The following is a 56,931-nucleotide window of genomic DNA, read 5'->3' as shown; positions in this document are numbered from 1 at the left end:
CTTCAGGAGAGGGGTGAGGGTGCTCGATTCAAGGTGAAGCTTCTCGCTGATGTCGCCGACTGTCTGGTTGTCTTCTTTCCATAGGGTGACCATTGCCAGGTACTGCGGGTATGTGAGGTCCAGCGCATCAAGCAGTGGCTTGTAGACCCGATTCATCGCGTGATTTGCGGTGTAGAGGGCGAAGCACATAAAATCATCTAGGTTCAGATCGTCGCTCATATCCAATTCTCCGAAAGCGCGACAACATATATCGCGCAATAAACAATCGCAACCAATCTTTCTGCATGAGAGCTATGCCTGTTTATATCGTGCGATATATAATAGTGCAATATATAGATGATGCGCCAACGACGAATAGCAACCGAAAAGGACAGGACAATGTCGACCGCAAAGACCGCACTCTCCGCAGCAGCCATCCTCGCAGCAACCACTTTGGGTGCCGCTGCCGATCCGGTATTGGAAGTGACAACCCAGAAGTTCATCGATGCGCTCGCTGGCTCCAAGCCAATCTATGCACTGTCTCCTTCCGACGCCCGCAATGTCCTTGCCGGGGCGCAGAAGGGTGACGCCAAGAAGCTTGCCGCCAAGGAAGAGAACCTGACGATCAAGGCTGGACCGACCGGCAGCATCAAGCTGCGTGTCGTTCGTCCAGAAGGCGTGAAGGGCAAGCTTCCTGTCGTCATGTATTTCCACGGCGGCGGCTGGGTGCTTGGCGATGCCGATACGCATGACCGTCTCGTTCGCGAGATCGCCAATGGCGCCAAGGCCACTGTTGTCTTTGTCGACTATGAGCGCTCGCCGGAGGCTCGCTATCCGATCGCGATCGAGCAGGCCTACGCCGCAACGAAATACGTCACTGAACACCAGAAGGAATTCAATGTCGACGCCACCCGCCTGGCGGTGGCCGGCGACAGCGTCGGCGGCAACATGACCGCGGCGGTCACGCTGCTTGCCAAGGAGCGCGGCGGTCCTGCAATCGCTCAGCAGGTCATGTTCTATCCCGTGACCGACGCCAACTTCGAGACCGGCTCCTACAATCAGTTCGCCAACGGTCCTTGGCTAACGAAGGAAGCGATGAAGTGGTTCTGGAATGCGTATCTCCCCGATGAAGCCAAGCGCAGGGAGCCGACTGCTTCCCCGCTCCAGGCTTCACTCGATCAGCTGAACGGGTTGCCTCCGGCATTGATCATCACCGACGAGAATGACGTGCTGCGAGACGAAGGCGAGGCCTATGGCCGCAAATTAAGTCAGGCGGGCGTGAAGGTGACCTCGATCCGCTACAACGGCACGATCCACGACTTCGTGCTTCTGAACGCCATTGCCGAGACGCCCGCTGTGCGCAGCGCAATCTCCGTTGCCAGCCAGACGCTCCGCGACGCGCTCAGCAAATAACCGGTTCAGGTTCCTGACGAGACGGGCCCGGCGGCATCACCGGGCTTTTTCGTTCTTGGCAGCGACTTGGCAGCAAATTGCCAGGCTTTCTTCCACTTCGGCGTAATGACGCCGTTGGCGGCGCGGATGTTGTTGATGAACTGTGTCGTCGCCGCTTCCCAGGAATATTGAAGCGCGAGTTCGCGTGCCTTCTCGCGCGACGCTGAAAACGCCGTTAGGCAGGCCGTTTTCAGGTCGTCGTCGAGTGCTCCGACGTCGTTGTCGTCTGCGATGATGTCGAGGGGGCCGGTGACAGGGTAGGCGGCGACGGGAACGCCTGACGCGAGGGCCTCGAGGATCGTATTTCCGAACGTATCCGTCAGCGAGGGGAAGACGAAGACATCCGCCTGGGCGTAGGCCTTCGCCAGTTCCTCGCCGACCTTCAGGCCGGCGAAGTGGACATCTGGATAGCGCTTCTCGAGCTCGGCACGAGCCGGCCCGTCACCGACGACGACCTTCGATCCCGGTAGGTCGAGATCCAGGAAGGCCGGCAAGTTCTTTTCCAGGGCAACGCGGCCGACTGTCATGAAGATCGGGCGGGCAAGGCCGAACGGCGCGTCGTCCAGGGGCATGGGGCGGAAATGATCGGCATCGATGCCGCGGCTCCACGGCATGAGGTTTCGAATGCCCTTGTCGGAGAGTTCGCGCGCGAGGCTTGGGGTCGCGACCATGCAACCGGCGCCGGAATTGTGGAACCAACGGACGAACGCATAAAGCCAGCTCTTCGGTATGGGCAAACGGGCCGAAACATATTCCGGAAAGCGGGTGTGGTAACTGGTCGAAAAGGGCATGCGGTTCTTCAGGCACCAGCGCCGCGCCGTCAGCCCCAAAGGACCCTCCGTTGCGATATGAACGTAGGAGGGCATGTGTTTTCTGATCTCGCGCGCGACGCGGCGGTAGCTGGCGATGGAAAGACGAATTTCGGGGTAGGTGGGGCAGGGCACACTGTGAAAGCCCTGCGGCGTCACCATTGCCACGTCAATGCCCATTTTCGCCAGTTCGCGGTTGGTGTTCTCGATCGAACGGACGACGCCGTTGACCTGCGGATGCCAGGCATCGCTGACAATGACCAGCCGTTCCGCCACCCCCGGCCGAGATGCGTTCCGGCCTTCGTTGCCCCCAACATCCGACATATGCTGCAGCACGCCCCAATTCCATCCAAGCCGCGCCCGCGGGGGCGCCGGCCAAACTCCCGGCAGACCCGGGGACTCGATTCCCGCGCTTCACATTCTGGCGACCGTCGATGATGGAAATATTACAGTTGCGCTACACCGATCGTCCGGTGTTGCTCAGGCGTGGTTGATACCAAGTTTTTCCCAGGCAACGAGGGCTCCATGTTCGCTGACGACGCGTGCGGCAACCTTTGCAGCAAATGCGGCGGCGGCGGGCGCGTCCTTGGTCTCGAGGTAGCGGGCGAGAAATGCGCCGTTGAAGCTGTCGCCGGCGCTGGTCGTGTCGACGACCTGCTCGACCTTCTCAGCCGGGACGAATCTCTCCACGCCGTCGAAGCTCAACGTTGCTCCTTCTGCGCCGTTCTTGACCACCACGTCCGTCGCGCCGAGGGTGCGATAGCGCTGGATCGTTGCTGCAATCGAAACGTCGCCGAAGTGCGTTGCCTCGTCATCAAAACTCGGCAGCACCAGGGAAGAGGCACGCGCACCTTCGCTAATCGTCGCATGCATCACGTCATAGCCCGACCAGAGCCGCGGGCGGATATTGGGATCGAAGGCCACGATCTTGCCGGCGGCCTTGGCGCGGCGGACTTCGGCGAGCAGGGTGTCGGCGTCGTTGCGAGACAGGATCGCAAGTGTGATGCCGGAGAAGTAGACAACGTCGCTGGCCTCGATCGCCTCGCGAAGGAGTTCCGCGTCGGCTGCGAGCTGGCGGGCGGCGGAGTTGTCGCGCCAGTAACTAAAGGAGCGCTCGCCATCCTTGAGGCTGATCATGTAGAGACCCGGCGCCTTGCCCTTGATGCGCCTGATAAATTCCGTGCCGATGCCAGCCTGCTTGTAGAAGGCGATCATCTCATCGGACATGGCTTCGTCGCCGAGCGCGGTAAAATACTCGACCGACCAATCCGCCGGCAGGCAGGCGCGGGCGTACCAGGCTGTATTCAGCGTGTCGCCGGCAAAGCCCTTGCGCAGCAAGCCGGCGCCTGCATGCGAAAGCTCTACCATGCATTCACCGATCGATAGAAAACGCCCGCTCACAGAAAGCCTCCCTGAATTTTCCCGCTTTCGCTGATACGCGTAGAGGCTGTTCCTGACAAGCCACGAGCGGCATGTGGCTGCGACTCTAGGCCGGATTGTTGACCCTATCTGCAGCGCGCATAGTGGCACTCGCGCAGTTACGGGGACACACGCTTGCAGACGATCTCAGGCCCTCTGATTGGTATTTCGCTGGTTGCGGCGCTATCGCTTTCAACCGGTCTCGCTTCCGCACACGGAGGCGGAGGCAAGCGAAAGTGGGATTGTCAGACACTCGCCTTGCAGGAACGAAACACGGTGGGCGGTAAGCTGCCTAGCAAGGACATCAAGCACCGCGAAAAGCTAAAGCGCAAAATGCAGAAGCTGGGATGTTCGACTGATTTCGGCTGAAGGTTGTTTTTTGTCCCGCCCGCTTTAGTGTTGGCATCATCGAATGAAGGTAGGAGATAGACGGCTGATGTCGGTTGCGGGCAAAACAGCGGACTGGTGGCGAGGTGCGGTTATCTATCAGGTCTATCCACGATCCTTTCAGGATACGAACGGAGATGGCCTCGGAGACCTGAAGGGCATTACCCGGAGATTGCCCCATATCGCCAGCCTCGGCGTAGACGCCATCTGGCTGTCGCCATTCTTCAAGTCACCGATGGCCGATATGGGCTATGACGTTTCCGACTATTGCGATGTCGATCCGATCTTCGGAACGCTCGATGATTTCGACGAGATGATGGCGGCGGCTCACCGGCTCGGCATCAAGATCATCATCGACCAAGTGATATCGCACACGTCCGATGTTCATCCCTGGTTCGTCGAAAGCCGCTCAAGCCGAAGCAATCCCAAGGCCGACTGGTATGTCTGGGCAGATCCGAAGCCAGATGGCACGGCACCCAACAACTGGCTCTCGATCTTCGGCGGGCCTGGATGGGAATGGGATGGCGTACGCCGGCAATATTACCAGCACAACTTCCTGACCTCGCAGCCGGATCTGAACTTCCACAATCCACAGGTTCAGGATGCCGTGCTCGCCACCGTGAAGTTCTGGCTCGACCGTGGCGTCGATGGCTTCCGCCTTGATACAGTGAACTACTACTTCTGCGATAAGCTTCTTCGCGACAATCCCCCGCATGCGCCCGACGAGAGCGATGCCGGTCTCGATGCGCCCGATACGAACCCTTACGGCATGCAGAACCACCTCTATGACAAGACGCAGCCGGAAAACATCGGCTTCCTCCAGCGCTTCCGGGCCTTGCTCGACCACTACGAAGCGCGCGCGACGGTAGGCGAGGTCGGCGACGGAGCACGCTCGTTGAAGACGGTGGCTGCCTATACCGCCGGCGGCGACAAGCTGAACATGTGCTACACCTTCGACCTGCTCGGACCGGAGTTTACCGCTACCCATATCCGCAGTTGCGTCGATGCCTTCCAGAAGTCGGTTGCCAATGGCTGGGTCTGCTGGGCCTTCTCGAACCATGACGTCAACCGTCATGTGAGCCGCTTCGCAAAGACCCCGGAGGAGCGGCCAGTCGTTGCCAAGCTCGCCATGTCGGTGCTGGCGACGCTGCGCGGCTCGATCTGCCTCTATCAGGGGGAAGAACTCGGCCTGCCGGAGGCCGAGTTGGCCTTCGAGGATCTGCGTGACCCCTACGGCATCCGTTTCTGGCCGGCCTTCAAGGGACGCGACGGATGCCGCACGCCGATGCCCTGGGAGGCTGCGAAGGCGCATGCCGGCTTTACCATGGCCGAAAAATCCTGGTTGCCTGTTCCTTACGAGCAGGCAGCGCTTTCCGTCGACACGCAGGAGAGCGATCCGCATTCCGTTCTGAACCACTACCGGCAGACGCTCGAATTCCGGAAAGGCCATCCGGCATTGCTTGACGGCGCGATGGAGTTCATCGGGACCAATCAGGACCTGCTCGCCTTCACGCGCACCAAGGGAAGCGAGACGCTGCTCTTTGTCTTCAACCTGACGCGCAAGCCAGCACAGTTCATTCCGCCGGCGGGAATGGTGATAGGAGAACGGTTGGCTATGCCGGGCTTTGCGGCGGGAGCGGCAACCGGCCCAATCAAGCTTGTCGCGCTCGACGCGTTCTGTGCGCGGGTGGCTGGCTAGACGTCAGCCGATCAGCGCAAACTTGTCGACATCGACCATTCCCCGATCCGAGATCTTCAGGTGCGGAATGACCGGGAGCGGCAGGAAGGCCACCTGCAGGAAGGGTTCCTCAAGCGTCGTGCCGAGCGCGTAGGCGGCCTTGCGTAGATGGTGGAGCGTGTCGCGCACCGTCTCGTAGGGCTCGAGGCTCATCAGGCCGGCAATGGGCAGGGCGATCTCGCCGGTGACCTTGCCATCCTCCACAACCACGAAGCCGCCGTTGATTTCGCCGAGGCGATTGGCGGCGAGCGCCATGTCGTCCTCGCTGACGCCAACGACGCAGATGTTGTGGCTGTCATGGCCGACGGTGGAGGCAATCGCACCCTTCTTCAGGCCGAAGCCCTGGACGAAGCCATTGGCATGGTTGCCGTTCTTGCCGTGCCTTTCGATCACAGCGACCTTGATGATGTCGTTGCCGAGATCGACGGCGGTCTGGTTGCCTTTCACCGGTAGCCGGTAGCGGCGGTGTTCGGTAATGATCTTGCCGGGAGTGACACCGATGACAGGCGTTTCGCCATCGGCCACAGGAACGCCGAAGTGGGCGGCGTTCACGGGCCGGGCCTTGACGCTGTCGAGGCCGACCGGCTCCACCGGCTTGCGTGTGGCGAAAAGTTCCGTGGTCACCTGGCGGCCGGCAGCAAAGACCAGATCCGCGCGGCAGTTTTCGAGGCTGTCGATGACCACGAGGTCCGCGCGCCAGCCTGGGGCGACGAGACCGCGGTCCCTCAAGCCGAAGGCCCGGGCAGCCGAGATCGAGGCGGCGCGGTAGACGGCAAGCGGCTCCACCCCGCTCTTGATCGCGGTACGGATCATGTAGTCGAGATGCCCTTGCTCGGCGATGTCGAGCGGGTTGCGATCATCGGTGCAAAGGGCGATGTAGGGCGACAGGCGCTCGGTGATGATGGGCATCAGGGCTGCGAGATCTTTCGAAACAGAGCCCTCGCGCACGAGGATGTGCATGCCCTTGCGGATCTTTTCCAGCGCTTCGGCAGCACTCGTGCATTCGTGCTCGGTGCGGATGCCGGCGGCGAGATAGCCGTTGAGGTCGTTGCCCGAGAGCAGAGGGGCGTGGCCGTCAATGTGCTCGCCCTGGAAGGCGTCGAGCTTCGCCATGCAGATCGGATCCTTGTGGATCACGCCGGGGAAATTCATGAACTCGGCAAGGCCGATTACCTTCGGATGATGGCGGAAGGGAAGGAGGCGCTCGATCGGAAGGTCGGCGCCCGATGTCTCCAGATGCGTCGCAGGCACGCAGGAGGAGAGCTGGACACGGATGTCCATGATCGTTTCGAGGGACGAATCGAGGAAATACTGAATGCCTTCGGTGCCGAGAACATTTGCGATCTCGTGCGGGTCGCAGATGACTGTCGTTACGCCATAGGGCAGGACGCAGCGGTCGAATTCGTGTGGCGTCACCAGCGACGACTCGATGTGGAGATGCGTATCGATGAAGCCCGGCACCACGATCTTGCCCGAGATATCGATCTCGGTTTCGCCGTCGTAGCTGCCGCACGTGCCGACGATAAGATCCTGTGCGATCGCGACATCGGATGCCACCAGTTCGCCGGTCACAAGGTCGAAGAAACGGCCGCCTTTCAGAACGATGTCGGCGGGCAGGCGGCCCGTTCCCTGGTCGATGAGGCGTTCAAGCTTGGCAGTCATGGCATCCTCGTGCTGGCGTTTCACCAGTTATAGCCCATGTGTCCGACAAAGCGAGATCGGCTTTGTCGGCCGGTCCACAAACGAAAACCGGGTGCCCCAGAGGGACGCCCGGCGATCGAAATCGGGAGATCGAAGGCTTATTCGGCCGGAACGATCTTGCCGGCTTCCCACTTGTAGAGCGCGAAGCTTTGCGAGGTCAGGTCGCCGGTTTCGCCGTAGGTCAGCTTGCCGATTGCCGTCGGGATCGCTTCGCCGCCCTTCAGCGCCTTGGCGACTGCTTCCGAATCTTCAGCGCTACCGGCCTTCTCGATACCCGCCTTCAGGACTTCGACTGCGGCGTAGGCGTTGAGCGTGAAGGCCTCGGCCGGGATGCCCTTGGCCTTAAGTGCGTCCGCAGCTGCCTGCGAGTCCGGGCTCTTCGTTGCGTCCATGGCATTGGTGAAGATCGTGCCACCGGCTGCGTCGGTGCCGATGTTCCAGAACTCGCTGTTCGATAGGCCGTCGCCGCCGATGATGACGGCCTTGACGGAGAGGTCATGCAGCTGACGGGCCAGCAGGCCGCCTTCCGGGTGATAGCCGCCGAAATAGACAACATCGACGTTCTCGGCCTTCAGACGGGTCGTGAGCGCGCTGAAGTCCTTGTCGCCGGGGCTCAGGGAGTCGTCGAGCACTTCCTTGATACCACCGGCGTTCAGGGTTGCCTTGAACGAGTCGGCCAGACCCTTGCCGTAAGCGCCCTTGTCGTTGATGATCGCGACGCGCTTGTCCTTGAAATTCTTCAGAACGTAGTTGGCGGCGACCTCAGCCTGCTGGTCGTCGCGACCGCAGGTGCGCAGAACGTTGGCGAGACCACGCTTGGTGAGATCGGGAGCCGTTGCCGTCGGGGTCACCATCAGCACGCCGTTTTCGGCGAGAACGTCAGAAGCCGGGATGGCGACGCCCGAGGTGACCGGGCCAACGACGAAGCGGATGCCGTCGCCGACGAGCTGGTTTGCGGCGGAAACGCCCTGCTTCGGTTCGCCGGCATCGTCGGCGTATTTGAGGATGACTTTTTCGCCGAGGATGCCGCCCTTCTTGTTGATCTCGTCAACAGCAGCCTGTGCGCCATTCTTCACCTGGTCGCCATAGGCGGCAACCGGACCGGTCAGCGGCGCGATGAGGCCAATGGTGATATCTGCATGGGCGAGCGGCGCAAAGGCAAGCGAGGCGACAAGGGCCGCCGACAAAGTCTTCAGACTCATTTTCTTTCTCCTTGGGTGGGTTTTCAAACCCGCGATTAAGTACCGCAGCAGTGTGCCCAGATCGTACAACAGCCCTTGCGGGATGCGCCAAGAGACGATGAGCAGCCGCACGGCCGAAGCATCCGCCTGCCATGTTTGGCTTCGGCGAGTGCACAGCAAGTTTCTTAGGAATTTACCGCGGATTTCGCAAGAAGATAAAGAAATGGGGCCCGTTTTTGCCTGATCTGGCAAAAACGGGCCCCAAAGCGCATCGATCAGATGTTGTTTTGAAGAATTTCGCGGAGTTTTCCGAAGAGTTCGTCGATGTGGTGCTTTTCGATGATCAGTGGCGGCGAGAGCGCGATGATGTCGCCGGTGGTGCGGATCAACAGGCCCTTCTCATAGGCCTTCAGGAAGGCGGTGAAGGCGCGCTTGGTGGGCTCGCCGGCGATCGGATCAAGTTCGATGGCGCCGATCAGGCCGGTGTTCCGGATGTCGATGACATTCGGGCAATCCTTCAAGGAGTGCAGTCCGTCGGCCCAGTAGTCCGCAAGCTCCGCGGCGCGGGTCAGCAGCCCTTCTTCCTTGTAGGTGTCGAGCGTGCCGAGAGCTGCCGCGCAGGCGATCGGGTTGCCGGAATAAGTGTAGCCGTGGAAGAACTCGATCATGTGTTCTGGACCACTCATGAACGCGTCATGGATCTCCGACGTCACGAAAACCGCGCCCATCGGGATGACGCCGTTGGTCAGGCCCTTTGCGGTGGTGATCATGTCAGGCTTGACGTCGTAGTATTGGGCGGCGAACGGGGCACCGAGGCGGCCGAAACCGGTGATGACTTCGTCGAAGATCAACAGGATGCCGTGCTTGGTGCAGATTTCGCGGAGCTTCTGCAGGTAGCCCTTAGGCGGGATCAGGACGCCGGTCGAGCCGGCGATCGGTTCGACGATGACGGCTGCGATCGTCGAAGCGTCGTGCAGTGTGACGATGCGCTCGAGTTCCGTCGCCAGATCGCCGCCATGCTCCGGCTGGCCGCGGGTAAAGGCGTTCTTGCCTGGCTGATGTGTGTGTGGCAGGTGATCGACACCGGTCAGCAGGGCACCGAACATCTTGCGGTTGGAAACGATGCCGCCGACGGAGATGCCGCCGAAGTTGACGCCGTGATAGCCGCGCTCGCGGCCGATGAGACGGAACCGCGAACCGTTACCCTTCACCCGATGGTAGGCGAGGGCGACCTTAAGAGCCGTTTCGACCGATTCAGATCCCGAATTGGTGTAGAGAACGTGATCCATCCCTTCGGGTGCAATGTCGACGAGGCGGTTTGCCAGCTCGAAGGCCTTCGGATGACCGAGCTGGAAGGCTGGCGCGTAATCGAGTTCGCCAGCCTGTTCGCGGATCGCCTCGGTGATCTTCGGCCGGCAGTGGCCGGCATTGACGCACCAGAGGCCGGCAGTGCCGTCGAGCACCTGGCGGCCGTCGTGGGTCTGGTAGTACATGTCCTTCGCGCCGACAAAGAGACGCGGCTCCTTCTTGAACTGTCGGTTCGCGGTGAAGGGCATCCAAAAGGCCCGGAGGTCGTTTGGCGTGGTATTGAGGCGGTTGGACATGCTGTTCTCCATGGCCGTTTCGGAGGCCGTTCCCGTTATTGGCTGAGGCGGTTTTTTTACTGCCCGGTCAAATTATCAGCGCTTGTCCGGGCGTCAAGCGGCTGCCGTTGCCAGCGGGCGCTCGCGCCGGCTGGCGCAGTGCAAAAAAATAGACCGGCATTGCTGCCGGTCTAAGAGTATGAAGACGTACTGAAATAAGGTGCCGCACTATTCCGGATGCATCCCTCGGCAGTGGGGCTTATAGGCTGACGTTATGTCAGCGCGTCCTTACGCCGCAGACTTTGCGCGGCTTTGAACAGCATAGATGTCGGTGAGGGCTTCGAGGATCTTGAGGACCGGCTCGGAATTGCTTGAATAGTAGATCGTCTGTGCGTCGCGTCGCGTCTTGACCAGCTTCTGGGCGCGCAGCTTGGATAGGTGCTGCGACAGCGCGGACTGGCTCAAACCGACTTCCTGCGCCAACGCGCCGACGGGGATCTCGCCCTTGACCAGGTTGCAGAGGATCAGAAGTCTCTTGGGGTTTGCCATTGCCGACAAAAGGGCAGCTGCAACGTTTGCATTGGCGGTTAAATCGATTGTGTCCATATTTTCTTCCTGGTGTGAAACTAATTTCAAGAACGCGTGTTCCCGCTCAATGCCGGACGGCGAAAACTATCAATACCGCTTCAAGATTGTATATAGCTAAATTTCAGGTATTGCGTATTTCATGTTAGATATATGTGAATAAATATCATCGACCCCCTGTGCGACGGTCTCGAACTCGCAGCGCAGAAGCAAATCACCCGAAATGAGATCGAAACCGGCGCAATCCACTCCACAAATGCGCCAATCGCCGTTGCCAGCCTTGAGGCCCGCTGCGGCTGTCGCTGCCAGATCTGGGCGCTCAGCTAGCAATTTTTGCACTATCGTGTCTGACTGAGCTGCCACGGCTTCATTGCCGGGGGATCGAATCGTCAGGTCCTCGCCTTCCAAGACATAGGCGCGACCAAAGCCGCCATTGAGGCTGGCCGACTGCGGCATGAGCCGGAAAAAACGGAAATCCGGAAAATCGATGTAGAGCTTGGCCTTGGCATGGCGATTGAGGAAGCGGCTGCGGATGCGCGCGTGGATCTCGCTGTCGCGCTCGACCGGTTCGGCTAGGCATTGGGTCGTCAGGCGGGTATAGGCGAGCGGATCGCCCTTGCCGGGCTCGCCCGTCAGAAGCGACGCGCGGCGGTCGGCGTCGAGCGCACGAGTATGCGTCGACAGGCCTGAGACGAGAATGACGGGTACGCCGTCAATGTCCGTGCCGAGGAGAACCCGGCTGGCAAAGGGAAAGCCGGTCCCGGGATCGAGAACGGCAATTGCGGCATAACGGGCGGAGCGGAGAAGCGTGCGAGCGAGCTTGCGGGCTTCTCCGTCCGTTTCCCTGAGAACGGAAGCTTGATCTTTCATGTCCACTTTCTTGGCGGAAGCGGACGCAGGGATCAAGCCTGTTCTTTGCGCCGATGCTGCGTGAGGCCTTCGACGATATCCTGCGCCGAGATGGTCCCAATGATCGCGCCGTTTTCCACGACGCCAATACTGCCGGGCTGGCGCGACAGCGCATCAAGGATGTCGATGAGCGGCGTTTCCGCACGCGCCGTGCCGCTGACGCTTGCACCGGCGGCCGCGTGGCCGAGACCGCGTTGCATCACGTCCTCGGCCGTCAGCATGCTGATCGGGTTCATGTGCTGGACGAAATCGGCGACGTACTGGTCCGCGGGGTTCTTCACGATCTCCTGCGGGGTGCCGCACTGGATGATGCGCCCGCCTTCCATGATGGCGATGCGGTTGCCGATACGGAACGCTTCGTCGAGATCGTGGCTCACGAACAGGATGGTCTTCTTCAGGCGTCGCTGGAACTCGAGGAGCTCGTCCTGCAGGCGTGTGCGGATCAGCGGATCGAGCGCCGAGAACGGCTCATCCATCAGCAGGATAGGCGCACCGGTGGCAAAGGCGCGGGCAAGGCCGACGCGCTGTTGCATGCCGCCGGACAGCTCATTGACCTTGCGGTCAGCCCATTTGGTCAGGTTGACGAGTTCGAGTTGCTCGCCGACGCGCTTCTTGCGTTCGGCGTCCGGCATACCCGCGAGTTCAAGGCCAAAGCCGACGTTTTCCGCGACCGTTCGCCATGGCAGCAGCGCGAACTGCTGGAAGACCATGGAAACGGTGTGCATGCGCAGGTCACGCAGACCTTTGGCCGTCGTTTTGTAAGGGCTGCAGGGGCCATTCGGCGTTGCGACCGACACCTCGCCGCGCACGACGGGCGCCAACCCGTTCACGGCGCGTAACAGGGTCGACTTGCCTGAACCGGAAAGGCCCATCAGGACGAGAATTTCGCCTTCCTGGACGCTCAGGGAGGCGTCTGCCACGCCGAGCACGAGTCCGGTTGCGGCGCTGATCTCGTCACGGTTCTTGCCCTGGTCCGCGAGGGCGAGGGCACTCTCCGGCTTGTCGCCGAAGACGATGCTGACGTTGTCGAAACGGACCGCGGTCATGCGCTTTCTCCTTCACCCGTCGCGCGGAACATGCGGTCGAGAATAATTGCGAGGATGACGATACAGAGGCCCGCCTGGAAGCCCATGGCGACGTTGACCGTATTGAGCGCGCGCACGACAGGCTTTCCGAGACCGTCGGCGCCAACCAGAGCGGCGATGACCACCATCGAGAGGGAGAGCATAATTGTCTGCGTGAGGCCGGCCATGATCTGCGGCATGGCAAAGGGAAGCTCGACTTTACGCAGTACCTGCATCGGTGTCGCGCCAAATGACTCTGCGGCTTCAACCAAAGAGGGCGGCGTCGATATGATGCCGAGGCGGGTCAGGCGGATCGGAGCGGGGATCGCAAAAATCACGGTTGCGATCAGGCCCGGAACCATCCCAAGGCCGAAAAGGATGAGCGCAGGGATCAGATAGACGAAGGTCGGGATGGTTTGCATGAGGTCGAGGACCGGCCGCATGATCGAAAACACCCATGCGCGCCGCGCACCGGCGATACCGAGCGGAATGCCGACGGCCATGCTGACGAACGTCGACGCCAGGACGAGTGCCAGTGTTTCCGTCGTTTCCTTCCAATAGCCCTGGTTCATGATCAGCAGCAAGCCGAGCAGGGTGAAGACCGCGACGCCGATGGAGCGGCGTAGCCAGTATGCAATGCCGACGATCGCGGCCAGCACGATCAGGGGATGCGGAGCCTGCAAGATAAAGAGCAACGCATTGATAACGTGCGATAAAACGAAAGCAAGCTGGTTAAAGAACCACTCGCCGCTCGACGTCAACCAATCGACGGTCGTTTTGGCGAAGGGGCCAATAGGAATTTTATAGTCGGTGATCCAATTCAAGGAGCGCGCCTATCCGAAAGAGCAAAGATCGAGGTGAAACAAGAAGGGGCGGCGAGGGCCGCCCCGTCATCAGTTTCAGAGGCCGAGGCCGGACTTCACGGCGGCAAGGGCGTCCTTGCCATCCTTCGTCGTGACGCCTGCCAGCCACGGATCAACTGCGTTCGGATTTGCCTTCAGCCATTCGGTCGCGGCAACCTGCGGATCCTCACCGTCGTTGAGGATCTTGCCCATGATCTGGTTTTCCATTTCCAGATTGAACTTCAGGTTCGAGATGAGCTTGCCGACGTTCGGGCATTCGGTGGTGTAGCCGGCACGGGTATTGGTGTAGACCGTCGCACCGCCGAAGTTCGGGCCGAAGGTGCTGTCACCGCCGGTAAGGTAGGTCATCTTGAAGTTTTCGTTCATGGGGTGGGGCGCCCAACCCAGGAACACGACCGGCTTGCCGTCCTTGTCGGCACGGGCGACCTGCGCGAGCATGCCCTGTTCGGAGGACTCGACGAGTTCAAGCCCGCCCATTCCCATCTCGTTCTTCTCGATCAGCGTCATGACGAGGCGGTTGCCGTCGTTGCCGGGCTCGATCCCGTAGATCTTGCCGTCAAGCTCGTCCTTGTGCTTGCCGATATCGCTAAAATCCTTGATGCCGAGTTCAGCGCCCTTGGCGTTGGTAGCGAGCGTGTACTTGGCGCCTTCGAGATTGACGCCGAGGGAATCGACGGTCTTCTCATCGAGGTAGGGTTGGACGTCCTTCTTCTGGGCCGGCATCCAGTTGCCAAGGAACACGTCGATGTCCTTGTTCTTGAGCGACTGATAAGTAACCGGAACCGACAGAACCTTAATGTCGGGCTCGTAGCCTAGGTTCTTCAGAATGACCGCTGTGGTGGCGGTGGTAGCGGTGATATCCGTCCAGCCGACGTCTGAAAGACGGACGGCGGAGCAGCTATCGGGGTCCGCGGCAAATGCTGCTGTTGCAACAGAGAGAGCGGCAACTGCGGTGGCGGTAGTCAGTTTGAATGCGCTTGTCGTTTTCATTTTAGACTCCCAGTCTTACGTTCCCAAGCCAATCACCAATAGCCGAGTTTTACAAGCGACCTGAGTGCGTTTGCGCCGCATTGGAGTACCCGATTGCGACGTAGGGCATTTTTTCGCGGAGTGCCGGGATTTCAAGGGTTTTGGCGATTTTCCGGCGTGAATTTCTTGTGATTATCAAAATGGGGGACTTTTCTTCGCGGTTTCGAGCTTCCAAGAAGCGAAAGACGGAGAAAACGATGGCAAAACTCTATTTCAACTACTCGACCATGAACGCCGGCAAGTCGACGATGCTGCTGCAGGCCTCCTACAATTACGAGGAGCGCGGCATGCGCGTCGTTCTGCTGATCGCGGCCTTCGACGAGCGCGCCGGAAAGGGAATTATCGGCTCCCGGATCGGGCTGCAGGCGAGCGCGATTGCCTTCGAACCGGACGCGGACCTGCAGGCTTTGATCGGCGAGCTCGGCAAGGAAGGGGAGCCAATCGCTTGCGTCTTCGTCGACGAGGCTCACTTCATGACGCGCGAGCATGTCTGGCAGCTTGCGCGCATCGTCGACCGGATGAACATCCCAGTGATGGTCTACGGCCTGCGGACCGATTTCCAGGGAAAGCTGTTTCCGGCATCGGAAGAACTGCTCGCGATTGCCGACGAGATGCGTGAGGTCAGGACGATCTGCCATTGCGGGCGCAAGGCGACGATGGTGGTGCGCCTCGATGCGGACGGAAGGGTCCTGCACGAAGGTGCGCAGATCGACGTCGGTGGCAACGAAAAATACGTGTCGCTCTGCCGGCGCCATTGGGATGACGCCATGAACGGGGAGTGGCGAGCGGAGGCGGTGTAGGCACTCCTCAAATCGATTCCGGATTGGCGGCTTATGCGCTAGTTTCGCGGAAACCGATTCATGGAGGCGTCCCGGTGCGCAAGCCTTTCTCCTTTGACACTCAGCTGGAAGCCGCGCGAGCGCTCGTGGAACAGTTGCGTCTTGAGGCTAGAGTCTGCGTCGATTTCATTAACGAGTTCGCCCGCCAAGGGGCGGCAGTCGACGACGAGCGCTTCCTTGTCGAGAACGGCCGCTTCCAGGCATTTGTGGCAAACGGCACGAGCCTGACCAATCTGCTTGCGGAGCTCGTATCCGTTCTCGACACGCTGACGATCAAGGTTTCGGCGGACCTCGACAGCTTCCGTGGCCTTACCGCCGGCGAGAAATTCATCGGACGCTTTTCGCGCCAGCGGATGTGGCGTCGTCATAGCGCGCGGGTGCGCGCTGCCCCTGTCGTGGAGCGGCTGCGTAACCTGCTGGTCAAGTCCGATGCCACCGCTGATGTTATCGCGAGCTACCGCACAATCGCGATCGACTTTCACAAGCTGGGAGAGCATGGCCTGATCGGCATCGTCGAACAGCGCCGTCGGCTGGTGGACAAGATTGATATCGCGCGCCTTCGTATCCGGGAATTGAATGCCAAGGCGCTCACCACGCAGGGCAGGATTGGCCTCTACGGCAGCAAAGCCGAATGGGAGCGCATGGAAGAGGAGCGCCGCGCGCTGAAGGCGGACGCCGAGCGCGTTGCTGACGAAGAGCGCGGCATGCGGGAGGATAGCCAGCGCCGCGAGCGCTTCATCAATCTGTTCCAGGTTTTCGTCGATGCACTCAATACCCAGGTTGGTCGGTGCAATGCGCTGACGCGCAAGGTCGTCATCGACACCGAAGAAAGGCTGTTGATTTATCAGGCACAGGTCGACACCGATATTCCGGGATCGAAGGTCCAGATTTCAGCCGAACTTTTTCCCGCCATTGCCGGGCCGATCGAACTGTTCGAGCGCAATATGCTGGTGCCGCAGGAGCTGGAACATCGCAAGCGGACCGCGGATGCTGCCTTTGCGAGCAAGTTCGAGGCGTTCCGGCCGGATCAGGAAGACAGCTCCGGAGACCCGGTCATCGATACGACGAAAATCTCCAAGCGGCTGCGCTTGCGCTTTCCGTTCTAGCTCGCGCCGAAGAAACAATAATATCAGCACGATATTGTCCTTGCCGGAGCGAGCGCATATGTCAGTGCGCAGACAATGTTGGTCCACCACGGCAAGGAGAAAACGATGCTCGACCGGATCGCCGGTTTTTTCAGGCTGATCGGCCGTACCATCGGACGCTGGGCGCGACTCCTGTTCGCCTGGGCTTTCTGGCCATTTATCGCCGCCCGCGGCTGGTACGTTCAACGGACATGGATGATCCGGTTGCCGATCCTGGGCCTGATCGGGCTGCTTGCCGTTCTCTATTGCTACTTCATCTGGCAGACGCAGGTCTGGTCCGGCTTCGATCCGTCCTTCGTGAATGAGTACCGGCTTTCCGAACGCAAGGTTGCCGCTGGACAGGAATTGCCAGCAACGGACGGCGCGGCGAAGACCTGCCAGCGCTCGGCCATTGTCGATGTCGCGGCCGATCTAACGGACTTCAACGTCAATCAGAATGCATGGATCTCCTCCATGCTCCTTTACCGTCTTGGCTTCTTCGGTGTCGATTGGGACCACACGCCTTTTCTCGACAACAAGGCGTCGTTCCAGCGCGGCGTGAACCAGGCGGTGCGCCGCACTTCAGCAGAGCTCGTCGACTCGCTCGGTCGGGTGCGTGGTACCTCGGGTATCAACAATGATCTGCAAGACGCCCGAGGTAAGCTGCAGTTCGATGAATACAGCTGGTATTTCGGACTGAATCCGTTCGGGCCGAAGACGCCGACGCCGAGCTACTACCGTTCGGCGATTGAAAGCTTGCGCAAGTTCAACACCGATTTGGCCGCCTGCAACGCGGTCTTCGATGGCCGTGCAGACAACCTCATTCAGTTCATTGATCGCATCGCCAACGATCTCGGCAGCACGTCCGATGTGCTTGCGGACCGCTCTCAGAACCACCATCGCGGTTGGTTCGATACCCGCGCGGACGATCGGTTCTGGTTTGCTTATGGGCAGCTCTATGCCTACTACGCGATCCTTGCGGCGGCGCAGTCCGATTTTTCGCAGGTGGTCGCGGAACGCAACCTGAGCGCCATCTTCGGCGCAACGATGCGGCAGTTCCAAGCGGCGTTGCAGATCCAGCCGGCAATCATTTCCAACGGCCGGGAAGACGGCTGGATCATGCCGAGCCATCTGGCGACGATGGGCTTCTACATTCTCCGCGTGCGCTCGAACCTCGTCGAGACGCGTTCCGTGCTCGATCGATGAAGCAGCGTGTTTAATTGATCAGTTTCATGCGGATCGCCTTGGCGACAAGCTGCGCCCGGTTCACGCAGTCGAGCTTTTTGATGGCGCTCGTCATGTAGGCGTTGACGGTGTGGTCGGACAGCGAAAGGATTTGTCCGATCTCGATGGATGTCTTTCCCTGTGCCGTCCAGCGGACGACCTCGCGTTCGCGGGCAGACAAAGGCGTGTGTTCGGCAAGCTTCGACTGCTTCGTGCGGTTATAGGCGTCGAGCAGATGGAGCGTCACCATCGTCAATTCGTTGAGTTCCGTTTGGGCAAGTAGCGGGCGGTCGCCGCCGAGCCAGAACAGGACACGCTCGCCGTCGCCTGCATAGGCAGGAACCGCGACGCCCGTCGGGATGCCGAAATTGCGCAACAGTTCGCTCAACTCATTCGGGAAAATAGCGGCCGAAGAATTGTCGAAAAGGCTCCACGAGCGCGGCAGCGCGGAATCGCCGATTCCTCCAGAAAGCATGGGAAAGCGCATAATTCGAGCGCGGTCGAACTGGTTGAAGTATTGAGATGGTATGGACGTTTCGATGAGTAGAGTTCTGAGAAGGACGCTCTCGGGCGTGGGCGCATGCATCAGCGTTATGTGCCGAAAACCGAAGGCACGTGCCACTTTGACTAGAACTTCTGCGTATTCGGCCCTGGTACAGGCAGCTGAAATCTCCGCGACGAGGGACATCTGCCGTTCCGAGGTAGTCACGTAAGACATCAATGCGTCCCTGCTTACCTTCAAGTTGCCGCGATAAAATATGCAAACTGATATATTTGCTAGTACGAAACGGCCTGGCGCGCAGTGATTAATTTCGATGTATTAATTTAACCACAGAATATCGATCTGCGGTTGTGTTTGAGCTTGCTTGGACCGCAACTCAGGGCGACGAACCTGCGAACGCGAAAGCGCAGAGGTCCGCCGCGTGACATAAAATTGGAGGCGCTCAGGGACGCGGCCCCGAATCATATTACAATTAAACCTAGTCTGTCGTTTTGCTCTTTTTAGTCAGTTGCTCGAGAAAGCCGAGCAGTACCGCCGAGACGACGAAGGCGAGATGCATCGCCGTCAGCCACATAATCTTACCGTCGGTATATTGTTCAGCGTTGAGGAAGACCTGCAGCAGGTGGATCGATGAAATGGCTACGATCGACGAAGCTACCTTGATCTTGAGGCTGCCTGCGTCGAGCTTGCCGATGAACGAGACATCGGTGTCACTTTCGTCGAAGCGGCTGACGAAGTTCTCGTAACCGGAGATCATCACCATGACGATCAGGCTGGCGACCAGCGCGGCGTCGATCAGCCCGAGCATGGCGAGGATCATTTCACCCTCATCGAGCACGAATACGCCGCCCGCGACCTTCAGGAATTTATAGCCGAATGAGACGGCATAAACCGCCAGCGCCAGGGACAGGCCGAGGTAGAAGGCCACGAGTATCCAGCGGCTAGAAAGAATGATGCGCTCGACAATGAGTTCGAGTGATTTCATGGCTTGTCCTCGTGACGTACGGAATCGATGCCTAGAGATAGCGGCTTGGATGAGCCTTGGGCAACCTGCGCACTATCCACAGTCGGCATATTTCGCTATCCCGTTGTAACAAATGGGGCGCCGATCGAGCGCGGAAAACTGGGGAACGGGGATGGCAGCATATAAGTCCGACATCGAGATTGCGCGCGCCGCTGAAAAGAAGCCGATCTTCGAAATCGGTTCAAAGCTTGGAATCCCTCAGGCGCAACTCGCGCCGTATGGCCACGATAAAGCCAAGCTCAGCGCCGAGTTCATCGCGGAGCAAGCTGATAAGCCCGATGGCAGGCTGATCCTTGTGACGGCAATCAATCCAACACCCGCGGGTGAGGGCAAGACGACGACGACAGTCGGTCTTGGCGACGGATTGAACCGGATCGGCAAGAAGGCAATCGTCTGTATCCGCGAGGCCTCGCTCGGGCCGTGCTTCGGCGTGAAGGGCGGAGCTGCCGGCGGCGGCTATGCACAAGTCATTCCGATGGAAGACATCAACCTGCATTTTACCGGCGACTTCCATGCGATCACATCGGCCCACAATCTGCTCGCCGCGATGATCGACAATCATATCTATTGGGGCAACGAGCAGGATATCGACCTCAGGCGCGTCACATGGCGACGCGTGATGGACATGAACGACCGGGCGCTACGCGAAATGGTCTCTTCGCTTGGTGGTGTCGCCAACGGCTTTCCCCGGCAGAACGGTTTCGACATCACCGTCGCTTCCGAGGTGATGGCGATCCTCTGCCTTGCCCGCGATCTCAAAGATCTGGAAGAGCGTCTCGGCAACATCATCGTCGGCTACCGGCGCGACAAAACGGCCGTCTATGCGCGTGATTTGAAAGCGGATGGCGCGATGGCAGTTCTTCTGAAGGACGCCATGCAGCCCAATCTCGTCCAGACGCTGGAAAACAATCCGGCTTTCGTGCACGGCGGTCCCTTCGCCAATATCGCCCACGGTTGCAACTCGGTGATCGCCACGAAGACGGCGTTGAAGCTTGGCGACTATGTCGTGACCGAGGCGGGCTTCGGCGCGGATCTCGGGGCTGAGAAGTTCTTTGACATCAAATGCCGCAAGGCGGGCCTCAAGCCGGATGCCGCCGTCATCGTTGCGACTGTGCGCGCGCTCAAGATGAATGGCGGTGTGAAGAAGGATGATCTTGGAGCCGAGAACGTCGCCGCGCTGAAGAAGGGCTGCTCCAATCTCGGCCGCCATGTCGCCAATGTTCGCAAGTTCGGCGTTCCCGTCGTTGTCGCCATCAATCACTTCGTCTCGGACACCGACGCGGAAATCATTGCGGTGAAAGAGTATGTCTCGCGGCTGGGAGCAGAGGCGATCCTCTGCCGGCACTGGGCGGAGGGCTCCGCCGGCATCGAAGAGCTCGCCTACAAAGTGGTCGAGCTCGCGGAATCGGGACAGTCGCGATTTGAGCCGCTCTACCCCGACGATGTTTCGCTGTTCGAGAAGATCGAGATAGTGGCTTCGAAGATTTATCATGCGGGGGAGGTGACCGCGGACAAGGCGGTGAGGGATCAACTCGTAGCCTGGGAGGAACAGGGCTACGGGCATCTGCCGGTCTGCATGGCGAAGACGCAGTACTCGTTTTCGACCGATCCGAACCTTCGGGGCGCGCCGGAAGGGCATATCGTCCCGGTTCGCGAGGTGCGTCTTGCGGCGGGCGCTGGTTTTGTCGTCGCCATTACGGGCGAGATCATGACCATGCCCGGCCTGCCGAGGTCACCGTCGGCGGAGCGGATCTATCTCAACGATCAGGGCTACATCGAGGGACTGTTCTAGGGCGGCGACGTTTCGAAACTGAATCAAGCCGCTGACGGCTTGATTCAGAGGATTCGCGCAAGTCGCTGAAAACTAATGGCAATACCGATAGCCGCCCTTGCGCTCCAGCACATCGAGATGGAAGTGGGTTTCGTGCGCAGCGTCGCTTTCCGGGTCGAGGACCGTGGTAAAGAAGAGGCAACCCGCGGCGCTCACCGTGCGCTGGAACGCACCGATCAATGTGGAATCCTCGCGTCGCGGTTGGACCGCGATGTCCTTCCCTTTTTCAAAGCTGAAGCTCGCAACGTCAATCGCATTGCCACGAGCGTGCTCAGACACCTTGCCGGTTTCGGCGCCATTGCGCAGGCGGCAGATGTAGGAGGAAGCCTGATTGACGCCGATGATATTTCCCTGATCAGGCGCGGCAATGCGGGCGGCGGGAATCACGCTTTCTTTCATCCAGCGGGCAAGGGCCAGCGCGACCGGGCAGCGAAAGACGGCGTCAGGCTTTATCGTAATGCCGGGCAGCACCTCGGACACCTTGATTGGTTTGTCGATCCCGCAGCCGTTGCCATCATCGATACGCGATATGTCCTTGAAGACGACGCCAAGATTCTGCAACTCCCTCACACATTCGGAGTGCTCGGCATCACTCTCTGCGGCAATCGTCAGATGCTGTTCTTCCAGCGTTTGTTGTGACGGAAGCTTCGGCCCCTGCTTTTCCGGGATGGCAGAGGATTTCGGAGAATCCTCCGTGACCGGCGGCGTTTCGGGCTTGCCGCTTTCGGGTTTCTGTTCGGGTATCGGGGGAGGTGCCGGTGCGGACGTTGTCGTATTTGATTTACCGGGGCGAGTTGCCGGGAGAGGGCCGTTTTCCGGCAGGCGTGCACTGGTCAGGAACCCTATGCAACTCAGTGCCGCTAAAATCACAACGATGTTCTTCACGCATCCACCCGTTGTACGTTGCCCCGGGACAGAACGCATGGATGCGGATTTCGTTGCAATTTCGCAACGTTGATGTCTATGCTCAAAAAGATGATTTATTAAATCAAGATAACGGTGATCCGATATATTGACAATTTGAGTCATGTTTTTTATGCGGCAAAAAGAAGGCGAAAATCTTCGTCTGAAAGCCTAGCCAGCCCATCGAAACGCGGACGCGTCACGACCAGCCAGCCCGGTGACATTTCTCTCAAGGGGTTGACTTCATGATCGTCCGGCACTCGCGCTCGGTTCTACTTGCCTGCACGGCACTTGCCATTGTTACACCTTCCGCCATCGCCTTTGCACAAAGTGCGCCCTCGACTGCCCAGACAGCCGAAGAGCAGAAGGCGGCGCCAGAGGGGGATACTTTCCTCTCGCCCATTATCGTGAAGGGCAGCCGACAGGCGGCCAACGATCCCTACAACAAGCCGGGACCTTCCAGCACCGTCACGGCGGACCAGATCAACCTGCAGGCCGGCCAGGGTACCGACGATCTGCTGCGCAGTGTTCCCGGGACGTCGACGGCCAACAATCCGCAGAACCCCGGCGTTGCTGTCAACATTCGCGGTTTCGAAGGCTCCGGCCGCGTGAACATGTCGATCGACGGCGTTCGCCAGAATTTCCGCTTCACCGGCCATGAGGCGCAGGGCTTCACCTATGTGGACCCGGCGTTCCTGGCGGGCATCGACGTGACCCGCGGCGCAGTCACCGGCATCGGTGGCGGGGCACTGGCCGGTACGGTCAATTTCCGCACCTACGACATCGATGACCTGATTCTAGGTGATAAGAACTACGGCGGCATCGTCTCGGCGACGGTCGGAACCAACGAACTCGGTTGGTCCGAGTCGGCCATCGGCGCTTACCGGTTCAACGATGTCTTTGCTGTTCTCGGCGGCATCAGCAAGAGTGATCCGGGCAACTATGAGAACGGCGACGGCGTTACCGTCCCCTATACCGAGCAGGACCTGCTTTCCGGCATGCTGAAGGCAGAGATTACGCCGAACGCCGAAAACACGATCAAGCTCGGCGGCATCAGCTATGACAACGACTTCCTCGCGAATTCCTATTTCCAAAACGTCAAGAACAAGACGTTTGCCGCGAGCTACGCCTATACGCCTGGCGACAACGAGCTCATCGATTTCAAGACGAACTTCTACTACAACCGCCTTGAGATGCAGTATGACACGAACGCCACGGGCGGTGGTACGGCCGCCGGTCGCCGCATTACCGACACGGGCATCGGCTTCGACGTCTCCAACACGTCCAAATTCGACATTGGCAACGTTGCCGTTTCCACCAACTACGGTGTCGAATACTTCCACGACAAATACGATGTGATCAACAGCCGGACGCAGCCTTCGGGTGGCGTCAACGGTGATGGCAAGAGCGGCATCCTCGGCGTCTTCGACACGACGACGTTCACCTACGGCATGGCGGACCTGACGCTTGGCCTGCGCTATGACCATTTCGATCTCGACGGCTCGGGCTCGGTCGTTGCCAGCAACCCCCTCGGAATGCCGGCCGGTCCTTACACCGTCGATAAGTCCGATGGGCGCCTGAACCCAAGCGTCACCTTCGCGCTGAATCCTACTGAATGGTTCCAGCCTTATGTGACATATGCCGAGACGCAGCGCGCACCGACGATTAGCGAAACCTTCGCCGGCGGATCGCATCCAGGCGCTACGGGGCAGGCCTTCTTCCCGAATCCCTTCCTTGAGCCGGAAACCTCCAAGGGCTGGGAAATCGGCGCCAACATCAAGGTGGATGGCATTCTCGATGCCGGCGACAGTTTCCGCTTCAAGGCCAACTACTTCAACGACCGCATCGACAACTACATCACCGGTGCGTTTGCGGGCGGCGGCAGGCAGACCTTCTTCGTCAACAATCCCGGCACGTCGAAGGTGGACGGTATAGAAATCCAGGCGGCCTATGATGCCGGCTTCGTCTTCGGGGAGCTTGCCTACACCCATACAAACACCGACCTGCCTCCGCAGATCAACGGCTTCGGCGTGCAAAGCTTCCTGCCGGAAAACATCTTCAGTGCCACGCTCGGCGGTCGCTTCCTTGAAGATCAACGCCTGACAGTCGGTACACGCCTATTCGCTGCCGGACAGGCAGACATTGGACAAATCAATGCAACGAATGGCGGACGGCCGCGATTCATGAGCGGCTATGGCGTTGTCGATCTCTTCGCCAACTATCAGTGGGAGAACGGCCTGGAGTTGACGGCAAGCGTGACCAACGTCTTTGACAAGACCTACACTCCGGCCTCGAGCACGATCCAGACGACGACGATCGATACGGGTCGCGGCCGGACATTCATGGTGACTGCGAAGGCCTGGTTCTAAACCAAAGCTTAGTCAAGCGAAGGGCGGCCATTGTGCCGCCCTTTTCATTCCCAGATTCGGCCCTTGCGCTCGGTTCGATCTCACGCTAACAATTTCGCCCATGAACACGTCCTTGAACATTGCAGTTTGGTGGTGGGCTCGCTGAGGCGGCCTCGACCAATCGTGTCCAAAGACGACGAGTGAGCCGCCCGGAAAACGCCAGGCGGCTTTTTTGTTTTTAAGGCTGCCTGTCATCCGGGCCCGATAACGGAGTGGAACAATGGTAACGATCCTTCGGGATGACGGAGCGGAAATCTACGAGACACGAGGTGGCATCACCGTCACCCGGCAGCGGCGGGCGATCCCCTATGGCGATGCGGTTTCGTCCTATGTCGACAAACTCGACGAGCGCCGCGGCGCTGTCTTCTCGTCGAACTATGAATATCCGGGCCGCTACACCCGTTGGGACACTGCCATCGTCGATCCACCGCTCGGCATTTCCTGCCATGGCCGCGAGGTCTGGATCGAAGCCTACAACGAGCGCGGTGAGGTGATTCTCTCCTTGATTGCCGAGCGCCTGAAGACGATTTCAGACCTGGTGCTCGGTGGTTCCACGACCCGCCGCCTCGACCTAACGGTGAAGGCGCCGGAGCGCGCGTTTACCGAAGAGGAACGCTCGAAGATTCCGACTGTCTTCACCGTGCTGCGCGCCATCACCGACCTCTTTTATTCGCAGGCGGATGCCAACCTCGGGTTCTACGGTGCCTTTGGCTACGATCTCGCCTTCCAGTTCGATGCGATCAACCTGAAGCTGACTCGCCCGTCCGACCAGCGGGACATGGTGCTCTATCTCCCGGACGAAATTCTCGTCGTCGACAACTACTCGGCCAAGGCCTGGATCGACCGCTACGATTTTGAAAAGGACGGGCTGTCGACAGAGGGCAAGGCCGGCGACATTCCGGCCGAGCCGTTCCAGCGCACCGACGCCATTCCGCCGAAGAGCGATCATCGCCCGGGGGAATATGCCGACCTCGTTGTCAAGGCGAAGGAGAGCTTCCGCAAGGGTGACCTTTTCGAGGTGGTGCCTGGGCAGAAGTTCATGGAGAGGTGCGACAGCAAGCCGTCCGACATTTCCAAGCGGCTGAAGGCGATCAATCCGTCGCCCTATTCCTTCTTCATTAATCTCGGCAATCAGGAATATCTGGTCGGTGCGTCGCCTGAAATGTTCGTACGCGTCTCGGGCCGCCGCATCGAGACCTGCCCCATTTCAGGCACGATCAAGCGGGGCGACGATCCGATCGCCGACAGCGAGCAGATCCTTAAGCTGCTGAACTCCAAGAAGGATGAATCCGAACTGACAATGTGCTCGGACGTCGACCGCAACGACAAGAGCCGCGTTTGCGAGCCGGGTTCGGTGAAGGTCATCGGTCGCCGCCAGATCGAGATGTATTCGCGATTGATCCACACCGTCGATCATATCGAGGGCCGACTGCGCGACGATATGGATGCCTTCGACGGCTTCCTCAGCCACGCCTGGGCCGTGACTGTCACCGGCGCGCCGAAGCTCTGGGCGATGCGCTTCATCGAGAGCCACGAAAAGAGCCCGCGCGCCTGGTATGGCGGTGCCATCGGCATGGTCGGCTTCAACGGTGACATGAACACCGGCCTGACGCTGCGTACCGTCAGGATCAAGGACGGGATCGCGGAAGTGCGGGCAGGGGCGACCTTGCTCAACGATTCCGATCCGAACGAAGAAGAAGCCGAAACCGAACTGAAGGCCTCCGCCATGCTTTCCGCCATCCGCGATGCCAAGGCCGGCAATTCTAGCAAGGTTAGCCGCGACGTTGCTGCCGTCGGCAAGGGCGTCAAGATCCTGCTCGTTGATCACGAAGACAGCTTCGTCCATACGCTTGCCAACTACTTCCGGCAGACGGGCGCCACCGTTTCTACGGTGCGCACGCCAGTGCCGGAGGAAATCTTCGACCGGCTGGATCCCGATCTCGTCGTGCTGTCGCCTGGGCCGGGCAATCCGAAGGATTTCGATTGCAAGGCGACGATCAAGAAGGCGCGGGCGCGCAACCTACCGATCTTCGGTGTCTGCCTTGGCCTGCAGGCACTGGCGGAAGCCTATGGGGGCGAGCTCAGGCATCTGGCGTTGCCGATGCATGGCAAGCCGTCGCGCATCCGGGTGCTGGAGCCGGGAATCGTGTTTTCTGGTCTCGGCAAGGAGGTGACAGTCGGGCGCTACCACTCGATCTTTGCCGATCCTTCGACGCTGCCGCGCGACTTCATCATCACGGCGGAAAGCGAAGACGGCACGATCATGGGGATCGAGCACGAGAAGGAGCCGATCGCCGCGGTGCAGTTCCACCCGGAATCGATCATGACGCTCGGCGGCGACGCCGGCATGCGGATGATCGAGAATGTGGTGGCGCATCTGTCGCGCAAGGCAAAGACCAAGGCGGCGTGACCACGACAGCACTCGGGATTTTCTGAGTTGGCAGTTCCTGAATTGGGCGATGTGCTTTCCTCCGGTCGAGGAGAGCACGTTCGCTGTCGACGCTCCCAGAAGGTCGGTGCCCATGGCGTTAAGCGGTTGACTCCTGACGTCAAATCAGAACATTTCAAGAACGATAAATGAGGAATATCATCGTGGCTGCTGAGAAGTTTATCGTCCTCCCGTACCGCAAGAACCGCGGCAACCTTGTGCCAGGTGAGATGCGCCAGGCATCGAACGCGGTCAGTGCGGAGAAGATTGCGACCTCGATGGCCTCGCGCTTCGTCGGTGTTGCGGCTTATGCCGTAATGGTCGACGAGGAGACTGGCGATATGTCGTCGCCGCGGCTGCTTGCCCGGCATGGTGAGATTGCCGACCTCAATTCCTGATCACAGCGCAATGGAAACCTCGCTCTATTTGCCGGTCAAAGCCTTCCTGGAAGCGGCGGGCTATGTCGTGAAAGGCGAAATCGGCGGATGCGATCTCGTCGGCCTGAGCGAGGGAGACCCGCCCGTCGTCGTGGTGTGTGAGTTGAAGCTGAGTTTCAACCTCGAACTTGTGCTACAGGCGGTCGATCGAGCAGCGGTAAGCGATGAAGTGTGGATCGCCGCTCGCGTTTCCGCCAAGGGACGGGGGCGCGAGGCTGACAAGCGCTATCGTGATCTCTGCCGTCGGCTGGGGATCGGTATGCTGGGTGTCTCCGATGCCGGCGAGGTCAGTGTCATCGTCAGCTCGGTCTCGCCGATGCCGCGCACCAATCCGAAGCGTCGGTCGCGGCTTGTTAGAGAGCATCAGCGTCGGCGCGGTGATCCGGTGGTAGGCGGCGGCTCGCGCGCCCCTGTCATGACGGCCTACCGACAGCGGGCTCTGCTCTGCGCCGCTGCGCTACAGCAAGGGCTGGTGCGGCCCCGCGACATGAAGGCGCTGGCGCCGGATGCGGGCAACATCCTGCTTGGCAATGTCTATGGCTGGTTCGAGCGCCAGGAGAAGGGCGTCTATGCATTGACGCCAGCTGGTGAGGCGGCCCTCCTTCGGTGGCCGCAAACAATCAGCGTTGCTGTTGAAAGGGACTGCGCTTCGGGGGCCTTCAGCGCCGTGGGCTCGGCAGAGAACTCCTGACGACCTAGTCAGCTCTGCTCAACTCGAAGTCCACCGCGGAGCTACGCGCTCTCCAGATATGTTGGGTCGGCCTTCCGTAAGGCAACCTTTATAGGCAGCGCATGGTCAAGCCTCCGTGATGCCCTAGCTTAGCCGTCGTGCGATGCTCGCTGGGCCCGCAGCGGGTCCGGCCGAGAAATTGACGCTCGACGATGGTTACTTTCACGCTCAATGGACAGACGACAACTTTCGACGGTGGTCCGGACACTCCGCTTCTTTGGGTCATTCGCGATTTCGCGCAGCCTGCCCCGCAAGTTGAAGAGGCGCCTGCAATATCCGGCACCTAGCCGCCCAGAGTATTGCCGAAAGTCGGTCAACTTTTCCGTGGAGTGCCGGTTAGGACTTCGCACAGGCTGTTTGACAAAATAAGCATTTTGGCACATATCACCGGCCATTGGCCGCCTGCGCGATTTTCGCGTGGGCGGTTTTGCGTTTGAATGGCATGGTTTCTGCAATTCGTTCGCATCCGCACTGAAGATCGGCGCAGGGGTATCGATATGAACGGAAAAGGAAATCTCACGGTTCGGAGGCTGGCGCTCTGGGGGATCCCGATGTCGCTCGGCGTCATGGGTCTGAAGATGGTTGCATGGTGGGTGACCGGTTCGGTGGCGCTGCTGTCGGACGGACTCGAATCGACGGTGAACGTCGTCGCCGCCTTCATCGCATTCTTCGTCATCCGCTATGCGCAAAAACCGGCCGACCACGATCACCCCTTCGGCCATCACAAGGCGGAATATCTTTCGGCGGTCACCGAGGGCGTGCTGATTGTCGTCGCGGCGCTGTTGATCGTCAACGAGGCGATCGGGCATCTTTCCGATCCGCGGATGCTGGATGCGCCCGTGCTCGGCCTTGCCATCAACTTTGTCGCCGGTGTGATTAATGCGGTTTGGGCGCAGTTGCTGATCCGGACCGGGCGCAAGTATCGCTCGGCAGCGCTGACAGCGGACGGCCAGCACATTATGTCCGACGTCGTCACGTCCGTCGGAGTCCTCATCGGTCTGCTGCTGGCGCTAGCCACCGGTTACGCGATCTTCGACCCCGTGCTCGCGATCCTGGTCGCCATCAACATTCTCTATCAGGGCTGGAAGGTCATCTCGCATTCGATTGGCGGATTGATGGATCAGGCCGTCACACTCGAAGAGGAAGAGGCGATCAAGCAGGCCATTGCCACCCACGCCGCAGGCTCAATCGGGGTTCACGATCTGAAGACCCGGCGCGCGGGCGCCGTCACCTTCGTCGATTTCCATCTTGTCGTGCCCGCCGCCATGTCTGTAAGGCAGGCGCACGATATCTGCGATCGCCTTGAAGATGCCATCCGTACCGTGCATCCGGGCTCCAGCATCGCCATTCACGTGGAACCCGAGGGCGAAAAGGCCCACGGCATTCGCGTCAAAGTCATCAAGGAGGCTTGAATGCCCACAACAGACGTATCCAACCTGTCCATGCTGGGCAGCCAAACGGAATCACCCAAGTCACCCGAGGAAGCGGTGTTGGAGAAGGTGCCCGCGAGCCACGTCGGCACCGACTATGTCGTCCGCTTCACGGCGCCGGAGTTCACGTCGCTTTGCCCGATGACCGGTCAGCCGGATTTCGCCCATATCGTCATCGACTACATCCCGAACGAATGGTTGGTGGAATCGAAGTCGCTGAAGCTTTTTCTGCATGCGTTCCGCAACCATGGTGCCTTCCACGAGGATTGCTCGATCTACATCGCCAAGCGGCTGGTCGAGTTGCTCGATCCGAAGTGGCTGAGGATAGGCGCCTACTGGTATCCGCGCGGGGGCATTCCGATCGACGTCTTCTGGCAGACCGGCAAGCCGCCGGAGGGCGTGTGGCTGCCGGATCAGGGCGTTGCGACTTACCGCGGCCGCGGCTAGGAGCTTTTGCGGTGTGGGCGTTGACTAGGCGGAAGCTGTCGCTGCGGGCTCAGCATCGGACACGAAGCTCGCTCGGTCGATCTGCAGCGGGCGCTTTTCGCCGCCGAGCCAGCCTCTGACAAGATTTCTCGCCTTGATGCTTTCAAGCCAGAGCCGCAGCAGGTTCTTGCGCAGCCTGCCTTGCGGCGTGAAAGCTCGGTCTATGGATTTGCGCACAAACGCCGACCTGTCGGCGCTACCGTCGAGGAATTGCATCTGGACGACGGGTGCCGGCTCGATCTGGTAGGCCTTCAGCCATGCGCGATGCCAGAAATAAGCGTCGATGAGGGCGTAGTTCTTGGTATCTGCCAGCATTTTCGCAGCCGCACGCGGACCGATGATGTAGCCGGCGGTGCCGACGCGGTTCTGAAACACCCGCGTCGCGCGATGGATGCCATCGGTCCAAACGGGTGACCTTGCGAGGATATGTGGGCGAGGCGCGAATTCCAGATCGTAGACCCGGTCCCAGTTGTCGCCGCGGCCTTTGATGCTCCTGATCGCGTCGTTAAAGTTCTCGGATAATACCGCGTCGTCTTCGAGGATCAGTGTTCGTTCGTTTCGTTCGATGATGACTTTCCAGGCCATCCTGTGCGAGGTGAAGCAGGCGACATCCTCGCGCAGTGTCGGACTCGGCCAGGTGTTTGCTGCCTTCTGGCACTCTTCGACGGACAGGTCGCCTGCTTCGAACGCGTCCAGAAACTCGAAATCCAGTCCCAGCTTTTGCATTTGCCGCGATTGAAACTCTCGTCTTTTTTCCTCGGCTTTCCGACTGATAATGAGGATCTTCACCGCTGCTCCGCCAGATAGGTCATGTCGCCGGACCTTATTCGTCCGCTCCCGGCTTATCAATCGGCCTCCCGTTGTGCCCACCGAAACCTAGCCGGCAGCGAAGACGTATTTCGTCACAGACGATGTGCGCAAAGGCCCCGCGCTCCCATATCTCAGGTTCGCGGCGACGCGAGCAGCTAAGCGTTGAAGCTGTCGTCATTGCCGAAATCGGACTGATCATCGTCAGCAACGTCGTCGTCGTTGTTGTCGTAGCTGGCCTGCTGCACAACGTCAGCGTCGTCGTTGCTGTTATCGTCGTTGTTGCTATTCGCGGCGTTGCCGGCTGCCTGCTGCTTGTCGCCGTCGTTATTGAAATAGTTGTTGATGACGGTCTCTTCGGTCGGCGCGTTGCCGAAGGGATTGTTGCCGGCGAGCGGCGAGCCCCAGCCAAGCGACGATGCGTGGCTGCCGAAAATACCGCTCAGCGAATTGGCAAGCAACATGCCGCCGGCGACGCCGGCTGCGGTTCCGAGCGCGCCCTGCAAGAAGCTGCCGCCAGCGGAGGGGGAGGCCGCCGGTGAGCTCCATGGTCCGGTAGGCTGCTGTATTGCGCGAGGCGTGGCATCGAAGCCGCGGTCCTGCTGGATTTGCTGCCGCGGGGTACTTCCCCAAGGACCCGTGGAAGGCGTCGGAGATGCCGGCTGCTGCGGCGTCTGGCTGCTGCCGAAGATCGAACTGAGGAAGCCGCCGCCCTGTTCGGCCTTGTGGTATTCGCTTTGGTCGGCCTCGAGCAAGCGAACGCGCTCTTCCAGTTGCTTGATATGATTGGCTGCCGCTTCCAGCCCCTTTTCCTGCACGATCACGGCCTGTGCGAGATAGTAGGCGGCGTAGGGCTGCTGACGTGTTCCCTGATCAATCAATGCCTCGGCGTCATGGTCACGCGGCGTCGTCGAGGCGGTGCGGACACGGTCGAAAAGGGCCGTCAACAATTGGCGTTCTTCGGGGGACATGGCCGGTCTCCTTGTTTCTCGCGATCGTTCGCTAAGAGATGACGTAGGTATGGATTTCGACTTTTCAAAGCCACGCCAAGTTACATTGCGGTAATCTGGCCTGGCTGCCTAACCATATCTTCACCCGTTCCGTGGCTTGTCTTTTTCCCGCATTGTTTTACGCATGGAGTCGCACTATGTGCGGTGAACCGAATTGGACGTAAGAGAGGTTCGAATGTACGAAGAAGAAGAACAGGACGACAAGACGAAGGAACTGCCGCTCGGCAAGGAAACGGAGGCGAACCTTTTCAAGTCGCGTTCGATCTTCATCTACGGGCCGATCACGCAGGAACTGGCGCAGAAAGTCTGCACGCAGCTTGTGGCGCTCGCGGCCGCCAATGACGACGATATTCGCATCTACGTCAACTCGCCCGGCGGTCATGTCGAATCCGGCGATTCGATCCACGACATGATCAAGTTCATCAAGCCGAAGGTTTGGATGATCGGGACCGGCTGGGTCGCCTCGGCCGGCGCGCTGATCTATGTCGCGGCGCCGAAGGAACAGCGCATTTGCCTGCCGAACACGCGCTTCCTGCTCCACCAACCGTCCGGTGGCACGCGCGGCATGGCGTCCGACATCGAAATCCAGGCTCGCGAGATCATCAAGATGAACGAGCGCCTGAACAAGATTATGTCGGAAGCAACGGGGCAGCCTTACGAGAAGATCGCTGCCGATACCGATCGCGACTACTGGCTGTCCGCCGAAGAAGCCAAGGCCTACGGCCTCGTTTCGCGCATCGTGACGTCGCAGTCCGAGATCTGATTTTTGCACTATGAGAAGCGCCCCTGCTTGCCGGAAGGCAGGCGGGGGCGTTTTTTTTGTGTTCCGCGACCAAACCGCGGCGAGGTGCCCAATCTGCATCACGAGCACCCGCACGCTGGTGTCGAAAGCGCTTTCGTTCCAGTCGCGCGGGAGATCGAACGGCTCCCACACTTCCGGGCTGCAGGGCGAGACCTTCTATGGTGATGGAACTGCGGACTTTTCGACCAACGGACAGGAGTTGATCTTCGTGGGTCCGGCACGCCTAGGTGCACGGAGCAAGTTGATGGTACCGAATGGTGTCAATCTGCACTTGCGCAACTCCGCCTGATACGGCTTCCATGCGGAGTTTCCGCTCCTCGAGTTGCGCCATGCTTAAAGACTTTTCCATTCAGAGCCTGTTCATGGGCATCCTCACCACCTTCGTGGGATTTGCCAGTTCCTTTGCGGTTGTGCTGCACGGCCTGCAGAGTGTCGGCGCGACGGATGCGCAGGCGGCGTCGGGCCTCATGGCTTTGTCGATCGCACTGGGGCTTTGTGCGATCGTGCTCAGCACCGTGACGCGCCTGCCAATCAGCATCGCCTGGTCCACCCCGGGTGGCGCCTTGCTGGCAAGTACCGGCGTTGTCGAGGGTGGGTTCAATGCGGCGGTCGGCGCGTTTCTCATCTGTGCGGTGCTGATCGTGGTTGCCGGCCTGTTCAAGCCGCTTGGTCGTGCGGTTGCGGCGATCCCCGCGCCGCTGGCCAACGCGATGCTCGCTGGTGTGCTGATCGGTTTGTGCTTTGCCCCTGTCAGGGCGATTGGGTTCAACCCGTTGCTTGGTTTGCCGATCGTACTCGCATGGATCGTCGTCGGCGCATTCAAGCGGCTCTGGGCGGTGCCGGCGGCACTTGCGGCTTTCGTGCTGGTGGTTGCCTTCGCCGTGGACATTCCCGATGGTGCGATCGGTTCGATCGAACAGGCGCTGCGGCCGCCCGTCGAGTTCGTGATGCCTGTCTTCAATCTGCCGGCTTTCGTCTCCATCGCGCTGCCACTTTTCATCGTGACCATGGCCTCGCAGAACATTCCCGGCATCGCGGTCCTGAAGGTGAACGGCTATGCGCCGAAGCCTGGGCCGCTGTTTTCGGTAACTGGCCTGTTCTCGATCCTCGCAGCGCCGTTCGGCGGTCATGCGGTGAATCTCGCCGCGATCACGGCGGCGATGTGCGCCGGTCAGGATGCGCATCCCGATCCGGCGCGGCGCTATTGGGCCGTTCTCGTCTCGGGCATCTCCTATGTCATTCTCGGGTTGCTCGCGGGTGCGGTGACAACCTTCGTGGCTTTAGCGCCGCCGATCCTGATCCAGGCGGTGGCGGGTCTGGCACTGGTCGGTGCATTTTCAAGTTCTGCCATGTCGGCTTTCCAGGCACCGGAGTCGCGGGAGGCTGCGGCCATCACCTTTCTGGTGACGGCATCGGGCGTGTCGTTCGCCGGTATCTCCGGCGCCTTCTGGGGATTGCTTGCCGGCGGTTTGATGCTGGCGCTCTCGCGTTTTGTGCAAGCGGCGAAAAAATAGACGGAGGGATTGCCAGTTTTTTGTACCCCGGTTATACACGCTGCCATGAAGAACACGGGCATCATCATTTCTGAGCAGGTTGCTCGCGGGCGCATCGCGCTGCGTGACAGCACGCGCGCCCTTACCTCGCTTCTTCTCCTCGGCCTTACGCGCGGTTGCCGGGTCCGTTGAGGAGCGCCCGGCGGCCGAAAGCCCGCCCAGGCCATCGCTCCTCGTGACCACTCCCGAAACTGATCAACCGGATGCTTAGCACCGGATTCGTCATCGCCAAGCCAGGCCCGATACGCTATGACGCGGCTGGCCAGATGACGGGAAGAGGAAGAGAACACATGGACACGAACACCCGCTCCCAAACCAAAGGCATGCCCGAGGCGGCGATCAAGTATCGCGCCTATCCGCAGGTGAACATCCCTGACCGCACCTGGCCGTCCAAGACGCTGACCAAGGCCCCGGTCTGGTGCTCAGTAGATCTGCGCGACGGCAACCAGGCGCTGGTCGACCCGATGGGCCACGACCGCAAGGCCCGCATGTTCCAGCTGCTGCTCGACATGGGCTTCAAGGAAATCGAGATCGGCTTCCCGTCCGCATCGCAGACCGACTTCGATTTCGCGCGCTGGTGCGTCGAGCAGGGCAATGTGTCTGACGATGTTTCGCTGCAGGTGCTGGTGCAGTGCCGCCCGGAGCTGATCACCCGCACCTTCGAGGCGCTGGAAGGCGCGAACCGCCCGATCGTTCACTTCTACAATTCGACCAGCGAATTGCAGCGTCGTGTCGTGTTTGCCAAGGATGTCCAGGGCATCAAGCAGATCGCCGTGGATGCTGCGAAGATGATTTCAGACATGGCGGCAAAGGCCGGCGGCGGCTACCGCTTCGAATATTCGCCGGAAAGCTTCACCGGCACCGAACTCGATGTAGCGCTGGAGATCTGCAACGCGGTGATCGAGGTGATGAAGCCGACGCCCGACAACAAGCTGATCATCAACCTGCCGTCGACAGTCGAGATGGCAACGCCGAACGTCTATGCCGACCAGATCGAGTGGATGTGCCGCAATCTCGACAATCGCGAGAACCTGATCATTTCGCTGCATCCGCACAATGACCGCGGCACCGGCATCGCCGCCGCCGAACTGGCGCTGCTGGCGGGCGCTGACCGCGTCGAAGGCACGCTGTTCGGCAACGGCGAGCGCACCGGCAACGTCGACGTTGTCACCATGGCGCTAAACATGTTCACGCAGGGTGTCGATCCCGAGATCGACTGCTCAAACATCGTGCGCATGAAGGAAGTCTTCGAATATTCGAACCAGATGCCGATCGGCGAGCGCCACCCCTATGTCGGCGAACTGGTCTATACGGCGTTCTCCGGTTCGCACCAGGACGCGATCAACAAGGGTATGAAGGCGATCAAGGTCGCCAACCACCCGGTTTGGGAAGTGCCTTACCTGCCGATCGACCCGCAGGATGTCGGCCGCTCCTACGAGGCGATCATCCGTATCAACTCGCAGTCGGGCAAGGGCGGTATCGCTTACATCCTGCAGCAGGATTACGGGCTGAACCTGCCGCGCAACCTGCAGGTCGAGTTCCGCGAGGACATTCAGAGGATCACCGACGAAGAGGGCAAGGAGTTGCCGTCGAAACGGATCTACGACCGTTTCATCGAGCGCTATGTGACGCAGCCGGAAGGCCGCATCAAGTTCGTTGACCACCACACCTATGCGGATCCCGAGCACAAGGGGCAGCGCATCGTTGCCGCCGAGATCACCGATAACGGTGAGACGAAGCGTATCGAGGGCAGGGGCAACGGCCCGGTCGATGGCTTCATAAACGCGCTCTCGCACTATCTCGGCATCGACATGTCGGTCGAGGACTATTCGGAGCATTCGCTGCAGCATGGCTCGAACGCTGCCGCGATCTCCTACGTCGAGACGTCCTATCCTGATGGCAAGCTCTTCGGCGCCGGCATCAGCACCAACATCGTAGGCGCTTCTCTCGAAGCAATTGTGTCTGCAGCGAACCGCGTGCTCGACGTAAAGGCCGGCAAGGCCTGACGCGATCTGTGCAGCGGAGTGTTCCGCTGCACATTCTCGTAAATAGTGTGGGAAAATTGGGCGACGTCCTGAGGTCGGCCGCTCCGTTGCAGTTCGTCCGGGGATCAGATGGATGTTGCAACCTGCATGGCGAGTTGGTCGAGCGACGCTTCCGACGACGGGCCGACGAGCACATAGGATGTGCCGGCATTATGCCAGGAGACCACGCCGATCTCATCCTTGATTGTTTCCCTGAAGTCGTCGGCCTCCGAGGGCAAGTTGTCCTTGCGGAAACAGATCGAGGCGAGGTCGCCATCCGAACTCGTGTAGACGAGCTGACCGACCGGTCGGCCGTCGCCGATAAAGACGCGTGCACCCTGGAAGGTCCAGCCCTGGTCTGAAAGGTCGGGGACTCGGAACGCAACGCCCACTGTCGACGTCAGCCAGGTGGAAATTTCTTCCGCCTGCGTCGAGGGAACCTCGACAATATGGCGCGGCTGGCGCGCGACAAGCCGCTGGTTGGCGATAACGTCGATCAACCATTCGCCGGAATCCGGGGCGGCTTCGATCGTTGTTGAGGCGCCCGACTTCATTGCGCCAGTGCTGCCGGCGGCGAAAAAGCCGATGCCACAGCCGGCGATGAAGAGGATGACGGCTGCCGCCAGAGCCTGTGGCCCCGTCGGCGTAAGCTTGAACGAGGGCCGTGAAATGCGCGGTGCGACTGGAGCCTTTGGCGGCTGTGCACTCTTGATCGACCGAACGAGGGCGAGAGGAACCGGTTCCTTGAGAACGTCGTCGAGGCGGTGCTTTCCGAAGTCGGCGCCGTGCCGCAGCTTGTCGTAGAGCCGCTTGGCGCCTTCGTCGGTGGCCAGGCGCTGCTCGAGTTCGTGCTTCTGTTCGGCCGTCGTCTCGCCATCCAGCAGGGCGGCTAGCTGTGCATCGAGCGGCAGTTTTTTGAAATCGAGCAATTCAGTACCTGTAAGTATAATTGTCAGCGACGCTAGCGAAATGCAGTCTCGCCGCCGCCAGCTGGGATACAACGATGTTGATGGTGACACCCATAATGTCGGCTGCCTGCTGATAGCTATGACCTTCGACAACAACCAGCAAAAAGGCGCTGGATGTGCCTTCGGGCATGTCGGCGATCATGCGGTGGATGACATCGGGGTCGACGAGGGAAGTGCGATCGCGGTTCGCTTCCCGGATATCAGTGACATTGCTCCGGGAAGCGGGATGCGGCTTGCGTCGGCGATGGTCGTCGCTCCAATGCTGGCGGGCGAGGGCGTACACCCAACTTTCCAGACGGCCTTCGCCATTCCATTGATTGCCCTTTGCAATGGCGCGCTCGCACGCCACCTGCGCGAGTTCGTCCGCGCTGGCTGCGTCACCGGCAAGGGTCATCGCGAAACGCCGTAGCCGAGGCAGAAGGCCCACTAGGTCGCGTCTGAGATCGATGGTCGTCACGGGTTGACGCATGGTCTTTCCAGGTAATGCATGAGTGCTCGGGGAGAGCACCCAGCAGGAGATCGATTTTATATCGCTTCTGTGTCCTTTATGAAACAAGTAGCTGATGCTTCGCAAGCATCCGGCAGCGTATCCCACGGGTTCTCAAAGCTTTTCTTCGTCAGGCCCGGCTCGGCTCAACCTCAGTACGTGCGGTAACCGTTCAGTGCCTGCAGCAGCGAACGATAAGCCCAGGTTTGCTCGCCGCCCCGATCCCGGATCTCGACGAGCTGAACGCGCGCTCCCTGCACGTCACCCTGTTCCACCAAAGCTTGTCCCATGTATGACCGTGCCAGAATATAATTCTCGTCCGCCTGCAACGCCTTGCGGTAGTACGACACCCCCAGTTCCATTCTGCCCGCCTTGCGGTTGGCATAGCCGAGATAATTCAGGATGCGCGGATCGTTCTGGTTATTGGCAAGCCGAAGCACGGTCAGGGCGTTGTCGTACTGACCGGCATAGGCGAATTCGCGGGCTGCCTTGTAGAGATCATCGTCGTTGAACGAATTCTTCTTCGGGACCACGCATTCCTTGCGCTTCCCATCCCAGACCTTGCCATCAGCACATTTTGTCGTCGTTTCGGTCTTTGGCGGCGGCTTGGTTTCGTCGCTCTCATCACCGATGCCAAAGGCGGATGAAGAGGCGGCGATGATGAACGAAGCGGCTAGGGCCAGGCTGCGAAGCCTGGGGGATGCCATGGGCATGCAATGACTCCGTGAATTGGTGCTGCAGAGACAACAAGTTTACGTGGCAATCGCCACTTGCCAAGTCCTCGGATGCCTTCTGAAATTCAAGATATCGTCATCTTTCAGTTTCTGAATCAATTTGCCGAGGCGATGATTCCGAAAGCGGCGCTAACGTGTGAAAATATCGACACTTTCGCTGCAAACGCTGTCGCCCATGGAGTTGATGCTGAAGCGCTCTCCTGTGAGTTCCCATGCGCCCGGAGAGCCGTCGATCGAGAACAGATTATAGGCGGCTCGGGGTTTTAATCCTCCCGGCCCCTGCGATGCGGAGGCGATGCCGACCACGGGAACGGGACCTGTTTGGCCACGCAGCCAGTGGAGCGTATTCAAATGGGTATGGCCGTGGAGCACCAATTCGGCGCCGCCGGTGGAGATCACGGCGCCAAAGCGGCGGATGCCGATCATTCGCTTGTGGAAGGAGGTCGCGCCGCGGATGGGCGGGTGGTGGATCATCACTACTCGAAACAGGCCGGCCTCGCCGGCCGCGCGCAGCATGTTCACGGTGTCACGCGCCTGTCGCTCACCGAAGAAGCCGCTGGCCGCAAAAGGGGGCGTTGCCACGGCTGTCGAGCAGCCGACAATGGCGACCTTGCCGCGAACGCGGAGGTAAGGAAAGACGTGGCGGTCTTCCTGCCATTCGGGCGGGGCGAGGTCGCCGCGCACATTGTCATACCATGCGCGCACCGATTTTTCGTAGGCGCCAGGGACGTAGGCATCGTGGTTTCCGGGCACGACGGAATTGTCTGCGGGATCGCCGAGTTCCTGCAGCCATGCGGCGGCGGCTCGGATTTCCAGCCCGCTCGCGAGATTCACGAGATCGCCGGTAACCGCCAGATGATCGGCCTGCTTCGTGCGGATGTCATCGAGCAATACATCCAGCGTGCTGCCGAAAAGGTGCTTGCGCCTGTTGCGATGCCAGTTCACAAAGCCGGTAATGCGTTTGGAGAAGAGCTCGCGGACCGAAAGGCGAGGGAGGGGGCCGAGATGGATATCGGAGATATGTGCGAGCTTGAACATGCCACGACACATAGCCCAGTAAGTTTGCAATTCAAACACATCTGCTTGAACGGATTAATGGAATTGGAAAAAGCGTGATCGGAACCATCCGCCCTTGGCAGTCGCGCGCACTGATGCGCATTGTGCATGCGTATTTTGCGGTCGCGCGTGGAATGACGATGGGCGTGCGGGCTGCCTGCTTCGATGAGACGGGGCGCATCTTCCTCGTGCGGCACAGCTACATACCCGGCTGGCATATGCCGGGCGGAGGGCTCGAGCGCCATGAAACTGCCGAGGAAGCGTTGATCAAAGAACTCCGCGAGGAGGGGAATTTGCGTATTCTCGGACGGCCGCAGCTGTTTCACGTCTATTTTAACAAGGCGGCGAGCCGACGCGACCATGTCCTCTTCTATAAGACGCAGGTGGAGCAAACCGCACCCCGTCCACCGGATCGCGAAATCGTCGAGTGCGGCTTTTTCGCCATCGATGACCTGCCAGCAGATACCACGGAGGCAACACGCCGCCGGCTGGCGGAACTCGCGGGCGAGCAGGAGCTCGCCCACGTGTGGTAGACCAGCGCTAGGCTGCAGCCAATCGCGCCCGGCCATGCGGGCGATCGAGATCTAGCGCTGGGCCGACAGGCACGATGCCGGTCGGATTGATCGTCTTGTGGCTGCGGTAATAGTGGTCCTTGATGTGACTGAAATTGACCGTCTCCTTGACGCCCGGCGTCTGGTAGAGATCGCGCAGGTAAGCCGACAAATTAGGATAGTCTTCGATACGGCGGATGTTGCACTTGAAGTGACCGACATACACGGCATCAAAACGAACCAGCGTCGTGAACAGCCGCCAGTCGGCCTCGGTCAGCCGATCGCCGAAGAGATAACGACCCTTGCCCAGACGGTCTTCAAGCATATCGAGTGTTTCGAAAAGCTTGACCACATTCTCCCCGTAGGCTTCCTGGGTCGTGGCAAAGCCGGCCTTATAGACACCGTTGTTGACGGTGTCATAGACGACGGAATTAAGCTCATCGATATCGGCGCGCAGGCCTTGCGGATAAAAATCAGCAGTCGAGCCGGTCAAATGATCAAAGGCGCTGTTGAACATCCGGATGATTTCGGACGACTCGTTGTTGACGATCGTGTTGGTCTTCTTGTCCCACAAGACAGGCACGGTCACGCGGCCGGAATAATGTGGGTCGGCCTTCACATAGACTTCCCACAGCGTCTTGGAACCGAAGAGATGATCGCCCGTTGCGCCGTCGCCGACCTTGAACTCCCAGCCGTTCGACAACATTAGCGGATCGACGACCGAAACGCTGATAAGATTCTCGAGCTTCTTGAGCTTGCGGAAGATGAGCGTGCGATGCGCCCAAGGGCAGGCCACCGAAACATAGAGATGGTAACGGTCAGCCTCGGCTTTGAAGCCACCGATACCGGACGGTCCGGCTGCGCCGTCGGCGGTAATCCAGTTGCGAAACTGGGAAGCGGCGCGCTTGAAGTGCCCTTTGGTTTCTTTCGTATCGTACCAGACGTCATGCCAGACGCCATCAACCAGCATGCCCATGTTGTGATCCTTCAATTTTTCCTTGGCCCACACATATCGCAGGTCCGGCGCATTTGCAGGGCGGTAAAGATTGAACAGTGCGTCACGCAGCGTTGCCTTGCGCTAAATTTCCATTGGACGGCCGAAATTTTTCCTGCTATCGGCCATTTTATACTTCAGGAACCCGATTTGATGTTTGCACCGAGAAACCTGCGACGACGCTGATGCTCCCGAACGCCGAAGGGCGTGCTCGAGATCCATCAATTCTGTCTACCCGGTTTCCGTCTCATCATGCACAAGCACGATCTGGTCTACCTCACTGAGGATGCGTCGCACGACGCTGCCATCGAACACATCAACGAAGAAGCATTCGGTCCCGGGCGGCATACCCGGGCCGCCGCGCGGATTCGCGAGCAGGGGCCGCACGACCTCTCGCTCTCCTTCATATGCGCCGACGACGGCGAAACGATTGCATCAGTGCGCATGACGCCCGTCCTGGCGGGTTCGGTCAATGCGCACCTGCTGGGGCCACTGGCCGTGCGACCGTCCCACAAGGGTCGCGGTATCGGCCGGGAACTGGTTCGGATCGCCATTGATGCCGCGCGCCGCAAGGGATCGGAGGCAGTCATCCTCATCGGCGATCCTCCCTACTACTGCCCGCTCGGTTTCGAGAGAGTTGCTCATAACGCACTGGCATTTCCCGGTCCCGTCGATCCGGCGCGCGTATTGGTCGTACCACTCGCCGAGGATGCGCAAAGCAGGCTCAAGGGAACTATTGGCTGGCGAAAATAGGTCGCGTGCGGTATTGAGCCTTATGCCTGAAGCGCGCTTTGCGTGATCTTTCAGTGGCTTGAAGGGCTAGAGCATGAGCGGCATTTCCATGGACGAGGCGCTGGATCGCGCCGGCACCGGGGCGTTCCAGCGACGCCTGATCGGTATCTTCGGTCTTGTGTGGGCGGCGGATGCCATGCAGGTGCTTGCTGTCGGCTTCACCGCAGCTTCTATCGCTGCCACTTTCGGCTTGTCCGTTCCGCAAGCCCTGCAGACTGGTACACTATTCTTTCTCGGCATGCTTATCGGAGCCGTCGCCTTCGGGCGGCTTGCCGACAGGGTCGGACGCCGCCAAGTGCTGATCGTGACGGTCGCCTTCGATGCGCTTTTCGGCATTCTTTCTATCTTCGCTCCCAGTTTTGTCGCTCTGCTTGCATTGCGATTCCTCACCGGCATGGCGGTTGGCGGCACGCTGCCGGTGGACTACGCGATGATGGCCGAATTCCTACCTGCCAAGAGCCGTGGCCGCTGGTTGGTTGCGCTCGAAGGTTTCTGGGCGATCGGAACGCTGATTGTCGCGCTGGCCGCCTGGGCTGCGAGCGTTGCCGGAGTGACCGACCCCTGGCGCTATATTTTCGCGGTCACGGCTGTGCCGGCCCTGGTGGGTCTTACGCTGCGCTTCTTCGTTCCTGAATCACCGCTTTACCTGTTACGGACCGGACGGACAGCCGAGGCGAAGGTGATCGTCAACAGGATGCTGGCTGTGAATCAGAAAGCGCCCCTGCCGTCGGACGACGAAATCGTCGCAACGCCATATGCAGCGGAAGGCATATTCTCCGACGAGTTGCGGCGCCGTAGCCTGTTGATCCTGGCGATCTGGTTCCTGGTTTCCGTTTCCTACTACGGCGTCTTCACGTGGATGCCGGCGAAGCTGGCGGGCGATGGGTTCGGCTTTGTGCGCGGATACGGCTTCCTGGTGTTCGTTGCACTTGCGCAGGTGCCAGGTTATGCACTTGCCGCCTATGGGGTCGAGGCCTGGGGCCGCAAGCCGACATTGATCGGGTTCTGCCTGCTGTCGGCGCTCGGGTGCCTGCTCTTTGTCGTTTCTCCAAGCGATATGCTTGTCGGCGCGTCGCTGCTGGTTATGAGCTTCGCGCTGCTCGGAACCTGGGGAGCACTCTACGCCTATACGCCGGAACTCTACCCCACCGCATCGCGAGCGACGGGCATGGGATCGGCAGGGGCGATGGCGCGCCTCGGTGGCTTGCTTGCGCCTTCCCTGATGGCATACGTCGTTTCAGGCGGATTGGGCTTGGCCATCGGCCTGTTCGCGGGCCTGTTGGTCGTGGCAGCAATAGCCACGACGGCAATCGATACGGAGACGCGGCTGGCTGCGCTCAGCTAACTTCGGCCAGCACCTTGCGCAGAAATGTGCGCGTTCGGCCTTTTGGAAACTCAGACAATTCGCCGAATATCTGGTAGCCTTGACGTTGGTATGCCCGTAGCGCTTGTGGATTGAAGGTATCGATCCAGGCACCGTGGCAGCCGCGTGCGATTGCCTCCTCTTCGGCCAGGGCAAGGATCTTGCCGGCCATGCCCTTACCGCGTTCGTCGTCGGGAATGTACAGCAACTGCGTGAAAAGCCAGCCCCAGGCAGTATAGCCGGAAAGCCCACCGGAGACGTTGCCGTCGGTATCGCGGATGAGAACCGCAAGCGGCCGGCGCTCGGCAGGGCCGACGTCATGGACGTTGAAGGCCGAGAGTGCGTCGCCGATCGTCGTGAGATCATCGGCTGCGGGCGAGCCCGTTAGCTCAAATTCGGCCATGCCGCTAACGCCCTTCGCGCCACCACATGGCGCCGAAGGCAAGGAGCAGGATGCCGACGCCGGCAAAACCGGCAAACAGCGGCAGGGTGTTGATGCCCTTCAGCACCGTTTCATTCGTGAGGTGGATCTGCATACGATCGTTGTCGGCAACGCGGATCTGGCCACGAACCGGCAAGATCGGCGGGATGCTGATCGCGCCGTCATTGTTGGAAACACGGGTGACGAGGCCTTTCGACTTGTCGGCAATGGGCTTCAATGCATCGGTCGTCGAGATCATCGCCTTGAATTCCGGAGCATCGACCGCGCCGACATGAACGAGCGTCGTCATTTCGCCGTTCCTGATTTCGAAGAGGCCGATCTCGTCCATCTTCTTTTCCGCCTTGAAGAGACCTGGCTCAGCTTGCGTCAGCGGCAGTGTTTCCGTCTTGCCGGAGGGGTAGCGGACCGTCGCATCGCCAGGGTTGCCCCCGATCGTCTGCCGCGTAATCTCCAGCGTGCGGCCGGCTGCCCGTGCAGTCAGCGCCTCTTCCTCAAGGGCTGGTTCCTTCATGAGCCAATGCGCGACGCGACGATAGAGCGACACGTGCGGGCCACCGCCTTCAAAGCCGCGCGCCCAGAGCCAGCCCTGATCGGAGAGCAGCATCGCGACGCGTCCCTGTCCGGCGCGATTGAGAACGAGCAGCGGATGGTTGTCCGCGCCGACCATTACGGTCTGGCCCTGCGGCTGTTCGACATCGACGCTGCGGAACCAGCGGCCCCAATGCGGCGGCTCGTCTGCGGATCCATCGAGACCGCGGGTGACCGGGTGTTTGCGGCCTTCCTCCGAGAGCCTGGGATAGAAGGCCTTCTCGATCATCTGGCCGGTCGGCGCGGCCGGCAATACGGACGACAACGGCGTCAGCGCAATCGAATCTTGGCCGGCATGTTCGGGTCCGGCGGCAATCAGCAAGGCACCACCGTTTTCCACATACTGGGCGATGTAGTCGTAGTAGAGGATCGGCAGGACGCCACGATGCTGGTAGCGGTCGAAGATGATCAGGTCGAAGTCCTTGATCTTGTCGACGAACAGCTCGCGGGTCGGGAAAGCAATCAGCGATAGTTCGTTGATCGGCGTACCGTCCTGCTTTTCAGGCGGGCGCAGGATGGTGAAATGCACCAAATCCACAGACGCATCCGACTTCAGGAGGTTGCGCCACGCCCGCTCACCTGCGTGCGGCTCGCCGGAGACCAACAGAACGCGCAGGTTCTCGCGAATGCCGTCAATCACATGGACGGCGCGGTTGTTCGCCTCGGTAACCTCACCGGGAAGGCCGGCAACCGAAAATTCGAGGACGTTGCTGCCGCCGCGCTCGACCTTGAAAGAAAAAGGCGTGTCGCGTCCCGGTGTTGCCTGGAGCGTGGCGATCTCATTGCCGTTAAGCTTCACCGTGACGTCAGCGGTTCCCCCGGGGCTCGGGCCGTCGTCGAAGACGCGCAGCAGCAATTGCTGCTCCTCGTTGACGATGCCGAAGCGCGGTGCCTTGACGACTTCGATGCGGCGATCGAATTCGTTGGCCTTGCCGGTGATCAAGCCGTGGATCGGCGCGTCGAAGGCGAGCGCCTGGTTGACGCCGGGGACATCGTGGACTTCGCCATCCGTCAGCATGATCGCACCGCCGATGCGGGCGGGCGGTACATCCGCGACCGCCGCAGACAGCGCGTTGAACAGCCGCGTCGACGGCGCGTCGGAGTCCTCTGGTTCGCTTGCGTCGATGTAGCGTGGTTCGACATTGGGGAAGCGGGCGAGGCGCTCCTTCAACTGCGCCAGAGCATCGTCGGTCATCTTGATGCGTTCGGGTGTCTGCTGGCTCTGGCTGCGATCGACGATGACCGGCACGACAGTCGATAGTTGTTCGCGATCCTCCTGCAGCAACAGCGGATTGGCGAGGGCGGCCAGCAAAGCAACGGCGGCAATCGAGCGAACCCAGGCGCCGCGCACACGGCGCCAAATGGCAAATGCTGCGGTCACCAGGACAATGATCGCCAGACCCGCCAGGAGCGGCCAAGGAACGAAGGGCGAAAAATCAATCGTCATGTCACTGGCCCAACCGTTCCAAGAGAGCGGGAACGTGGACCTGATCGGTCTTGTAGTTGCCGGTCAGCATATACATCATGATATTGACGCCGCTGCGGTAGGCATATTCCCGCTGTGTCTCATCAGGCGGAACTGTCGGCAGCATGGGCACCCCGTTGTCATCGACGGCCCAGGCGCCAGCAAAGTCGTTGCCCGTGATGAGGATCGGCGAAACGCCATCGGCCGTCGCCGTCGACTTGGCATTGGTCGCGCGGTTTTCCTGGCGTGCCTCGATCCAGAGCGGGCTCCCGGTATAACGGCCGGGAAAGCTCGACAGGAGGTAGAAGGACTTCGTCAGCACGTGGTCCGAGGGTACCGGCTCGAGCGGCGGGATATCGAGGTTGGCAAGGATCTGCTGCAGTCGCTCGCCGTTGGCGCTGACCGAACCGCCGTTGTTGTCGAGCGCGCTGAACTGGTCGCGGGTGTCGAAGAGTACCGTCCCGCCAGCGCGCATATAGGCGTCGATCCTGTTGATCGCTGCCGACGAGGGCATGGGGGCGGTTGCCGAAATAGGCCAATAGATGATCGGATAGAAGGAAAGCTCGTCCTTCGTGAGATCCAGACCGACCGGTGGCGACGGTTCGAGCGTGGTGCGATAGGTCAGGAAGTCCGTCAGGCCGACAAGTCCGCGCTCTGAGATCCGGTCAACCTCCTGCTCACCGGTAACCACATAGGCGAGGTGCGTATTGTCGAGACGCTGAAAAATCTGATCGTCGCCCGGCTTTGCGTCGTCGGCTCGCGATTGCCCAGGTTGGAGGAGGAAGGCGGCGCTGATCGCCACGGCAACAAGCGCTGCCGCGCGCGCCGTTGGGCGAAGGCGCGAAAAGGCACCGCTCATGAACAGCACGATCAGGCTGTCAGCCAACAGGAGCAGGAAGGCAATCAGGAACAGGGCAGGCTTTGCAGACCATGTCTCCCCTCCAATCAACCCTTCGCGCACAACGGTAATGCCCGACGTATCGATAGGCTTCAACTCGGCATCCTTCGGCAACACGTTCAGCGCGGTAAATCCTTCCTCGGAGCCGTAGAGGCCCGGAGGATTGTCAAAGCTGGCAACTGGGGTGACCTTGGCGCTGGGGATCAACGGACGCGCCGTCCCGGTCTCCGTCGTCAACGCGCCTTTGGCGGTCAAGAGGCGGAAAGGCGGCAAGGCTTCTGCCGTGGAAGCACCGGCTTCGGCGGTGACGCCACCCGAGCGTGACAGTTGGACGAGGCGGCGTAGCATTTCGACGAAGTTACCCGAGATCGGCAGGTCGGACCACGTCGCCTCGGCACTGACGTGGAAGAGGACAATGCGGCCGGCATTGATCGGCTTCGTCGTTACCAGCGGCGTACCGTCAGCGAGGCTCGCCCAGGTGCGCTCGGCAAGATCTGGCGTCGGTTCAGCAAGAACCTGGCGTTTGACCGTGACATCCGTGGGCTTTGGCATTCCGGCGAACGGGCCGAAGGTGGGGAACTCCGCCAGCGGCTGCGGCTCGGCCCAGGACAGCGCACCACCAAGCGCGCGTTCACCCTGTCGTAATATGACCGGAACCAAGGGGTCGTCGGCGGGAGCGGCGGCAAGGCGCGGTCCGGCAAAGCGGACCAACGTGCCGCCATTGGCGATCCAGCGCTGCAGAGGCTCATAGGTCTGCTGGGGAAGGCGACCGATATCCGCCATGATGATCACCGACGGATTCTGCGACAGCAGGTCCGGTATCGACGTCGCGAGATCGGGTGTGTTCGGCTCGATCAGGTCGGCGTAGGGCTGCAGGGCGCGCTGAATGTAATAAAGCGGCGAAAGCAGCGGCTGGAACGTATCACCGACTTCACCGGACAGCAGGACGACGCGGCGACGCTTGAAGCCGTCGTCGAGCAGATGCACGGCGCCAGCAGTGGCGTGGTTATCCATGCTGACGCGCGCGAAATCGTTGCGCATTTCGAACGGCGCCGTGATCGATCCGGTCGCGACGCTCTGACCCGGTTGGAAATCGATCGCGCCGGCGGCGATCGCACGCCCCTGAGTGTCTTGCGCCGTTATGGGATACGAAGCGGCAGCGGCACTATTGAGGCGGGTTGCAGTGACCGTCATGGTGTCGGCGGCATTGCTGGCCGACGTAATTGCCATCGTCTCGGTCGCGTCACCTGAGACCAAACGCAGTTGAGCCGGCGAGAGGTCGGAGAGCTGGCGGACGGTCGCGTCGTTATCGCCCGCAGCCGCTCCATCCGTCAGGAAGGCGAGGGTACCGGGATGAACGCCGTTTAGTGCAGCACGGAGAGCTTCGAAGGCGCGCTGCCGATCCGGCACAAGTGGCTTCGGTTCAGCGGCCCGCAGCTTGTCGCGGGCCGTCGCGGCCGTTCCCGGGACCGCATCGTTTGTCGGATCTGCCGTGAAGGCGATGGCAACCGGCGTTCCGGCCGCTTCAGCGTCATCTATCAGCGCCTCCGCTGTCTTTACGCGGCGATCCCAATCCGGGGATGTGGCCCAGCCATTGTCAACAAAGAGCACGAGCGGACCTCCGGAAGCGATTGAATTCGCTCGCGGATTGAAGACCGGGTCAGCGATCGCCAGAATGACGGCTGTGGCCAACAGCATGCGCAACAAGGTCAACCACCAGGGGCTCTGGGCCGGGGTTTCCTCCCGCTTCAGGACTGTCGCGAGGATTCTCAGAGGCGGGAAGACCTCCGTCTTCGGGCGGGGTGGCGTCAATCTGAGCAGCCACCAGATGATCGGCAAGGCAAGAAGCGCGCCGAGGATTGCCGGGTAGGCGAATGCGAAGGGGAGAGAGCTCATGGTTGCCCTCCATGCGTCGCCTTTGCCGGCATGCCTGACAGATACATATGAACGGCCACCAGCGCTTCAGAGGCAAGATGATCGGTCCGATGGCTGACAAAGGTCCAGCCCATGTGGCGCAGCGCCTGGCCGAGATCGTACCGACGGCCGAGATAGGCGTGGGTATAGGCCTCGCGAACATGCTCGGCGCGGCCCGAGGTCAGCTTCGAGCCTGTCTCGGGATCAGTGAATTCGGTGCGGCCATCATAAGGGAAAAGTTCTTCGGCCGGGTCGGCGATCTCGATGACGTGGCCGCGCAGACCGCGCCGCGCCAAGGGGCTGATGCGCGCCATGACTGCGGCTGCATCGTCAAGAAAGTCACCAATCAGCACGAGTTCGCTCCAGCCGCGGATCATGGCCGTGTCGGGCAGTCCTCCACTCAGCGGCGCATGCATCAATGCTGTTGCGAGCCGTTCGGCAGCGTTGCGTGCGGCAATCGGTTCCATGACGCCGGGACACCCGATGCGTTCGCCGGAGCGTGCGAGGATCTCGGCAAGCGCAAGCATGATGACGAGAGCCCGACCTTCCTTGGAGGCGTTTCCAAAGGTCGACTTGTACATCATCGAGGGAGACATGTCGGCCCAGAGCCACACCGTGTGGGCTGCCTCCCACTCGCGGTCGCGGATGTAAGTGTGGTCGTCGCGTGCCGAGCGGCGCCAATCGATGCGGGACAGGCTCTCGCCTTCGCTATAGGGGCGGAACTGCCAGAAGTTCTCGCCAATGCCACGTTTGCGGCGGCCGTGCCAGCCGGCGATCACGCTATTCGCGATCCGCTTGGCCTCCACCAGGCAATCCGGCACCAGGCTCGCCCGCTGCCTTGCGCGAGCAAGGGCATCGGTGCCCGAAGTCGGATTGACGATCTGTCCGATGGGTGCCACGCAGACGCTTCCTTATCCCTTGGCCTGCTTGACCAGCCCGCCAACGACATCGCGGACCGACATGCCTTCCGCCCGCGCTGCGAATGTCAGTGCCATGCGGTGCTGCAGGATCGGCTCGGCGAGCGCATGGACGTCGTCAACGGATGGTGCGAGACGGCCCTCATATAGGGCGCGAGCGCGGGCGCAAAGCATCATCGCCTGGCCAGCGCGCGGGCCGGGACCCCAGGCGACGTTTTTGTCCGTCGAGGCGTTGCCCTGGCCTGGACGGGCGGAGCGGACGAGCGCGAGGATGGCGTCGACAACGGTTTCGCTGACGGGCATCTGACGGATCAGTGTCTGGATTTCGACAAGGCGCTCTGCATTCAGGATCGCTTGCGGCTTGGTTTCGCTGATGCCCGTCGTCTCAAGCAGGATCTGCCGCTCGGCCGCTAGTTCGGGGTAGTGGACATCGACCTGAAGAAGGAAGCGGTCGAGCTGTGCCTCCGGCAGAGGATAGGTACCTTCCTGTTCCAGCGGGTTCTGGGTGGCAAGGACGTGGAAGGGCACGGGCAAGTCGTAGCGGTGGCCGGCGACGGTGATATGGTATTCCTGCATGGATTGCAGCAAGGCCGATTGCGTGCGCGGCGACGCGCGGTTGATTTCGTCGGCCATCAACAGCTGGGCAAACACCGGACCTTTGACGAAACGGAAGGAGCGGCGGCCGCTGTCATCCTGGTCCATGACCTCAGAACCCAGAATATCAGAGGGCATGAGGTCTGGTGTAAACTGGATGCGGTTGGAGGCAAGGCCGAGCACTTCGCCGAGCGTTGTGACGAGTTTCGTCTTGGCGAGACCCGGCACGCCGACCAACAGGGCGTGACCGCCCGAGAGAACCGCGAGAAGAGTGTTCTCAACGACGCTTTCCTGGCCGAAGATGACCTTGGAGACTTCGCCCCGAACAGCGGCAATATCTGCGAGGGCCTTCTCGGCCGCGGCGATGATCGCCTTTTCATCGAGGGGGGCGTCGGTCTTCATCATACCCATAAGGCATCTCCAGCGGCTGATATCATTCGTCGCGAATCGTCAGGCTTACACGCAAGCGTCATACCAGATAGAGTTATGGAGATGTTGCGGGCTGACAAGTTCGTTCCGAATGACTATCTCGTGACCTTCTGGAGTTAAAGACAAACCGGGACAGAAGAATGGCAGCCGAAGAGATCAAGGCGACAACGGACGCGGCCGGTCTTGCCGCGCTGATTGCGCGCGCCGCCGGCGATGCTGGTGGCAAAGCCCGGGGTCTTCCGCCAGTCGACAGGTGGAATCCGCCGTTCTGCGGCGATATCGACATGGAAATCCGAGCGGATGGCACATGGTTCTACATGGGAACGCCGATCGGCAGGGCGCCGCTCGTCAGGTTGTTTTCAACGGTCTTGCGCAAGGACGAGGACGGGAAGACTTATCTTGTGACGCCTGTGGAAAGGGTGGGTATTCGCGTTGTGGATGCGCCGTTCGTGGCCGTTGAAATGAATGCCGGTGAACGGGATGGGGCGCCGCTACTGACCTTCCGGACGAATGTCGGCGATGTTGTCGAAGCTGGGCCGGAGCATCCGCTCCGCTTTGCAATCCACGGCGAAAACAGCGAGTTGAAACCCTATCTTCATGTGCGCGGGCAATTGGAGGCACTGATCTCCCGCCCCATCATGTACGAACTCGTCGAACGTGGCGAACGTCTCGACGTTGACGGCACGACGATGTTCTGCCTTCGCTCCGGCGGAGTCACGTTTCCCGTTATGCCGGCGGATGAACTGGATGTACTCTCCCGATGACCAATGTTCTGACCGAAAACCGTTCGCTCTATTCGGCGGCTGAGTTTCGCCGGCGCGCGCTTCACCAGACCGGCGGCCCCGTGGATCTTTCCTGGCGCGATCACGGCGATCATATTCTCAACCCCGACATTGTTTCGCAGGTGGAAAGCTTCAAACTTCGCGATGCCGCGGTGCTGGTGCCGGTCATCGACGATGGTGACGATGCGCAGGTGATTTTCACCCAACGCACGGCGACGCTGCGCAAGCATTCGGGGCAGATCGCGTTTCCGGGTGGGAAGATCGACGCTGTCGACGGCTCCGCCGAAAAGGCTGCAATCAGGGAGACCCATGAGGAGATCGGTATCGACGGTTCCTTTGTCGAGACTGTAGCGCGGCTTCCGAACTACCTTGCATCGACCGGTTTCCGTATTACGCCGGTGCTTGCTGTGGTCCAGCGTGGCTTCGAATTGAAACTCAACCCGGCCGAGGTCGATGACGTCTTCGAAGTGCCGCTGTCTTTTCTGATGAACCCGGCCAACCATAGCCGTGACCAGCGCGTGCTCGACGGACTAGAGCGGCATTTCTACCGTATGCCCTATGAAAGCCGGATGATCTGGGGCATTACCGCCGGCATCGTTCGCACCCTCTATGAAAGGCTCTATGCATGACCAACCTTGGCAACGAGGCATGGTTCAAGGACCCGACTCTGACGCGCGTCTTTTCGCTGCTCAACGCCGATGGAGGCGAGGGGCGTGTCGTAGGCGGTGCCGTCCGCAACAGCCTCATGGGTCTCGCCGTGAGCGATATTGACGTGGCAACAACGCTGACGCCGGAACAGGTCATCGAGCGCGCGGCTGCTGCGGGAATCAAGGCCGTTCCGACCGGTGTTGCACACGGTACTGTAACGCTCGTTATCGACGGAAAGCCCTTTGAGGTCACGACGCTGAGGGCCGACTTGGAAACCGATGGGCGGCGCGCCAAGGTGGCCTTCAGTTCGGATTGGCAAACGGACGCGGAGCGCCGTGACCTGACGATCAATGCGCTCTATGTCGATGCCAAGGGCGATGTCATCGATCTGGTCGGTGGCCTTGCAGATATCGAGAAGCGCAACATCCGCTTCATCGGTGATGCGCCGACGCGTGTTGCCGAGGACTATCTGCGTATCCTGCGTTTTTTCCGTTTTTTTGCTTACTACGGCACTGGCCGTCCAGACGCCGACGGCTTGAGGGCGTGCGCATCCGCTCGCTCCAAACTGAAGACGCTTTCCGCCGAAAGGGTATGGTCGGAACTCCGCAAATTGCTGAGCGCCGAGGACCCTGGGCGGGCGCTCCTTTGGATGCGGCAGGTGGGCGTGCTCACTGAGATCCTCCCGGAAACGGAGAAATGGGGCATCGATACCATTCCGGCGTTGATCGACACGGAGCGGGCACTTGATTGGCGGCCCGACCCGCTTTTGCGCCTCGCCGCCATCGTTCCTCCCGATACCGAGCGGCTGGAGAAGATGGCAAGCCGCCTGAAGCTCGCCAATGCCGAGGTCGCCTACCTCAAGGCTTGGTCCAAGGGGCCTGTTGTCAACGACGAATTATCGTCGTCCGCCTTCGCACGGCTGCTTTATCGCTACGGCGCGGATGGGATCAAGACGCGCTTGAAGCTGGCGCTAGCTACCGCGCGCGGCAAAGCAGAAGGCGACATGCAGGAGATGGCTCGCTCGGCAAGGCTCGGCAATCTGCTGAACCACGCCGAAAACTGGAAGAAACCTCAGTTTCCGATCAATGGCGGCGACGTCATGGATGCAGGCGTGGCGGCCGGGAAGAGGGTGGGCGAGATGCTTTTGTCACTGGAGGACTTCTGGGTCGAGCAAAATTTCTCGCCTGACCGGGCGGCGTTACTCGCCCGGCTGAAAGATCTGACCAGATAGTTCAGGCCGCGGTCGCTTCGTTGCGGATCCGAGCCTTGATGTTGTCGACCATGTTTTCACGGATGACAGTCTCGCCGTGGGCGCTACGCATGTGCTCAACGACACGACGGACGATTTCGGCATCATCATTCGCCCGGGTATGCCAGTCGCATCCGGGGACGAGCGTGCCACATTCAAAGAGTCTCATTATTTCCTCCTTCTGTCGGATTTCATGCCATTGCGCGGTGCTGCAATGCGTGAATGTTCGAAACGGTAGGAAGGTTCCGGAGCCGGCCGGCGCGAAGGACCGGCCGGGTGGTCATTTTATCCTTATTCGGGCATTGCCCAGGATCTGTAGCAATCGGTCGCTGCTTTGTTGTCCTGGCGCGTGGCCAGACGATCGAGTTCTTCCGGCGTCTTGCCACTGGCCAGTTGAAGCTTCACTTGCTGGATAAAGCATGAAAGTGGGAGGTCTGATCCACTCTTTGCCCTGAACCCTTCGGCAATCCGGTATAGAAACTCCGGCGTATCGGCGGGTGGGGGCGGCTCATGGGCAGTCGCGGATGCCGCAGAGCTAGTTTGTATCGTCATGACAATCCTCCTCCGATTGTTACGCGTACACCTTTAGACTTAGTGGTCCAGTCTCCGAATTTAAGCCCCGCGGTCGTCTTTATTTACGCGGTCACGGCCAGCGGACGAGAGGGGGCAGGGATGAGAGAATGGACTCTACGTTTCCTCCTGTCTTGAGGCCAAAGATTGTACCTCGATCGTAGAGGAGATTGAACTCAACATAGCGCCCACGGCGAATCAATTGTTCGTCACGATCCACGTCTGTCCACTGTTTATTGAAGTTCGAACGAACAATCCGTGGATAAACCATTGCGAAGGCCCGTCCGACGTCGCGGGTGAAGGCAAAATCGGCGTCCCAGCCGCCTGCTTCCTCGCTTGAATGCAGCCAGTCGTAGAAGATGCCGCCGATGCCGCGTGGCTCGTTCCGGTGCTTCAGGAAGAAATACTCGTCGCACCACGTCTTGTAGGCCGCATAATCGGCGACGCCGGAGTGGCTGCGGCAGGCGATCTCCATCGCTTTGTGGAACAGCTCGCTGTCCTCGTCCTCCTGGGTGCGGCGGCGATCGAGCACCGGCGTCAGATCGGCGCCACCGCCGAACCAGCGGCTGGAGGTCACCACCATGCGCGTGTTCATGTGAACGGCAGGCACGTTGGGGTTGACCGGATGGGCGATCAGCGAAATGCCCGAGGCCCAGAAGCGTGGATCCTCCTTGGCGCCCGGCATCTGGGCGCGGAGGTCCGGCGCGAATTCGCCATATACGGTGGAGGTGTGCACGCCAACCTTCTCGAAGACGCGACCGTTCATCATCGACATGCGGCCGCCGCCACCTGCACCGTTTTCGCGGGACCAGTCCTTGGCCACGAAGCGGCCCGGCGCTCTATCCGAAAGCGGGCCGGAGACCTCGTCTTCTAGCGTTTCAAAAGACTCGCAGATGGTGTCGCGGAGACTTTCGAACCATGCCCGGGCAGTCGACTTCTTTTCTTCGATATCGTTAGGCAGGCCAATCGGAAGTTCGGGTCTTTCCATTCTGTTTCTCTCCGAGCGGGTCGACGATCGACTCGTGCCTTCGTCTTTGCTGCTCTGATAGCAGGTAGGGCAGGGTCCTACCAGCGCAGTGGACCGGCCTGAGGCTTCCTCAGATTCGACTCGCAAAAAGCGATTTTCGATATTACCTTTTTCCTACAGAGGTAGGCTCATGACGAAAATTCCTGGACCTCCGTCGTTCGATGGTCTCAAGCGACGGATTGCTACCCACCGGGCGGAAGGCACACCCCGGAAGAACGATCGTTTCGTACGACAGACATATTGTCTCAATCTGCTCGATGCCCGCGCCAAGGCGCGCGAATGGTTCGACGAATACCCCAAGGCCGCGTATTGGACGGAAGTCGAGAGCTGGCGACAGCTCGAAGGCGATCAGATCGAATTCACGATGCGGCGGTTGCCATCTGCCGATTGAGCGCTATTCAGCGGCACCTTTGAGCCTGCTTTCAATCAGGAGGCCGCTCTCGTCCAGGATTGGGTGTGCGACGGAGACGATGTGGGCGTTGATCCGCTTCAGGTCGCGCAGCATATCGAGATGGAGCGAGCTTGTTTGAAGGCTGTCGGCGCGGCCATCGCGCAAGCGTTCCAGATGCCGCTCCGAGGATTGTTTCTCCATTCGCCTAACCTCGACCTTCACCTCCATCAATTGCCGAGCGAGATTGAAGTCGCCAGTGACGAAGATCGTCTGGGCGATCCGCAGATTGTCGATCGTCAGGTGGAACAGCTTCCTCAGTTCCTCATAGCCTTCTTCGGAGAACTTCAGCCCGAGCGAGAGCTTCTTCGTCACCTGCGGCATGAGACCCTTTTCGATGATGTCACCGATGTGTTCGAGATTGATCGCGTAGTCGATAATCACGATCGAGCGGCGACCGTCTTCTTCGCTCAGACCGGCACGGCCGAGCTTTGAAAGGTAGACCTTTACCTCCTGTTGCAGGCTGTCGACCCGCCTTTCCAGCGACGGGATTTCCTTGAGATTCTCCAGATTGGTGGCCTCGAAGGCATCCGACGCGCGTATCAGCATGCGTTCGATCAGATCGCCGACGCCGAGGACCTCCCTCGTCGCACTGGCAAGCGCAACGACCGGCGTCGCCAGCTCGTGTTGGTCGAGATACCGTGGCCCACCGTCCGGCTGAGCCTCTTCCGGCACCAGTCTCAGCATGAGCCGCGAGAGTGAGCGAGAGAACGGCCAGGCCAGCGCTGCCAGCATAAGGTTGAAGGCGAGATGCGCATCGACCGGTAGTTTCGCCTGCGTCAGCGGCAATGTTCCGAGCAGATCCGCGCCGTAGCCGGCAAGCGGCAATGCAATCAGGCAGCCGATGGCACGCACGATCAGATTGCCGAGCGTGACCCGCTTGGCCGCCGCGGGCCCGGCTAGTGAGGCGATCACGGGCGGAATGGCGCCGCCGAGATTGGCGCCTAGCACCAGCACGATGATCAATCCTGCGGACAGGATGCCCGTCGAAGCCAGCGAGAGAATGAGGACGACGGCGGCAAGGCTCGATGAGGAAATGAAGGCGATGGCGGCGGAAAAGGCCAATGCGACTGGCCAGGCATTGTCGAGCAGGGAGATGAAGGCGCCGAGCGCCGGCGACTGCCGCATCGGTTCGGTGGCGCTGCTCAACAGATGCAGCGACAACAGCATCAGGCCGATGCCGATCAGCGCTGTGCCACCGCTCTGGCGCGACGACGAGCCGCTGCGATGCAGGACTGTGCCGGCAAGGATCACCAGCGGCGACAGCCACTCGATGCCGGTGGCGACGATCCAGGCGGTTACGGCGGTTCCGACGTTGGCACCGAGCAGAACGATTTGCGCCATGCGCGGCTTCACCAATTCGCGCTCGACGAAAGAGGCGACCATCAGCGCCGTCGCCGTCGAACTCTGCAGCGCGATCGTCGCGAAGAAGCCCGACACGAACGAGCGGAGGCCGCTGCGCGTGCCGGTGGCAAGGCCGGTGCGCAACCGCGCTCCAAACGCTCGAGAAACACCGTCCTTCACCTGTGCAAGGCCGAACAGCAGCAGAGCTACCGCGCCAAACAGATTGATCATAACGATCGTGGATTCCATGCTGCCTTTTCTCTTGCGTTTTTTTGACAACAAGCGCCGTTCTGTTCGAATCTCTCTTTGTCAAGTGATTGAAAACATAGCTTTCCGGACAGTGAGTTCATTGTCCGGCTAAAAACTATACGCCGCTTGGAAAAATTCACAACGCCGTTTGCGACATGTTC

At 60.3% G+C, this 56,931-nt stretch carries 52 protein-coding genes and 1 pseudogene (1 of these 53 only partly in view); 23 read left to right on the top strand and 30 right to left on the bottom strand.

Annotated elements, in window-relative coordinates; translation table 11 throughout:
- A protein-coding gene (locus tag FHT97_RS08410) for a MarR family transcriptional regulator (RefSeq protein ID WP_183754086.1) crosses the window boundary here: on the bottom strand, positions 1-219 show its beginning. 219 nt of this gene lie to the left of the window's left edge; the window shows 219 of its 438 coding nt (coding positions 1-219); its start codon is at positions 217-219; its stop codon lies off the left edge, out of view.
- Positions 220-378: 159 nt separating this feature from the next.
- Between FHT97_RS08410 and FHT97_RS08405 the strand changes: the two genes are divergently transcribed.
- Entirely contained in the window at positions 379-1,392 is a 1,014-nt protein-coding gene (locus FHT97_RS08405) for an alpha/beta hydrolase (protein ID WP_183861262.1), read from the top strand.
- Between the two features lie 5 nt (positions 1,393-1,397).
- On the opposite strand, the gene FHT97_RS08400 is transcribed toward FHT97_RS08405, so the two are convergent.
- Together FHT97_RS08400 and FHT97_RS08395 are read right to left on the bottom strand one after the other, a co-directional pair.
- The gene (locus FHT97_RS08400; protein ID WP_183861432.1) at positions 1,398-2,564 is read right to left on the bottom strand and encodes a glycosyltransferase family 1 protein; all 1,167 of its coding nucleotides are present in this window, start codon (positions 2,562-2,564) and stop codon (positions 1,398-1,400) included.
- Between the two features lie 156 nt (positions 2,565-2,720).
- Positions 2,721-3,641 (bottom strand): sugar kinase, encoded by a 921-nt coding sequence (locus FHT97_RS08395; RefSeq protein ID WP_183861261.1) that lies wholly within the window; start codon positions 3,639-3,641, stop codon positions 2,721-2,723.
- Positions 3,642-4,095: 454 nt separating this feature from the next.
- On the opposite strand from FHT97_RS08395, the gene FHT97_RS08390 reads away from it, so the two are divergent.
- Positions 4,096-5,745 carry an alpha-glucosidase gene (locus tag FHT97_RS08390; protein ID WP_183861430.1) on the top strand — a complete coding sequence of 550 codons (1,650 nt, stop codon included), beginning with the start codon at positions 4,096-4,098 and terminating at the stop codon, positions 5,743-5,745.
- A 3-nt stretch (positions 5,746-5,748) separates the two neighbouring features.
- Here the strand turns inward: FHT97_RS08390 and ade are convergent, their stop codons facing one another.
- From ade to FHT97_RS08350, 8 genes are all read right to left on the bottom strand, one after another.
- Positions 5,749-7,446: an adenine deaminase gene (gene ade / locus FHT97_RS08385; protein ID WP_183861259.1), complete on the bottom strand. Its 1,698-nt coding sequence runs from the start codon at positions 7,444-7,446 to the stop codon at positions 5,749-5,751.
- A 137-nt stretch (positions 7,447-7,583) separates the two neighbouring features.
- On the bottom strand, positions 7,584-8,687 hold the full coding sequence (locus tag FHT97_RS08380) for a branched-chain amino acid ABC transporter substrate-binding protein (protein ID WP_016554764.1): 1,104 nt from the start codon (positions 8,685-8,687) through the stop codon (positions 7,584-7,586).
- Between the two features lie 254 nt (positions 8,688-8,941).
- Complete coding sequence (locus FHT97_RS08375; protein WP_183861257.1) at positions 8,942-10,270, bottom strand: aspartate aminotransferase family protein; 1,329 nt, start codon at positions 10,268-10,270, stop codon at positions 8,942-8,944.
- Positions 10,271-10,537: 267 nt separating this feature from the next.
- A complete protein-coding gene (locus FHT97_RS08370; RefSeq protein ID WP_016554762.1) occupies positions 10,538-10,855 on the bottom strand; it encodes a metalloregulator ArsR/SmtB family transcription factor in 318 nt (105 codons plus the stop codon).
- Positions 10,856-10,951: 96 nt separating this feature from the next.
- Complete coding sequence (locus FHT97_RS08365; protein WP_183861255.1) at positions 10,952-11,704, bottom strand: pyridoxamine 5'-phosphate oxidase family protein; 753 nt, start codon at positions 11,702-11,704, stop codon at positions 10,952-10,954.
- A 32-nt stretch (positions 11,705-11,736) separates the two neighbouring features.
- Positions 11,737-12,789 carry a choline ABC transporter ATP-binding protein gene (gene choV, locus FHT97_RS08360; protein WP_183861253.1) on the bottom strand — a complete coding sequence of 351 codons (1,053 nt, stop codon included), beginning with the start codon at positions 12,787-12,789 and terminating at the stop codon, positions 11,737-11,739.
- Positions 12,786-13,631 (bottom strand): choline ABC transporter permease subunit, encoded by an 846-nt coding sequence (gene choW / locus FHT97_RS08355; protein ID WP_114713399.1) that lies wholly within the window; start codon positions 13,629-13,631, stop codon positions 12,786-12,788. The genes choV and choW overlap by 4 nt, the downstream gene beginning before the upstream one ends.
- 75 nt (positions 13,632-13,706) lie before the next feature.
- On the bottom strand, positions 13,707-14,660 hold the full coding sequence (locus FHT97_RS08350) for a choline ABC transporter substrate-binding protein (RefSeq protein ID WP_183754104.1): 954 nt from the start codon (positions 14,658-14,660) through the stop codon (positions 13,707-13,709).
- A 236-nt stretch (positions 14,661-14,896) separates the two neighbouring features.
- On the opposite strand from FHT97_RS08350, the gene FHT97_RS08345 reads away from it, so the two are divergent.
- From FHT97_RS08345 to FHT97_RS08335, 3 genes are all read left to right on the top strand, one after another.
- A complete protein-coding gene (locus FHT97_RS08345) occupies positions 14,897-15,499 on the top strand; it encodes a thymidine kinase (protein WP_183861251.1) in 603 nt (200 codons plus the stop codon).
- A 74-nt stretch (positions 15,500-15,573) separates the two neighbouring features.
- A complete protein-coding gene (locus FHT97_RS08340; RefSeq protein WP_183861249.1) occupies positions 15,574-16,644 on the top strand; it encodes a hypothetical protein in 1,071 nt (356 codons plus the stop codon).
- 105 nt (positions 16,645-16,749) lie between these two features.
- The gene (locus FHT97_RS08335) at positions 16,750-17,868 is read left to right on the top strand and encodes a DUF2333 family protein (RefSeq protein ID WP_183861247.1); all 1,119 of its coding nucleotides are present in this window, start codon (positions 16,750-16,752) and stop codon (positions 17,866-17,868) included.
- Between the two features lie 10 nt (positions 17,869-17,878).
- Here the strand turns inward: FHT97_RS08335 and FHT97_RS08330 are convergent, their stop codons facing one another.
- Together FHT97_RS08330 and FHT97_RS08325 are read right to left on the bottom strand one after the other, a co-directional pair.
- Positions 17,879-18,604, bottom strand: coding sequence for a LuxR family transcriptional regulator (locus FHT97_RS08330; protein ID WP_183861245.1), 726 nt, complete (start codon positions 18,602-18,604; stop codon positions 17,879-17,881).
- A 262-nt stretch (positions 18,605-18,866) separates the two neighbouring features.
- Positions 18,867-19,373 (bottom strand): TIGR00645 family protein, encoded by a 507-nt coding sequence (locus FHT97_RS08325; RefSeq protein WP_183754114.1) that lies wholly within the window; start codon positions 19,371-19,373, stop codon positions 18,867-18,869.
- Positions 19,374-19,524: 151 nt separating this feature from the next.
- On the opposite strand from FHT97_RS08325, the gene FHT97_RS08320 reads away from it, so the two are divergent.
- A complete protein-coding gene (locus FHT97_RS08320) occupies positions 19,525-21,204 on the top strand; it encodes a formate--tetrahydrofolate ligase (RefSeq protein ID WP_183754116.1) in 1,680 nt (559 codons plus the stop codon).
- 72 nt (positions 21,205-21,276) lie between these two features.
- Here the strand turns inward: FHT97_RS08320 and FHT97_RS08315 are convergent, their stop codons facing one another.
- Positions 21,277-22,128 carry an extensin family protein gene (locus FHT97_RS08315; protein WP_183861429.1) on the bottom strand — a complete coding sequence of 284 codons (852 nt, stop codon included), beginning with the start codon at positions 22,126-22,128 and terminating at the stop codon, positions 21,277-21,279.
- A gap of 263 nt (positions 22,129-22,391) precedes the next feature.
- On the opposite strand from FHT97_RS08315, the gene FHT97_RS08310 reads away from it, so the two are divergent.
- The 7 genes and pseudogenes from FHT97_RS08310 (at position 22,392) to queF (ending at position 30,026) form a co-directional block, all read left to right on the top strand.
- Positions 22,392-24,515, top strand: coding sequence for a TonB-dependent receptor (locus tag FHT97_RS08310; protein WP_183861243.1), 2,124 nt, complete (start codon positions 22,392-22,394; stop codon positions 24,513-24,515).
- A 259-nt stretch (positions 24,516-24,774) separates the two neighbouring features.
- Positions 24,775-26,964: an anthranilate synthase gene (locus tag FHT97_RS08305; protein WP_183861241.1), complete on the top strand. Its 2,190-nt coding sequence runs from the start codon at positions 24,775-24,777 to the stop codon at positions 26,962-26,964.
- 179 nt (positions 26,965-27,143) lie between these two features.
- Positions 27,144-27,380, top strand: a complete 237-nt coding sequence (locus FHT97_RS08300) for a hypothetical protein (RefSeq protein WP_183861426.1) — start codon at positions 27,144-27,146, stop codon at positions 27,378-27,380.
- 10 nt (positions 27,381-27,390) lie between these two features.
- Positions 27,391-28,110 (top strand): DUF2161 family putative PD-(D/E)XK-type phosphodiesterase, encoded by a 720-nt coding sequence (locus tag FHT97_RS08295; RefSeq protein WP_183861239.1) that lies wholly within the window; start codon positions 27,391-27,393, stop codon positions 28,108-28,110.
- Positions 28,111-28,301: 191 nt separating this feature from the next.
- Positions 28,302-28,391: pseudogene (locus tag FHT97_RS31530) on the top strand ((2Fe-2S)-binding protein); the annotation flags it as partial.
- A 255-nt stretch (positions 28,392-28,646) separates the two neighbouring features.
- Positions 28,647-29,561: a CDF family cation efflux transporter EmfA gene (gene emfA / locus FHT97_RS08290; RefSeq protein ID WP_183861237.1), complete on the top strand. Its 915-nt coding sequence runs from the start codon at positions 28,647-28,649 to the stop codon at positions 29,559-29,561.
- Positions 29,562-30,026 (top strand): preQ(1) synthase, encoded by a 465-nt coding sequence (queF, locus tag FHT97_RS08285; protein WP_183754127.1) that lies wholly within the window; start codon positions 29,562-29,564, stop codon positions 30,024-30,026. It abuts the gene before it with no gap.
- Positions 30,027-30,050: 24 nt separating this feature from the next.
- Here queF and FHT97_RS08280 read toward each other — a convergent pair whose 3' ends face one another.
- A complete protein-coding gene (locus FHT97_RS08280; protein ID WP_183861235.1) occupies positions 30,051-30,854 on the bottom strand; it encodes a glycosyltransferase family 25 protein in 804 nt (267 codons plus the stop codon).
- Positions 30,855-31,030: 176 nt separating this feature from the next.
- Positions 31,031-31,843, bottom strand: a complete 813-nt coding sequence (locus FHT97_RS08275; RefSeq protein ID WP_183861233.1) for a DUF2076 domain-containing protein — start codon at positions 31,841-31,843, stop codon at positions 31,031-31,033.
- A 214-nt stretch (positions 31,844-32,057) separates the two neighbouring features.
- Between FHT97_RS08275 and FHT97_RS08270 the strand changes: the two genes are divergently transcribed.
- The 3 genes from FHT97_RS08270 (at position 32,058) to leuA (ending at position 36,243) form a co-directional block, all read left to right on the top strand.
- Positions 32,058-32,645, top strand: coding sequence for an ATP-dependent Clp protease proteolytic subunit (locus FHT97_RS08270; protein ID WP_114713385.1), 588 nt, complete (start codon positions 32,058-32,060; stop codon positions 32,643-32,645).
- 368 nt (positions 32,646-33,013) lie between these two features.
- Positions 33,014-34,198 carry a benzoate/H(+) symporter BenE family transporter gene (locus tag FHT97_RS08265; protein ID WP_183861230.1) on the top strand — a complete coding sequence of 395 codons (1,185 nt, stop codon included), beginning with the start codon at positions 33,014-33,016 and terminating at the stop codon, positions 34,196-34,198.
- Between the two features lie 329 nt (positions 34,199-34,527).
- Entirely contained in the window at positions 34,528-36,243 is a 1,716-nt protein-coding gene (gene leuA, locus FHT97_RS08260) for a 2-isopropylmalate synthase (RefSeq protein WP_183861228.1), read from the top strand.
- Positions 36,244-36,347: 104 nt separating this feature from the next.
- Here the strand turns inward: leuA and FHT97_RS08255 are convergent, their stop codons facing one another.
- The 4 genes from FHT97_RS08255 to FHT97_RS08240 all read right to left on the bottom strand — a co-directional run bounded on the left by FHT97_RS08255 (position 36,348) and on the right by FHT97_RS08240 (position 39,518).
- Entirely contained in the window at positions 36,348-37,190 is an 843-nt protein-coding gene (locus FHT97_RS08255) for an anti-sigma factor (RefSeq protein ID WP_183754144.1), read from the bottom strand.
- Between the two features lies 1 nt (position 37,191).
- Positions 37,192-37,698, bottom strand: coding sequence for an RNA polymerase sigma factor (locus FHT97_RS08250; protein ID WP_183754146.1), 507 nt, complete (start codon positions 37,696-37,698; stop codon positions 37,192-37,194).
- A gap of 170 nt (positions 37,699-37,868) precedes the next feature.
- Complete coding sequence (locus tag FHT97_RS08245) at positions 37,869-38,429, bottom strand: hypothetical protein (protein ID WP_183861226.1); 561 nt, start codon at positions 38,427-38,429, stop codon at positions 37,869-37,871.
- Positions 38,430-38,579: 150 nt separating this feature from the next.
- On the bottom strand, positions 38,580-39,518 hold the full coding sequence (locus FHT97_RS08240) for a metallophosphoesterase (protein ID WP_183861424.1): 939 nt from the start codon (positions 39,516-39,518) through the stop codon (positions 38,580-38,582).
- 83 nt (positions 39,519-39,601) lie between these two features.
- Here FHT97_RS08240 and FHT97_RS08235 point away from each other — a divergent pair, with 83 nt between their 5' ends.
- On the top strand, positions 39,602-40,039 hold the full coding sequence (locus tag FHT97_RS08235; RefSeq protein WP_183754769.1) for an NUDIX domain-containing protein: 438 nt from the start codon (positions 39,602-39,604) through the stop codon (positions 40,037-40,039).
- 7 nt (positions 40,040-40,046) lie between these two features.
- On the opposite strand, the gene FHT97_RS08230 is transcribed toward FHT97_RS08235, so the two are convergent.
- Positions 40,047-41,033, bottom strand: coding sequence for a glutathione S-transferase family protein (locus FHT97_RS08230; protein ID WP_183861224.1), 987 nt, complete (start codon positions 41,031-41,033; stop codon positions 40,047-40,049).
- Between the two features lie 270 nt (positions 41,034-41,303).
- Between FHT97_RS08230 and FHT97_RS08225 the strand changes: the two genes are divergently transcribed.
- Together FHT97_RS08225 and FHT97_RS08220 are read left to right on the top strand one after the other, a co-directional pair.
- Positions 41,304-41,804, top strand: coding sequence for an N-acetyltransferase (locus FHT97_RS08225; RefSeq protein ID WP_183754150.1), 501 nt, complete (start codon positions 41,304-41,306; stop codon positions 41,802-41,804).
- A gap of 73 nt (positions 41,805-41,877) precedes the next feature.
- Positions 41,878-43,188 (top strand): MFS transporter, encoded by a 1,311-nt coding sequence (locus FHT97_RS08220; protein WP_183861222.1) that lies wholly within the window; start codon positions 41,878-41,880, stop codon positions 43,186-43,188.
- On the opposite strand, the gene FHT97_RS08215 is transcribed toward FHT97_RS08220, so the two are convergent.
- Genes FHT97_RS08215 through FHT97_RS08195 form a run of 5 tightly spaced genes read right to left on the bottom strand, consistent with a single transcriptional unit; the run spans position 43,181 to position 50,435 of the window.
- On the bottom strand, positions 43,181-43,609 hold the full coding sequence (locus tag FHT97_RS08215) for a GNAT family N-acetyltransferase (RefSeq protein ID WP_183861221.1): 429 nt from the start codon (positions 43,607-43,609) through the stop codon (positions 43,181-43,183). The two genes, FHT97_RS08220 and FHT97_RS08215, sit on opposite strands and share 8 nt — an antisense overlap.
- 4 nt (positions 43,610-43,613) lie before the next feature.
- On the bottom strand, positions 43,614-45,683 hold the full coding sequence (locus tag FHT97_RS08210) for a hypothetical protein (protein ID WP_183861219.1): 2,070 nt from the start codon (positions 45,681-45,683) through the stop codon (positions 43,614-43,616).
- A 1-nt stretch (position 45,684) separates the two neighbouring features.
- Positions 45,685-48,495, bottom strand: a complete 2,811-nt coding sequence (locus FHT97_RS08205; RefSeq protein WP_183861217.1) for a DUF4159 domain-containing protein — start codon at positions 48,493-48,495, stop codon at positions 45,685-45,687.
- A complete protein-coding gene (locus tag FHT97_RS08200; protein WP_183754157.1) occupies positions 48,492-49,412 on the bottom strand; it encodes a DUF58 domain-containing protein in 921 nt (306 codons plus the stop codon). Before FHT97_RS08200 ends, FHT97_RS08205 begins: the two co-directional genes overlap by 4 nt.
- A gap of 12 nt (positions 49,413-49,424) precedes the next feature.
- On the bottom strand, positions 49,425-50,435 hold the full coding sequence (locus FHT97_RS08195) for a MoxR family ATPase (RefSeq protein WP_183754159.1): 1,011 nt from the start codon (positions 50,433-50,435) through the stop codon (positions 49,425-49,427).
- Positions 50,436-50,593: 158 nt separating this feature from the next.
- Between FHT97_RS08195 and FHT97_RS08190 the strand changes: the two genes are divergently transcribed.
- From FHT97_RS08190 to FHT97_RS08180, 3 genes are read left to right on the top strand one after another with little or no spacing between them, the layout of a single operon-like run.
- Positions 50,594-51,217, top strand: coding sequence for a DUF1285 domain-containing protein (locus FHT97_RS08190; RefSeq protein WP_183754161.1), 624 nt, complete (start codon positions 50,594-50,596; stop codon positions 51,215-51,217).
- Positions 51,214-51,864 carry a CoA pyrophosphatase gene (locus tag FHT97_RS08185; RefSeq protein WP_183861215.1) on the top strand — a complete coding sequence of 217 codons (651 nt, stop codon included), beginning with the start codon at positions 51,214-51,216 and terminating at the stop codon, positions 51,862-51,864. The genes FHT97_RS08190 and FHT97_RS08185 overlap by 4 nt, the downstream gene beginning before the upstream one ends.
- Positions 51,861-53,114 carry a CCA tRNA nucleotidyltransferase gene (locus FHT97_RS08180; protein WP_183861213.1) on the top strand — a complete coding sequence of 418 codons (1,254 nt, stop codon included), beginning with the start codon at positions 51,861-51,863 and terminating at the stop codon, positions 53,112-53,114. The genes FHT97_RS08185 and FHT97_RS08180 overlap by 4 nt, the downstream gene beginning before the upstream one ends.
- Before the next feature lies 1 nt (position 53,115).
- On the opposite strand, the gene FHT97_RS08175 is transcribed toward FHT97_RS08180, so the two are convergent.
- From FHT97_RS08175 to hemF, 3 genes are all read right to left on the bottom strand, one after another.
- Positions 53,116-53,301 carry a DUF1059 domain-containing protein gene (locus tag FHT97_RS08175; protein ID WP_016554720.1) on the bottom strand — a complete coding sequence of 62 codons (186 nt, stop codon included), beginning with the start codon at positions 53,299-53,301 and terminating at the stop codon, positions 53,116-53,118.
- 122 nt (positions 53,302-53,423) lie between these two features.
- Positions 53,424-53,684 (bottom strand): hypothetical protein, encoded by a 261-nt coding sequence (locus FHT97_RS08170; RefSeq protein WP_016554719.1) that lies wholly within the window; start codon positions 53,682-53,684, stop codon positions 53,424-53,426.
- Positions 53,685-53,775: 91 nt separating this feature from the next.
- The gene (gene hemF / locus FHT97_RS08165; RefSeq protein WP_183861211.1) at positions 53,776-54,690 is read right to left on the bottom strand and encodes an oxygen-dependent coproporphyrinogen oxidase; all 915 of its coding nucleotides are present in this window, start codon (positions 54,688-54,690) and stop codon (positions 53,776-53,778) included.
- Between the two features lie 169 nt (positions 54,691-54,859).
- Between hemF and FHT97_RS08160 the strand changes: the two genes are divergently transcribed.
- Complete coding sequence (locus FHT97_RS08160) at positions 54,860-55,120, top strand: hypothetical protein (RefSeq protein WP_007789934.1); 261 nt, start codon at positions 54,860-54,862, stop codon at positions 55,118-55,120.
- Positions 55,121-55,123: 3 nt separating this feature from the next.
- Here FHT97_RS08160 and FHT97_RS08155 read toward each other — a convergent pair whose 3' ends face one another.
- Complete coding sequence (locus tag FHT97_RS08155) at positions 55,124-56,770, bottom strand: Na/Pi cotransporter family protein (protein ID WP_016554717.1); 1,647 nt, start codon at positions 56,768-56,770, stop codon at positions 55,124-55,126.
- Positions 56,771-56,931 lie beyond the last annotated feature (161 nt).

Origin of the sequence: Rhizobium sp. BK399 (assembly GCF_014194695.1) — a bacterium.
In the GTDB taxonomy this organism is placed as follows: Bacteria; Pseudomonadota; Alphaproteobacteria; order Rhizobiales; family Rhizobiaceae; genus Rhizobium.
The sequence above is the reverse complement of the archived record's forward strand: the minus strand, read 5'-3'. Positions and strand labels throughout refer to the sequence as shown.

Excerpts from the sequence above, each read along its gene's own strand:
- FHT97_RS08405 (WP_183861262.1), top strand. The coding sequence starts at position 379 with ATGTCGACCGCAAAGACCGCACTCTCCGCAGCAGCCATCCTCGCAGCA.
- FHT97_RS08400 (WP_183861432.1), bottom strand. The coding sequence starts at position 2,564 with ATGTCGGATGTTGGGGGCAACGAAGGCCGGAACGCATCTCGGCCGGGG.
- FHT97_RS08390 (WP_183861430.1), top strand. The coding sequence starts at position 4,096 with ATGTCGGTTGCGGGCAAAACAGCGGACTGGTGGCGAGGTGCGGTTATC.
- ade (WP_183861259.1), bottom strand. The coding sequence starts at position 7,446 with ATGACTGCCAAGCTTGAACGCCTCATCGACCAGGGAACGGGCCGCCTG.
- FHT97_RS08380 (WP_016554764.1), bottom strand. The coding sequence starts at position 8,687 with ATGAGTCTGAAGACTTTGTCGGCGGCCCTTGTCGCCTCGCTTGCCTTT.
- FHT97_RS08375 (WP_183861257.1), bottom strand. The coding sequence starts at position 10,270 with ATGTCCAACCGCCTCAATACCACGCCAAACGACCTCCGGGCCTTTTGG.
- FHT97_RS08370 (WP_016554762.1), bottom strand. The coding sequence starts at position 10,855 with ATGGACACAATCGATTTAACCGCCAATGCAAACGTTGCAGCTGCCCTT.
- FHT97_RS08365 (WP_183861255.1), bottom strand. The coding sequence starts at position 11,704 with ATGAAAGATCAAGCTTCCGTTCTCAGGGAAACGGACGGAGAAGCCCGC.
- choV (WP_183861253.1), bottom strand. The coding sequence starts at position 12,789 with ATGACCGCGGTCCGTTTCGACAACGTCAGCATCGTCTTCGGCGACAAG.
- FHT97_RS08350 (WP_183754104.1), bottom strand. The coding sequence starts at position 14,660 with ATGAAAACGACAAGCGCATTCAAACTGACTACCGCCACCGCAGTTGCC.
- FHT97_RS08345 (WP_183861251.1), top strand. The coding sequence starts at position 14,897 with ATGGCAAAACTCTATTTCAACTACTCGACCATGAACGCCGGCAAGTCG.
- FHT97_RS08335 (WP_183861247.1), top strand. The coding sequence starts at position 16,750 with ATGCTCGACCGGATCGCCGGTTTTTTCAGGCTGATCGGCCGTACCATC.
- FHT97_RS08330 (WP_183861245.1), bottom strand. The coding sequence starts at position 18,604 with ATGTCTTACGTGACTACCTCGGAACGGCAGATGTCCCTCGTCGCGGAG.
- FHT97_RS08325 (WP_183754114.1), bottom strand. The coding sequence starts at position 19,373 with ATGAAATCACTCGAACTCATTGTCGAGCGCATCATTCTTTCTAGCCGC.
- FHT97_RS08320 (WP_183754116.1), top strand. The coding sequence starts at position 19,525 with ATGGCAGCATATAAGTCCGACATCGAGATTGCGCGCGCCGCTGAAAAG.
- FHT97_RS08310 (WP_183861243.1), top strand. The coding sequence starts at position 22,392 with ATGATCGTCCGGCACTCGCGCTCGGTTCTACTTGCCTGCACGGCACTT.
- FHT97_RS08305 (WP_183861241.1), top strand. The coding sequence starts at position 24,775 with ATGGTAACGATCCTTCGGGATGACGGAGCGGAAATCTACGAGACACGA.
- FHT97_RS08295 (WP_183861239.1), top strand. The coding sequence starts at position 27,391 with ATGGAAACCTCGCTCTATTTGCCGGTCAAAGCCTTCCTGGAAGCGGCG.
- emfA (WP_183861237.1), top strand. The coding sequence starts at position 28,647 with ATGAACGGAAAAGGAAATCTCACGGTTCGGAGGCTGGCGCTCTGGGGG.
- queF (WP_183754127.1), top strand. The coding sequence starts at position 29,562 with ATGCCCACAACAGACGTATCCAACCTGTCCATGCTGGGCAGCCAAACG.
- FHT97_RS08275 (WP_183861233.1), bottom strand. The coding sequence starts at position 31,843 with ATGTCCCCCGAAGAACGCCAATTGTTGACGGCCCTTTTCGACCGTGTC.
- FHT97_RS08270 (WP_114713385.1), top strand. The coding sequence starts at position 32,058 with ATGTACGAAGAAGAAGAACAGGACGACAAGACGAAGGAACTGCCGCTC.
- FHT97_RS08265 (WP_183861230.1), top strand. The coding sequence starts at position 33,014 with ATGCTTAAAGACTTTTCCATTCAGAGCCTGTTCATGGGCATCCTCACC.
- leuA (WP_183861228.1), top strand. The coding sequence starts at position 34,528 with ATGGACACGAACACCCGCTCCCAAACCAAAGGCATGCCCGAGGCGGCG.
- FHT97_RS08250 (WP_183754146.1), bottom strand. The coding sequence starts at position 37,698 with ATGCGTCAACCCGTGACGACCATCGATCTCAGACGCGACCTAGTGGGC.
- FHT97_RS08245 (WP_183861226.1), bottom strand. The coding sequence starts at position 38,429 with ATGCCCATGGCATCCCCCAGGCTTCGCAGCCTGGCCCTAGCCGCTTCG.
- FHT97_RS08235 (WP_183754769.1), top strand. The coding sequence starts at position 39,602 with ATGCGCATTGTGCATGCGTATTTTGCGGTCGCGCGTGGAATGACGATG.
- FHT97_RS08230 (WP_183861224.1), bottom strand. The coding sequence starts at position 41,033 with ATGGGCATGCTGGTTGATGGCGTCTGGCATGACGTCTGGTACGATACG.
- FHT97_RS08225 (WP_183754150.1), top strand. The coding sequence starts at position 41,304 with ATGCACAAGCACGATCTGGTCTACCTCACTGAGGATGCGTCGCACGAC.
- FHT97_RS08220 (WP_183861222.1), top strand. The coding sequence starts at position 41,878 with ATGAGCGGCATTTCCATGGACGAGGCGCTGGATCGCGCCGGCACCGGG.
- FHT97_RS08215 (WP_183861221.1), bottom strand. The coding sequence starts at position 43,609 with ATGGCCGAATTTGAGCTAACGGGCTCGCCCGCAGCCGATGATCTCACG.
- FHT97_RS08210 (WP_183861219.1), bottom strand. The coding sequence starts at position 45,683 with ATGACGATTGATTTTTCGCCCTTCGTTCCTTGGCCGCTCCTGGCGGGT.
- FHT97_RS08205 (WP_183861217.1), bottom strand. The coding sequence starts at position 48,495 with ATGAGCTCTCTCCCCTTCGCATTCGCCTACCCGGCAATCCTCGGCGCG.
- FHT97_RS08195 (WP_183754159.1), bottom strand. The coding sequence starts at position 50,435 with ATGGGTATGATGAAGACCGACGCCCCCCTCGATGAAAAGGCGATCATC.
- FHT97_RS08190 (WP_183754161.1), top strand. The coding sequence starts at position 50,594 with ATGGCAGCCGAAGAGATCAAGGCGACAACGGACGCGGCCGGTCTTGCC.
- FHT97_RS08185 (WP_183861215.1), top strand. The coding sequence starts at position 51,214 with ATGACCAATGTTCTGACCGAAAACCGTTCGCTCTATTCGGCGGCTGAG.
- FHT97_RS08180 (WP_183861213.1), top strand. The coding sequence starts at position 51,861 with ATGACCAACCTTGGCAACGAGGCATGGTTCAAGGACCCGACTCTGACG.
- FHT97_RS08175 (WP_016554720.1), bottom strand. The coding sequence starts at position 53,301 with ATGAGACTCTTTGAATGTGGCACGCTCGTCCCCGGATGCGACTGGCAT.
- FHT97_RS08170 (WP_016554719.1), bottom strand. The coding sequence starts at position 53,684 with ATGACGATACAAACTAGCTCTGCGGCATCCGCGACTGCCCATGAGCCG.
- hemF (WP_183861211.1), bottom strand. The coding sequence starts at position 54,690 with ATGGAAAGACCCGAACTTCCGATTGGCCTGCCTAACGATATCGAAGAA.
- FHT97_RS08160 (WP_007789934.1), top strand. The coding sequence starts at position 54,860 with ATGACGAAAATTCCTGGACCTCCGTCGTTCGATGGTCTCAAGCGACGG.
- FHT97_RS08155 (WP_016554717.1), bottom strand. The coding sequence starts at position 56,770 with ATGGAATCCACGATCGTTATGATCAATCTGTTTGGCGCGGTAGCTCTG.